A 44,859-nucleotide genomic window follows, 5' to 3' on the forward strand; every position below is an offset into this window, starting at 1 on the left:
CTTCTAAGCCGTGGGTCACAGGTTCGAGTCCTGTCTGGCGTGCATTCCTTCCAACAATATATGCATATCAAGATAGTTATAACCACAAATTAAGATTGCCTCACAATACGGTGATATCGTTGTACATCATTGCCATGTGGAATTAAAAAAATAAATTACATAATTTTTATGGTTGCAAATTATTGTAGTAATATATAAATTACTAAAATTATTTGTTTTATCTTTATGTATAATACAAAATACCTTCTAGGAGGATGTATGAGTAAAAAGATTGCGTATATTGTGACCCATGCGGATGATGACCCGGAAATGGCTTCTATTCCGTTTGTTTTGGCAAATACTGCTCTTGCTATGGATGTAACGCCAGTCATTATATTACAGGGCAAAGCGGTAATGCTTGCCATGAAAGGATTTGCCCAACATATTCATTTTGAAGGGTTTAATCCACTTAATGAAATGATACATACATATATTGAAGCAGGCAATAAGCTTCTTGTATGTACACCCTGTATGAACAAAAGGAAAATCAAAGTGGAGGATTTAATTGAAGGCGCTGAAGCCATAGGCGGCGCAAAAGTGAATGAGATAGTTCTTGAAAGTGATGCGGTGTTAACCTACTAAATTATAGCTTATTTATCTTTTATCAATTGCGGACACCCTTTGATTTTCTTGTCCAGAAATTCAGTAACACTATTAACTATCTCAATGGCTGCTTTCACAACATCAGCGTGAATGTTTTCTACTGTATCATTCATAGTATGATATACGCTGTGTTGCTTTTCAACTTCAGTGGGGAGAGCAATTAATGTTGTTGCCCGTGCACCAGCCTGTGCAAGTGGTGCAGCATCGGTTGCGCCAGTTCCCGGATACATGGCAAATGTGCTGGCAGCGTATCCTTTACTATGAGCTGTTGCCACACACGTCTTTGCAAACTCTTCTGAAAGCGTGACAAATCCATTGACATCGCTGGTCAAAAATTTGATTAGTTCTGGCCTGTACAGACTGTCAATGTTCAGATGATATGTTGGCATACAGCCAATGAGCTTTTTGTATTCATTTGCAAATGCTTTTGATCCTTTGAGGCCACATTCCTCACCATCAAAGCTTGCAAAAATTAAACGGGTGTAATGTGGGCGATAGTTACTGTAAAATTTTGCCAACACTACGGTAATGGCACTTGCTATTAAGTTATCCCCTGCACCTGGCGTTGCACGATTGCTTTTGAAAAAGAGCATCTGCATGTTGAGAATGCCAAGCAGTATAATTACCACCATAAAGATTGCATGCACTGTGTGTAAATTATAACTGTATCTATTTATCACAATTAGCCACGCCAAAATAAGTGATCCTACCATGGAAAGAATAATGGATGCAACGCGTATGCGATACAATCGTGGTGTGGTGCGCATAAACCTGAATTCATACGCACTGTCGTGATGACCACTGATAATGATCTGCTGGCGCACTTCTTTCTTTGGATTAATCATTCCAATGGCATTGTAGCCTGTTTGTGGTGTGTACAAAAAATCAAATGTGGCTTTGTATAGAATGAACTGACGTATTGCAATACTATTGGCAAGTGTGAATATGAATGCGGCTACGATATACAATTTAATGAGTAAAAAAATTACCGCAGCTATGTAGAGCCATGGAACAAGCGTTAAGAATCCTAAAAAAGCGTGTGGATGAGTAATAAAGGATTGTAACTGTACGGAGTGGCAATATGCTTTATACAAATAGAAAAATATTCGTGCTGTAAGATGTGAGTGCTCTGAGCAGGATGGCCTTGGGCCAATATTGTCGATTATAGTTTTTACAATTGTGAAGGCAAAATTGGTGAGGGAGTTAAGTGTTCTTTTTGTCATGGTGTTGTTATGGTAAACTCTATCTTATTTTAGTGAAGCCTTTTAAAAAAGCGATGTAATTATACATTATTGCATTCTTTAAGTGATTGCAAAATAAATGTATCACAATATTTCCAAAAGAACACAGAGTGTAAAATAGTACAAAATTTCTGTAAACAGTCTATTCAAAGCTAAAAGCTAATAGTTAGTAACTATCGCCAGTACTTTAAAAACCCATACAACTACTACGATGTGATATAACCTAATTCAAGAACTTTTTATGCATAAAAAAAGTTTTATTAAAGAATAATTTTTTAGAACCTATTTGGTTATTTGGCTATATTGCCAAATATATAATAGTTTAAAGAACCAAGGGTATTTTATGGAACAATTAGTAAATCAAAAGTATAAAACCCGTGCTGCCATCATGAAAGCGCTAGCACATCCAAGCAGGCTTATGATGATAGAAGAGCTTGAAAAAGGCCCGCGTTGTGTATGCCAGCTGCAGGAGATTGTTGGTGCTGATATGTCAACAATTTCCAAGCATTTAGCGGTACTTAAGAATGCTGGGCTTGTGTATGATGTAAAGCACCGGACAACCGTATACTATCATCTCAAAACACCGTGCGTTCTGGATTTTTTGGGATGTGTGGATAGGGTAATTGAACAAAATGTGGCGCAGCAATTGCAGGTAGCACAGTGTTGTGTAAATACAGTGCGGCAGTAGAAAGGTGTATATGGTTTTTACAAGAACAGTCACAAAAGTGGCAGGTGAGTGTATGTATGCACATATTTAATTATGCATTATAATATTTTGATCCTCTTTCACCATATTGGGTGGTGCTTTTGGCAACGAAAACGCTTTACAATATATTACTAAACGTCTTTTGAAGCTGTAATCGTATTTAACTTATAGAGGAATGTGTATATGGATTGGAAAGCTGAAGTAAAAAAATTATTGTACATCATGGTTATCTTTCTTGCTTTTTATTATTTACCACTTGGGAATCCTCGTTTTAACAATGCAGTTTTTGAAGCATTAGAACTTACCAAATGGTATGCACGAGAACATGTGTTGCTGTGCCTTGTTCCTGCGTTTTTTATTGCAGGAGCTATCGCCGCATTTGTGAGTCATAACAGTGTCATGAAATATTTGGGTCCCACCGCACCAAAGGTACTGGCGTATGGCGTTGCATCGGTATCTGGTACAATACTTGCGGTGTGTTCGTGTACGGTGCTTCCACTTTTTGCAGGTATTTATACAATGGGTGCAGGATTAGGCCCAGCAACTGCGTTCTTGTATTCCGGGCCTGCCATCAATGTGCTGGCAATTATATTGACTGCACGCGTGTTAGGATTAACAATAGGCGTTGCACGGGCTCTAGGTGCAATTTTGTTTAGTGTAATAATTGGCGCAGTGATGCACCTTATCTTCAGGAAAGAAGAAATTCAAAAAGCAAAAGCAATGATGGATATCCCTGAACCTGAAACAAGGCGTCCACTGTGGCAAACAGTTATTTATTTTTCACTGATGGTTGCAATACTGGTGTTTGCCAACTGGGGAAAGCCTGCAACTGCCGAAGGTTTGTGGTATACAATCTTCAGCTACAAATGGGAAATCACTGCTGTTTCTTCAGTTCTTTTTGGACTTACCCTTGGTGCGTGGTTTGGTGTGAAGTGGTGGAAGATAATTGCTTCTTTTGTTGTTGTGGGTGCTGTAGCAGTGATAGGTAGCCCCATGGTATCATTTGCTACTGGTATTGTTGCACTTACATTGATTACTGCAACTGAAAAAGGTGAGATGGTACACTGGCTACAGCAAACGTGGTCATTTACACAGCAAATACTTCCATTGCTACTTGGTGGCGTGCTTGTTGCTGGGTTTTTGCTTGGGCGACCAGGACATGATGGCATTATTCCCTCAGAGTGGATTAGTACTGCTGTTGGGGGTAATTCCCTATTTGCCAATTTCATTTCCTCACTGATGGGTGCATTTATGTACTTTGCTACACTCACCGAAGTTCCAATTCTTCAGGGATTACTTGGTAGTGGAATGGGGTATGGACCAGCACTTGCTTTGCTTTTAGCAGGGCCAGCACTGTCTCTTCCTAGTATGCTGGTAATACGCAGTGTTATTGGTACAAAAAAGACTGTTATCTATGTGTCGCTGGTTGTAATTATGGCAACAATTTCAGGACTTATATTTGGGATGATATATTAGGAGGTTTTTTTATGAAAAGAATTGAAATACTTGGTACAGGGTGCCAGAAATGCACCATGCTGCAAAATCTTGCTGAGCAGGCTGCCAGAGAATTGGGCATTGAATATGAAATCAAAAAAGTCAGCGATATCAAGCAGATTACAAGCTATGGGGTGATGATAACACCAGCACTTGTTGTAGATGGTAAGGTAAAGGTTGCCGGCAAAGTCCCATCGCTTGATGAGATAAAAAAATTAATTCAATAAAAAACAATAGGAGGTGGTAGTATGTCTGAAAGTGTGGCAAAAAAGCTTTCATTTGTAGATCGTTTTTTAACGCTGTGGATATTTATTGCAATAATAATGGGTGTTGTAGTTGGTTATTATCTGCCTGGTATAAAAGATTTCATTAATTCATTACAGGTAGGAACTACCAGTATACCAATAGCTATTGGTCTTATCCTAATGATGTATCCCCCGCTTGCAAAGGTTAAATATGAGGAAATGGGGAAGATATTCCGGAATAAGAAGTTGTTGGGAATATCGCTGCTGGTGAACTGGGTTATTGGCCCTGTTGTCATGTTTGTGCTGGCGGTGCTAATTTTACGATCATACCCTGAATATATGATTGGCGTTATCCTTGTTGGGCTTGCGCGGTGTATTGCAATGGTAATTGTGTGGAATGAACTTGCTGGTGGCGACCGTGAGCTTGCAGTTGGGCTTGTTGCATTCAATGCAGTGTTTCAGGTATTGTTTTATGCGGTGTACATCTATTTATTCATAACGTTAGCGCTCAATTGGCTTGGCCTTACTGAAGGGCTTGATATATCAATTTCGATGAGTGAATCAGCTAAAACAGTGTTTATTTATTTAGGCATACCATTTTTAGGTGGTCTTATCACACGGTTTAGTTTGATAGCGCTTAAAGGCAAGGACTGGTACGAAAACAATTTTATTCCCAAAATAAGCCCCATCACATTAATTGCATTGCTTTTTACTGTTGTTGTAATGTTTTCAATGCAGGGCAGTAAAATAATTGAACGACCACAGGACGTCATTATAGCTGCATTACCTATGCTTATATACTTTGTTGTAATGTGGTTTGCAACATTTTTTGTGGTCAGAAAAATCACAGGTGATTATCCAAAAACAACCGCAGTGGCTTTTACGGCTGCATCCAATGATTTTGAATTAGCCATAGCAGTTGCCATAGCAATTTTTGGCATACATTCAGGACAGGCATTTGCTACTGTCATTGGGCCACTTGTGGAAGTTCCTGTGCTCATTGGACTTGTCAATGTGGCACTGATATTCAAAAAACGATTTTTTTAAAAAATCAAGCATAACAAATTTCCTATGCATTTTGAATGGATGGGCAGGCAGGAGAAGCAGGATGTAGCTACAGCCATACATCAGGTGTACATTGAGCTTTCTACTGCCTGTAATTTATCATGTACCACCTGTGTGCGCAATTCTATACATAATTTTGCGATAGCTCATTTTAAAAAATCCTTGATGAATAAAATAATCCCGCAGTTGCAAAAGCTCTCACTACAGCAAGTAGTGCTCCTGGGATTTGGCGAAGCATTGTGCCATCCTGATATACAGTGGCATCTGCAAAAGCTTGCCACATTGTCGGTGCCAATAGTTCTTGTGACAAATGGAATGCTAATAAATGAATTGTTGGCAGAAATTTTTGTGGCACTTCCGCTTGAAGCTGTGTATATTTCAATTGATGATGCAGCAGGAGTAGATCCACCAAATCGACGTGGTGCTAACGTATCTATTCCTCTTGCAGTTATCAGTTTAATAAATGAAATTAAAAACAAGAAGCAATCACATAAACCGTTGGTAGGTGTTGAAACTGTTGCTACAACGCATAACGTGAAAGCTTTAACCACCATTATCGATGAAGCAAAAAAGTGTGGTGCTCAGCGCTTCATTGTAAGCAATGTATTTCCCTACATAGAAGATATCAGTGATTCAATATTGTATTCAGTAGATGGTAAACACGATGGATTGAAACATATTCGCAAAATATTTTCAAAAGATAATAGTGTTGATATAGCCGGCGGCAATGCATCAGTGCTCAGGAGTTGTCCCTTCATTGAAAAGGGAACAATTTTTATAACAGCAAATGGAGATGTTGTCCCATGCCTTGAGTTGGCATATACGCATACTGCATATTATTTTGGAAATCCAAGAATCCATCAAAAATACTCTTTTGGAAATATTGCAGAAAGAGATATCACACAAATCTGGAACAGCTATGAATTTGTTCGTTTTAGAGAAACATTTAAGTATTTTGAGTTTCCCGATTGCTCTTTATGTGTGGAACCAGATATGTGCTATCACCGAACAGTGGAACACAAGGATTGCTACTGGAATACATCCCCCTGTGGTGAGTGTTTATGGGCTAAAGGGATAGTACTGTGTCCATAAGCTTTAACTTATGCATTGGAAGTTTTGAAAGGCAAACGAAATCTTTCTTTAAATATGATTCGACGTTTACATTATGCGCTTAACATACCTGCGGAAGTGCTAATTAAAGATAGAAAATCTAAACAATCATAACAGTCCAGATTAAAATCATAATCACAACAGAGAAGTATACGTGTTCTTCACTGAAGTGATTATGATAGTGAAAATTTTTATAAGAAGCTTGTGACAGAGAAATTTGCATACCACTTTCTGTCAGGTGTATCGGTGAGGTCATTATCATATTTGGTGTACGCTGGAATTGAAACAGATGCATTAAGTGCAATAACAGAATAAATTCTGAATAAGGCACCTACAATGACATCTGATGTCTTCAATGAATCATTCAATCCAAATGAAAATCCCCAGGAATCCTTGATTGTTGTTTCATTTATATTTATGTAGTTAATTTTTATAAAACCTTTAATAGAATCCAATGTATACTCACAACCTAACAATATACCGTATACATTACCCCTATCAACTTTATTAGAATTTATTTCTGTATTTTCATACACTATACCCAATGCACTTGCATATAAGCGTAATTTCTCAAGTGGTAAATATGAAAATGATTGAGTAATTGAATATGAGCGTGATCCGCTTCCTAGAGGGACTAACATTGCATTATCCGTTTTTTCTGCATCACCTGTAGGGAATGTCACTGCTATAGAAGTTATACTGTCAAATACGTCAGAGAATGAGTGTAAATAAGAAGCACCAGCTTTAATATCGCCTAATCCATCTGCTTTTGATGTGGTGGATGTCCAGCTGTTTTTTATTTCTCTGTATACATACGGTATGCTTAATTCAAATTTAAGCTTTGACCATAGAATATACGATAGTGGAATAGAATAGATTTTAGTATAGTCAGAATAATGGGATGCAATTCCTGCACTGGCTGTTTTGCCAAGTTCCATTAGATCATGTGGCATTAACACAACATCATTAGTAATAATTGAGTCAATAACAACTGTATCAGCTTTATACATGGTAACATCAGTAGCGCCCTCACTATCAGGGGGCACGTAGTATTGAGCTTGAAGGCTTGTTGAAGGAATGAGAAAACAAAAAATAGTAATCGAAAAAAAGACAAGAGAATAAAAAATTTTTTTAAACATAGATGCTATCTCCTTGATTATAGTTATGATAGTAAAATGCAAAAACTTCAGGCTACAAAATTATCTGTCAATAAATAATTTACTCTCATTCTATTTTTATGAGATAATAGTGGCACTTTTTTTGACTTATTATCACATTGCCCACTGTTAGTTACTGGCCAATAGTTAAAATAAATATTAAAATATTCACTATGATCCGGAGGGGGTGATTGTGTTATAGTTAAATTGCATCATCATTGATGGATTTTTGCAATGATTGATATGTACAATGAGATTTTTTTTATTGCCTTTTGTTTATGTATACTGTATGACATTGACCCTACAGTATTGTAAGGTATATATTATGGTATTGTATTGTAAAATATCTTAACAAAAAATTTACATTATATTGCAAATAAGAGCGATATGATAAAAGAAAGCAATTGAAAATTAAGAGGTAATTATGGAAAAAAAGATTTCAATTTTATTCTTGTGTACTGGTAATTCATGCCGCAGTCAAATGGCAGAGGGTTTTGCTAATGCTTTACGTGGTGATGTTATAAATGCATATTCTGCAGGGTTAGAACCAAAAGGTGTGGATCCAAATGCCATTTTAGTAATGAAAGAAGCTGGGGTTGATATATCGCATCATACATCAAAGCATGTGAACGAGTTTAAAAATACACATTTTGATTATGTTATCACTGTATGCGGGCATGCTAATGAAAACTGCCCGCTTTTCCCGGGTAAAACAAAGGTGTTGCATCGTGGATTTGAGGACCCACCACAGCTGGCAAAAGATGCAAAAACAAGGGAAGAAGCATTGCAGCATTATCGCCGTGTACGTGATCAGATTAAAGAGTTTATAATGGAATTGCCTGGTTGGCTTGATAAAGAACAGACTGAATTTATTATTAATTGATAGTTATTATATTTCAATAATAATCACACAAATATCATCGTTGATGTAATCGTTGGTGAAATGGCTATGTACATATTCCTGAATTTTATGAACTAATTCCTGGGCTGAAAGCTTGCTGTTTTGTTTTAGTATGTCAAAGAAAATAGTGCTATCTAAGCACTTTTTTGAGGCAAAATTATACAATTCAATAATTCCATCAGTGTACAGAACTATCTTTGAACCTTTTTTCAGCTTTACCGATGATACTTCAAAATACTTTCCTTTTTTTGCAAGTTCACGCTTTTTAATTATGCCTATGGGAAATGGTTTTCCCGTTTTGGGAAGCTCACGTAGTATGCCATCGTTATGAACGATTACAGGCAAATAATGAGCAGCGCTGGTGTAATATAATTCTTTTTTGCTGAAGTCAACAATACAGTATAGGGCTGTTACAAAGTTTGTTCCTATGTTACCGGTTAAATATTCGTTTAGATAATACAGTAATTTATCGGGTTTTACGTGATATTTTTTCCCAACCACCAGATAATGTTTTAACAAAGCTGTAATGAATGCTGAAGAAATACCATGTCCGGTAACATCGCTTACAAAAATGCCTATGTTGGTTTTGGTTTTATTTAAAGGTATGAAATCATAAAAATCACCACCCAGATTGTAATATGGCCTGTAGTATACTGCAATTTGTTTGGTTGGTGGGTTTGCTGGCATTATGTAACGGTGTAATTGTGATGCAAAATCAAGGTCCTTTTCCATTGTGAATTTATATTTAGTGAGTATTTCTTCATTCATCTCAATCTTATGGTTCAAAATATAGTCATTGAAATTCCTGCGTTCTGTGATGTATGCCAAAAGGCTTAAGAAGAATGCTGTTGTGATGGGATTGGAAAGGCTGGTCCACTCATGTTCGGTGATATGCGTGGTTGCTGTTAAAAGTGCAATAAAGATTAATAAGGGAAGAATAAACAATAATGGTAAGTAGCGAATTGCTCCCGATGATATAAGAAATAACACAATAAAAACAGTTTGAATACCTGCTGCTGTATTTGAAATATATGTTTCAGGATAAATTGGATTTAAAAATATATGATAAGCAATTCCTAAAATCATGAATATACCAGTAGCAAGTGTTACTGTATAGAGCGGGATAACATAGTGAATATAATTTTTTAATAACGTCATAGCAAGTACTAAGTAAAAAACCATAAAGATTACTGGCACTAACCTAAACCATAAGGTAAAATCAAAATGTAAAATATAAATGTCTTGATACAGAAATAATATAATTATTACTGCAGCAATAGGTAAGATGATTTTACTGGTTGCAAGTGTCCTTTTGCATTGGTCAATATAGTATTGTTTTTTTAAATTTTTGTTTTCCATGAGCTATAAACCAGCAGTTGAACGCTGATGTATTTATAATAGAAAAATTGAGCGTTAATGTCAATATAAACATTTCAATTTATATATTTAGTATAATTTATTACAATTACACAAACATTTCTCCTTCATTAAAAGGAATTGTCCCCCTCTACATATAGCTTCTAAAAATTTTGATCAAAAATGTTGGTGCAGCATCATCCTACCCTTTCTTGAGGATGGACTCCGTACACAATCAAAAATGCTTAAAACATGTTGGAATCGATAGTCAGTATTTGAAGGAAAGCGGGCTATTAATATCTTGACAAAATTATGTATGATTGTATTACATAATCTGATGCTATTATCATGAGCTATCGCCACCATTATACAGGAGGTATGTATGTCGCTCAATGAAAAGGTAATTGGTAAACAATACAAATCCGACCCTGTAAAAATATCGCAACATGAAAGCATTTACTATGCCCTAGCATATAACGAAGACAACGATGCCTACTTTGACAACCGAAGGCCAGGTGGAATTATTGCACCACCTATGTATGCGGTATTTTACGGAGCAGGTCCAACCGCACAGATCATCTTTGATGCAGAAATTGGCATGAACATGATGTTTGTTGTGCACTATAGTCAGTACTTTGAGTGGGTCAAACCCGTGAAGCCAAATGACGAGGTTACCTCAGAAGGTACTATTACACATATTACTGTAAAAGAAAAGGGGAGTATTTTAGGCTGGGAGACAGTTACTAAAAATCAGCATGGAGAGGTGGTGGTGAAGGCAAAATGGGAATTCTTTGACAGAAGTGCTGGTTCAGGAAAACCCGATGAAAAGCCAGACACAGAAACCGCTCCATCGCAGTTTGTGTTTGAAGACACAATGAAAGTTAAGAATGGGCAGACGTATATCTATGCTGAACCATCAGGCGATCATAATCCCATTCACATTGATGATGAGTTTGCAAAAAAAGTTGGGCTGCCAGGCATTATATTGCAAGGGCTGTGTACTATGGCGTTTTGTCATAAAATGGCTGTGGACCATCTGACAGGTGATCGTGACCCATTAAAGGTGAAGGAATTATATGTGCGCTTTGCGCGGCCTGTGTTGCCTGGGCAAACACTCACTTTTAAAGGCTATACAATAGAAAAGCTTGCAGAAAAAACAAAATACGGAATAATTGCGTTAAATAACGATGGCAAGGAAGTGCTGCGCAATGCGTGGTGCTCTATTGCCCAATAAAAATACTGTTTAAAGCAGGAGGGTATTATGGCTATACGTTTTGATGGTAAGGTTGCAGTTGTTACCGGTGCTGGTTCCGGATTAGGACGTACCTATGCACTGGAATTTGCCAAACGTGGAGCGATGGTGGTTGTAAATGATTTGGGCAGTTCACGTGATGGCTCAGGTGCCAACAGCAGTGCTGCAGATGCTGTTGTAGAGGAAATCAAAAAGCAAGGAGGTAAGGCTGTTGCTAATTATGATTCAGTTGCCACAGTGCAAGGTGGAGAAAACATCATAAAGACTGCTATGGATGCATTTGGCAGGGTAGACATTGTAGTCAATAATGCAGGAATCTTGCGCGACAAGACTTTTGTGAAGATGACCGAGGATGAGTGGGACATTGTACTGGCAGTTCATCTTCGCGGGGCTTTTTGCGTCACTTCTCCGGCATTTAAAATAATGCGCGAGCAAGGATGGGGCAGGATCATCTTTACAGCATCAGGAGCTGGTTTGTATGGTAACTTTGGGCAGACTAACTATGCTTCAGCAAAGATGGCATTGGTTGGTCTTATGAATGCGCTCAAATTAGAAGGGGCAAAATACAATATTTTGGTTAATACGATAGCTCCGGTAGCAGCTTCCCGAATGACAGAAGATGTATTGCCAAAAGAAATCTTTGAAAAACTTAAACCAGAGTATGTTACACCGCTGGTAATGTATTTATGTTCAGATGAATGCAAGGATACAGGAATGATATTTAACTGCGGTGGTGGATGGTACAGCCGAACAGCTATTATGTGTGCAAGCGGCACTATAATTCAGGGAAAAGAAGTCACTGCAGAAGATATCATGGCACAGTGGAGCAAAATTACCGACTTAAGTGATGCGAAGGCATTGAACAATATTGGCGATACATTTGCGTACATGGCACCATTGTTAAAATAGCAGCATATTATAACATGCCATAAGGATATAGTGGGATGCGTTTTGTAGAAACACAGAGTAATGGTGTGTAGTACGTTGTTACTGTTATTTAAAGTGTAAGATATGAAAATGTCATTCCCAACCTGATTTGGAATTTTTATATGTTATGCAGTGCGTGAAACGGAATTGTACGGTGAATCTGATCCTAAAGTCCTGGTTTGGAATGGCGGAGTGAGTATTAAATGCTGAATCGATCCTTAAAATAAATTTAGGACATGGTTCAGCATGACTCATAGAATTGCAAAAGGAGGTTCGTCAATGATTGGAATAGTATCGTATGGGGGTTATATTCCGCTGAGGCGATTGTCCCGCATGCAGGTAGTACAGCAGATGGCATGGTATAATCCACTGCTGTATATGCTAATGTCGGGCGAGCGTTCAGTAGCTAACTGGGATGAAGATGCCATAACAATGGCTGTAGCTGCTTCATTTGATGCATTGGATTATGGGGATGCAAAAAACATAGATGCGGTATACGCTGCATCAACATCATTTCCTTTTGATGACAGGCAGAATGCAGCAATAATAGCCCAGGCTTTGAGTATGCATGATGGTGCGCGCACTGTAGATGTTACGGGTTCACTTAAGGCTGGTGTATCTGCAATTGTTGCAGGTCTTGATGCAATTGAATCTGATTCGGCGCGCAAGGTACTAGTAACTGCAAGTGACAGGCGCTATACAAGGGCTGCTTCTACGTTAGAGCTTTTGTATGGTGATGGAGCAGCAGCACTGGTACTTGGCAGAGAAAACATTATTGCTGAATACCTTGGATCATGTTCATATCATGAGGATTTTGTTGACCATTATCGTGGCTCTGAAAAGCGTTTTGATTATCCATGGGAAGAACGGTTTATTCGTGATGAAGGCTTTGGTAGGATTATACCAAAAGCAATAAAAGCATATTGTGAAAAATATCACACAGATATAGCAGAGTTTGCTACTGTTATTTATCCATGTCCGTTTTCTCGTGAACATTCAGGAATTGCAAAAAAAATCAAAGCCTCTTTAGCACTTCCAAATCTTCATGACAGCGTGGGCGATACCGGAGCAGCGCATCCGCTGGTAATGCTGGCATATGCGTTGGATACTGCCAAAGCTGGTGATAAAATTCTTGTGGTTGGATTTGGACAGGGGTGCGAAGTTATTGCGTTTAAGGTAACTGAAGCAATTGAGAATGTAAAGCGCCCCAAAGGCATCACAAAGAGTATTGCACGTAAAAAAGATATTCCTTATCCAAAATATTTAAAATTCAGGGATTTAATTGACGCTGATATAAGTATACGAGCCGAAGCAATGCCCAATACGTCGCTTACTGCACTGTGGCGGCACCGTAAAATGGTACATGGATTCACTGGATACAGATGTAAAGCGTGTGGCACACCGCAATTTCCACCATATCCAGTGTGTGTCAACCCTTCCTGCAATACATCTGGAGCAATGGAAGATTACAGCTTTGCTTGCAAACCGGGAACAGTACTCATGTATACTGGTGACATGTTAGCTGCATCTGTTGACCCGCCTGCAATTTATGGCCTTGTTGAATTTGATGGAGGTGGAAGGACGCTGCTTGATTTTACTGATTGTGAACTAGAAAATCTTAAAGTGGGTACACGGGTTGCCATGTCATTTAGAATCAGGCGGCAAGATGATATGCGTGGCTTTACAGGATATTTCTGGAAAGCCGTACCACTAATGGAGTAAGGAGGAATGTTATGGCTACTGGAATTAAAGATAAAGTTGCAATTATAGGAATGGGATGCACAAAATTTGGTGAGCGGTGGGATGCAGATGCAAATGCACTTATGGTAGAGGCTTTTAATGAGGCGATAGCTGATGCAGGTATTGACCCCAAAGAGATTCAGGCAGCATGGCTTGCTACCTGTTTTGATGAGGTCAACGTGGGTAAAAGTGCTCTGTCAGCATCAATAGCATTACGGCTACCAAATATCGCAGTAACCCGTGTTGAGAATTTCTGCGCAAGTGGCACCGAGGCATTCAGGGCAGCAGTGTATGCGGTTGCATCCGGTGCGTATGATATTGTGCTTGCAATTGGTTGTGAAAAGCTCAAGGATATTGGGTATGGAGGGTTACCCGAATTCAGCCAGGCTATTGGTATTTTAAACAGCCTTTGGTTTCCTAATATAACCGCCCCGGGCTGCTTTGCCATGCTTGCAGGAGGATACTGCGCAAAGTATGGCTTAAAGATGGAAGATGTAAAGCGAGCCATGGCACATATATCAGTCAAAAGCCACGCAAACGGTGCACTCAATCCCAAAGCGCACTTGCAGCGCCCAGTTACAGAAGAGCAGGTATTACAATCACCCATGATTGCGTATCCGCTTGGCCTTTTTGACTGCTGTGGTGTGAGCGATGGTGCTGCGTGTGCCATCGTGTGCAGCATTGATGTGGCTAAAGGATTGAAGAAAAAAAATTTTGTAACAGTGAAGGCGCTCCAGATTTCTGTTTCAAATGGTGAGGAAATGGCATTCTCCAACTGGGATGGCGCACATGTAGTAAATACTGAAAAAGCTGCTGTGCGTGCCTATCAAGAAGCAGGTATAAAAAACCCACGTGAAGAGTTGAGCCTTTTAGAAGTACATGACTGTTTCTCAATAACCGAGCTTGTGACAATGGAAGACCTTCACATCTCTGAACGTGGTAAAGCTGTGAACGATGTCCTGGATGGCTTCTTTGACAGTACAGGTAAAATTCCCTGTCAGATTGATGGTGGACTTAAATGTTTTGGACATCCAATTGGCGCATCAGGGCTTAGGATGGTGTATGAAGTCTATCTCCAATTGCATGGAAGGGCTGATAAACGCCAATTGAAGGATCCAAGGTTAGGGCTTACGCATAACCTTGGCGGCTTTCCCATGTTGAATGTAGTGAGTGTTGCGATAGTGGGCCGATACAACAATTAAAGTTGCTGTGTAAAAATATTCAGGCTTGACAAAATATTCTTGCTTTTGATGTATATATATAGTATAGGCGATAGTAACTATCGCCTAAATTTTTTATAAAACCTGAAAGTGAGGATTGCATGTTTGAAGGTGTTTTCACAGCCCTTGTTACTCCGTTTAAAAATGGCAAAATTGACTATAATTCACTTGAGAAAATTATTGAGCATCAGATTGCAGGTGGGGTTGATGGAGTTGTTCCCATGGGGACAACTGGTGAGTCGCCCACAGTAAGTTATGAGGAACATGAAGAGTTCATTGTGCGCGTTGTAAAAATGGTAAATAAGCGAGTAAAAATTATCGCTGGTACTGGTTCCAACTCAACTGATGAAGCCATTTATCTTTCAAAAGCAGCGCAGGATGCGGGTGTGGATGCTGTGCTTTTGGTTAACCCATATTATAACAGGCCCCCACAGCGTGGACTTATTGCTCATTTTGAACAAATTGCAACAGCAATATCTATTCCGGTGGTATTGTACAATATTCCAGGAAGAACAGGCATAAATTTTTTACCTGAAAGTGTTGCAGAACTTGTAAAGCGTGTTCCCAATATTGTAGCCATGAAGGAAGCTAGTGGTGATATTGCTCAAATGATGAACCTGATTGAACTATGTGGCGACAGAATCACCCTACTTTCTGGTGATGATAATTTGTTGTTGCCTGTGCTGGGTATTGGTGGAAAAGGGATTATATCAGTGCTATCAAATTTATTGCCTGCAGATGTAAAAGCAGTAGTTACGTTATTTCAATCTGGTAATTATGAAGAAGCTAGGAAGAAATTCTACAAATTGTTACCTTTATGTCGTGCGATGTTCTATGAAACAAATCCTATTCCCATAAAGGCAGCTATGGAAATGGCAGGATTCTGCTCATCTGAGGTGCGTTTGCCACTTGTTCCACTGTCAGAAGATAATCGCAAAAAACTAAAGGAAGCATTAATTGCCTATGGAGTAAAACTATGAAGATAGGAATTTGCGGAATAGCTGGTAGAATGGGCAGGGCAATACTTGCCGCATCTTTAGAAAAAGGGCATACTATTTCACAAGGCTTGGATGCACCGCAATGCCCGATGTTGGGACAGGATGTGGGAAGTGCAATTGGTAAAAAGTTAAATGTTGCTATTGAGTCATTACCAGATACAGCACTTAATGCTGATGCTATTATTGATTTTTCTGCACCCGCTGCTACCGAAGTGCTATTACATAAAGCAGTACAGCAAAAAATACCGTTAGTAATAGGAACAACCGGATTTTCTGATGCACAAAAAGAACGTATACAGAAAGCATCCGATTCTATTCCTATTGTATTTTCACCAAATATGTCGGTTGGGGTTAATCTTTTATTCAAGCTCACACAGCTGGCTGCATCAGTTTTAAAGCAAGGATATGATGTTGAGATATTTGAAGCACATCACCGGTTGAAGAAAGATTCACCATCAGGTACTGCAAAAAAGCTGATTGATATTGTGATGGAAACCCGAAAAGATTTACACAACGCAAAGCTAATGCACGGGCGTGAAGGTATAGTAGGGGAGCGAACAGATAATGAGATTGGCGTTATGGTAATGCGCGGTGGTGATATTGTGGGTGAGCATACCGTATATTTTATTGCCAGTGGCGAACGTATTGAATTAACTCACAGGGCAACCAGCCGTGATAATTTTGCACGAGGTGCAGTTATGGCTGCCGAATTTATAGTAAATAAAAAGCCCGGACTTTATACTATGTTCGATGTGCTGGGATTGTAATAACAATGGCCGATAATGATGTAAAAAATAGTGAAATTGTTTCATTTGAAGAAAATCCTTATTCGCCTGAAATAAAAAAGCCTGAGGATATAGTCAGGCTTTTTTATATACATAATGTCCCAATTTTACCAGTGATATCTAAACGCGGCATCTTATTGGGGATTTTAAAGAAAGAAGATGTAATAGCTGAGCTCAGTGATATTGCTCGCAGTGCAGTGAAGATTGATGAATTTGTACAGAAATTAGCTAAAAAAATGACCATGGATGAGCTGTTACCCCAGGTAGCAAATGTTAAAGAGCTCATTACAATTGACCTTTTTGGAGAAGTGCAGGGGCGCATGTCGCGCCTGGATTTGTTTATGGCAGCCGAAGGGCACTACGAAAAAAGAGATAATGAAAAAGCAAAAGTAAAAGAAGAAAAAGAAAGTCAAACAAAAGATGCCGTTATTGAGTGGCTCATCTATTTGGTTTTGGAACATATTCCACGGGCATTGTATGCTGTAAACAGTAATGGGAAAACAATATTTTTTAACGGACATTTTGAAGATGTATATGTAAAAGCTTTTCCTGAATCTAGTGATGTGGACGTAGCATTAACTGAAAAAATATTAATGGATACATCAAAAAACGATGTATACACATCGTATGTATATAAACGACAGTTTTTTTATAATAGGGAACTGAAGGTATATTATGAACGAGTTCCTCTCAAGAGTGACAATAAAACAGTGGGATATCTTTTCATGTTTGAAAGAGATATTACAAAGCAGGATTTGCTTGTGCCTGATATTATATCCCCTTCGGATGGGATTGATGAATTGCTTTCACGCGCTGAGCGTTCTATCCTAGTGCAAGCATTAACCCAATCAGATTTTGATGTGTCACAAACAGCAAAGATGCTTAATATAACTGTTGCTGATTTAAAAAAAAGAATTAAACATTATGACATAACTTTCACAAAAAAAGATGGTTAAATCTTTTGATGACTGAGCTAGCACAAAAAAAAATCAATGTATTGCTCGTTGAGGATCTCACCTATGATGCGCAACTTGAAAAAACAATTTTAGAGAAATCAAATCTGCGTTGTGACATAGTGTGGGTTTCAAATAAAGATGAGTTTTATACCGCATGCAAGGAATTTGTGCCTGATGTTGTTGTGAGTGATTATCACCTGCCTGATATAACTGCAGAAGAAATTGTGGAGTATATCAACACAAATTGTAAATATGTACCTGTGATAATTATTAGTGGTGCTATCGGCGAAGAAACAACAGTAGAAATAATAAAAAACGGCGCTGTGGATGTGTTGTTAAAGCAGCATCTATTTAAATTACCACAGGTAATAGAAAGAGCTATTGCAGAAACTCAGAAAAAAAAGGATCTGGATGAAGCTTTAGAGAAATTAACAAAAACCAAAGAGTTGCAAGAATTAATTTTACAGAATGTTCCAGTAGGGATAATTGTTGTAAAAAAAGATGGGGAGATAGTTGAGATAAATAACCATGCGCTTATGCTTTTGGGTTACAATCAGGATACAAGGCCTCAGCATTTTTCTGCAAAAAGCTTCTTTGTTGAAGCTTCGCAGTGTACACACTTTTTTAAAGTGCTTAATGCAAAAAAAATAATTCAAAATTATGAGGCAAAAGTTTGCCGCAAAGATGGAGCTATACGGATTTTTTCTTTTTGTGCTGTTATGCATACTATTGACCAAAAGCAGTATATTTTCACAGCTATAATTGATGTTACTGAACAGAGAGTGCTTGAAGATAGAGTTTTGTTTTTATCATTTTTTGACCCTCTTACACAATTGCCTAACAGAGCTTTATTGAAAGACCGGATTGATCTGGCGCTAATGCGCGCACGACATAACAAACGATACGTTGCTGTTATCACACTTGATGTTGACCGCTTCAAGTATGTGAATGATTCGTTAGGCCATAAGATTGGAGATGATATACTTTTGGAAATATCTCAAAAATTGTCAAAAACATTACGTGATGGTGATGTCGTTGCACGTATAGGAAATGATGAGTTTGGAATAATGCTTATTGATATTGCCCGTAATGAAGACATTATTTCGGTAATTAACAAAATACGGAACATCTTTACACAACCATTTCATGTAGGCACAAATGAGCTTTTGATTACTGCAAGTATGGGAGTTGCACTATTTCCAAATGATGGGGGCAGCGCTGAAGAATTGCTTCAGAATGCAGATATAGCACTTGCAAAAGCTCGTGAGCAGGGACGTTTTACATGCCAATTTTATACAAAGGATTTAAACAGGAAAGTTTCTGATTATATAAGCTTGGAAGCTAAGTTAAAAAGAGCTATCGCACAAAATGAGTTTGAGCTATATTACCAGCCTTACTTCAATATCAGAACCAAAAAAATAGCGGGAATGGAAGCTTTGCTGAGATGGAATAGTGATGGAAAAGTTATATCACCTGCAACATTTATTCCTGTCCTAGAAGATAGCGGACTTATCATTGACGCAGGCAGGTGGATTATAGAAGATGTATGCAGGCAATTATTACAATGGAAAAAGACGGGATTGCAGGTTAAACCGGTTTCGCTCAATGTATCACCAATTCAGTTCCAAAAACCCGATTTTAAAGATATGGTTATAGATACTATTCCCTCGTTTTCTATGGATACTGGATACATTGTGCTGGAAATTACTGAAAGCACCTATATGCGAAATATTGAGTATACCAAACACGTTATGCAAGTATTAAAAGATAGAGGATTGCATTTTGCAATAGATGATTTTGGGACTGGATATTCCTCACTGAGTTCTCTTCTGGCGCTATCATTTGATTATTTAAAGATAGATAGATCCTTTATTGTAAATGTCGATAATGACCCGAATTCATCAATTTTAATACGGGCAATAAATACCATGGCACATACAATAGGTATACGGACTATTGCTGAAGGTGTGGAAACTGAATCACAATTACAGTTATTAGCAGATTTGCGTTGTGATTTTGCCCAGGGATTTTATTTCAGTAAGCCATTGAAGGTTGATAAACTAATTGAGTTATTAAAGTAATATAATCAGAGGGCCCTAGTTTAAGCATAGAGGCCATCTTTGACATATTATTTAACATTAAAAAATTGTCTTGACGGGCCTTATTCCCAACCCTATAATGAGATGCATAATTTTTAAGAAAATGTTTTGAAGGTTTTGGCGATAGCTGCAGCCAACATGCAATTTATAGTTAAGAATGTGAATGAAAATATTTAACACCTGGTTGCAGGTGATGATGAAGAATAATCAAATAGGGGGAGGTTTATGAGAAAAATATTTATTATATCATTGGCACTATATATTAGCATGATTTCCTGTGCAACCAAAAAAGGTATTGTAGCACGCAAGAGTACTGTTACTCCCGGATCGAGGATTGTTGTTATTGCAAATCATCCCAATAATATTAAAAATGTTATTATTGCCAGGTTTATGAACAAAAACTATTCAGTTAAAGCATTTAACGCTTCTGATTTATATACTATTGAAGATGTCTATGACATAAAAGATTTTAAAAAAGTTGCCTACATGCAACCTTTAAAAAATGACAATATGGTGTCATTTGAAAAAGCAGTTGAGAATATCTATAAACTGCATATTTATAATTACGAATTGAGTAAGGCTGAAGCCCTCAGCGATTTGCGTACTAAGTATGGCACTCAATATCTTATTTTAATGGAACTAAAGGATTGGCAGAAAGTATCCTGGGCACGTGCCATTGATCTAACCAATATGGAAGTGATCTGGGTTGAAAATTATCCTGCACAGTATAAGGATACACTAGAGACAGTTGTTGACCACTTTATTTCAAGTATGAGCGGGCAGTAATTGTTAGGACTATGAAAAAAATTGGCCTTTTAATATGTGTGTGCATACTGATGTTTTCAGGTACACTATATGCTAGACCCACTGTTGCTTTTGGATATTTAACAAACAAAAGCGGCAATCCAAATTTCAATTATATGGAGATTATATTTCCAAATTCTTTTGCATCTTCTATTGAAGCAGTGTATGATTGTACCGTAATAAAGCCCCTTAAGTTAAATGAACTTCTTGAAAAAAAACAATTAAAATTAGAAAAGCATTATGAAAACCATGAATTGCCACAAATTGCAAAAACTATAGACTGCGACCTCTTTATCTTTGGTTATTTTCTTCCATTGGCTGATAATACCATTAAGATTGTATTAACATTATATGAAAGTGGCTCAAATCAGATTTTTACATTTACAAATATTGGCCGTATGGAGACAGAAATTTTTAAAATTATAGATAGAATCACGCTGGTAGTGTTTGATTTCTTTGGTAAGGATGGCTTTTTTATGTCAAAGCCAATTGTGCGTGGCAGTTCAGTGGGGCTGATTACCAATCTTAATCCGGAAGAACTCAATGTTGTATATGCTGAATTCTTCAATGCAGGATATTCAGTGAGTGCTATACAGGGCAATGAAATCGATAGCTATTATGCACATGAAAGTGAAATTATGAATTATTTTCAATATATTAGTACAGATGCAAACTCATACGATATCATAACTGACTGGAGTAAATTTAAAATGACTTTGGGCACTTGGGAAAGCAAAAAAAAGAAAGAATGGCAGGAGGATTTGAAAAAAATATATGAAATGTATGATCTCAATTATAAAGTTTTAAAAAATACAGTACTGGAAAAATATAAAAATATATATCCAGCATGTGATTATCTAATTATTGCGGTTTTTGACTCCTCTCGTTCCAGCTGCTGGGTACGGGCTATTGATATAAAAACAAAGCAATTGATATTTATGCATTCAAATGTGGCAGCAACAGGTATTAACCGCGATTTGCAGAAGACAACTCATCAGCTTATTACTATTATGCAAACACCAACTGCTTTGCCACAGAAAACCAAGAAAAAATAAAAATGTAATTATTCGTAATCTTCGGTTAAGGATTTATTCTTACCCCATAAGGTAAAACGAACACCAACTAAAAACTGCAATCCGCCAATACTTGCATTTTTAAAATCGGTAGTATACAGTGACTTAGAATAGCCAAATTCAATAAATGGAGCTACCCATTGTGTGAGTAACCATTGGCTTCCTACCCAAAATCCATATCCTATGCCTGTTTCACCTAAATCTTCAATGCCTACCCAATCATTTTTTGGCTTAACCTCTGTTCGTGATACTCCCGCTGCGGCGCTGAGACTAACTGCAACAGGAAATTGTTTAATAAAATAGAGATATTCACCACCTACCAATCCCTGTATCTGCATATATTCAGTTTCATAGATTGTATCGGGATCTTCGGTTGTTGTGGTGAATGTTTGCCTGTAAAAAATATTTATATCATCACGTATGCTTGCAGCTATCTTCAGCCCAAAGCCATTTTGAAGTTTAGCATCTCCGGCATCATTGAGCATAAATATACCATCAACATAAATATTTGCCATTGCAAACGAAGTGCTTGCAAGTATAATGACTGTTATTGTTATTATCCGCTTCACGGTAACCTCCATGAATATATTTGGCCAAATATAAGGGATTGTTTGGCCCATGAACTATCGCCTCACTTTCCCTATGTTAGAGTATAGGGTATTAATTATATTTATGTCAATATAAAAAATGATTTTTAAAACTTCTTTTATACTTTATATGATTTTTAAAATAGTAGAAAAAATATTTTTGCAAAACATCATAAAAAAGACTTGCAGTAACAAAATATACGGGAATCAATTTAATAAAATACCTTTTTTATTCGACATTATAAATATAGTTAACATAGGATTACACGTGTAATGAAAAATGTAGTGATAGCACTATTGCTTTTACCTGTATTTGTGTTATTGAGCTCTGCTGTCTATGCTGAGCATCCCGACATTATTGCTACTATTATAAATGAGGAACAAAATAAAGATCATTCAGATGAATTGCAACAGATGTTGCATTTTATTGATGATTTATATAATAATCTTAGTACCCGTGTAAAAAATGGTGAAAAAATAGTTATATTTTTTGATCCGGCTCATGGAATTGATGATGATGGTAAGTGGGAAGGTGAAAAAACAGGCAGGTTGAGTTGTACTGGTTTACCCGAAGAATATTATTCACTGGCGATTTCGCGTAAACTCTATCAACTATTGAAAAAGAATCCATATATTGACGTTGTAAGTACTCAGGATTATATAGATGCTTTAGAAGGCAAGACTGATAATTATTACAATATAACCTTCAGAGAAACAGTAGAACTGGCAAAAAATGCAAAGGCAGTTCTGGTAATTTCAGAACACTTTAACAACACTGCTGCAATATTCAAGGCGTATGGGCTTGCAAATGTTAAGGGTATACATATAACCTATAGTAATGGGAACGCATACCTTACACATATTAGGGAAGAGCATAAAGGATTTTTGACATTGTACAATAAATTTGATGCCAGTGGTTTTTCATATACAGTGGCTAGTAAAGTTAAAGACAAACTGTTAACAAATGGCTTGAAGGTAAATAGCTGGAATTATGGTACTGTAGCAGATGATCGGTTTAGTTACTTTGTTAATTATCCCATCTCGGTAATATTTGAATCAGGTTTTATATCCAATCCCGATGATGAAGCAATAGTAAACAATCCTGAATCCCAAAAGCTTATTGCACAGTCACACTATGAAGCTATTCTGGAAACTATAGCACTTACTTTTGGTATAGATATTTCAGGCTTCTGGGGGCCGCGTATAGTTGATGATGTTAATCCGTCAAGAAATTTAATGTTACTCAAATTATCACGAATTGCCTGTTACTATATTTCAAAAAGTGATACTGAAAAAGGATTGCAGGTGCTGTCGCAATTGCTAAAAGTTTGTGATCCAGTTAAAGATGCTGCAATTATAGAAAACATTCATGACATGAAATACCGTGTAGAGCGATCAAGGGAGTTATATGCTAAAGCTATCGCCCTGAAAAGAAAGGGAAAAATCAAAAGTGCTCGCTATACAATGCGAAAGGCAATAGGACTTGTCAGCAGGTCGCCGGTCTTTTATGAATTGCGTAAAACATATCGCAGTGAATACAGGGATCTTAAAGAAGTAGAACAGCAGCAATCTATTGCACCAAAATACCCCATTCCTGATAAGGCGGTTAATACAATGGCTTCGTCCATTATCAAACCGGTATTAGTGGTACTTGAAAAAGATATGACTCCACAAGAAGCCATTTTCAATGCACTACGGTGTGATGAGACAACATTGAAAAAGATAGCCGGGCAGTTTGTTCAGGCAAAAGTAAAGGTTGGTAAAAAAAGATTTGAAAAACCAACAGGAGAAGGTATATACATAGTACAGCTTTCACCAAAAGGGAATATCAGGAGTGTAAAGCGTGTTGCAATTGTAAAACTTGATCCCTTTAAGTATCAAAATCAGTTGTATTTAAAGAATTCGTATTGTGTGCCAAAAGAAAAAAATAAATCATTATAACGTTGGCAACTGGTATGGCAAGCCGTACCATTTCTTTGGCGATTATCTTTACCATAAGTTTGGCGCAAAAATTCTTAAGCTTTCAATTAACGCTAATCTTGGTTGCCCCAACAGAGATGGTACAATAGACACTGGTGGCTGCATATTTTGTTCTTTAGGCTCAGCATCACCTACTGCTGAAAAGGCCATGTCGATTCACCAACAGATGCAAGCGGCAGTTAGTGGGTTTAATCGTGGTATGTATACGCCGCACTACATTGCATATTTTCAAGCATTTACCAACACCTATGCTTCGGTGGATATTTTGAAAAAGCTTTACGATAGTGCATTAGAATTTAATAATGTAGTGGGCCTTATGATAGGTACTCGCCCTGATTGCGTGCCTGATGATGTGCTTGATTTAATAGCCAGTTATAAAAAGAGCAATTTTGAGTTGTGGCTTGAGATTGGTATGCAGAGCATGCATGAGAAAAGCTTGAGCCTCCTCAATAGAGGCCATACACATTCCCAGACAATTGATGCAATCATGAGAGCTTCAAAGCGCGGCATTCCGGTATGTGTCCATGTTATTCTTGGGATACCATCTGAAAGCTGGGATGACATGATGGCTACTGCAAATGAAATCAGTAAACTTCCTATCAGTGGTGTTAAAATTCACCATCTGCATGTTATTAAAGGCACTCCACTTGAAATGATGTATAATAGTGGTGCGGTGAACTTATTGTCGTTTAAGCAATATGTATCGTATGTATGTGACTTTATTGAGCGCCTGAGGGGCGATATTATTATTCATCGGCTGCTAGGTGATCAGCCCAAAGATATGTTAGTAGCTCCTGCTTGGGGCTTGCATAAGGGGACGGTATTAAAAGCCATAGAGGATGAATTGCTGCGTCGGGGTACTTATCAGGGATTTTTGTGCGATAGTTACTGATAATTTTATGGTTGCGCTTATATATAATCGTATTATATTACTCAATTTAACATCCTGAATCCCGATTTGCATCGGGACAGGCATGATTTAGTAATTTGTCACATTGAACTCGTTTTAGGATCTCAATGAAAAATAGATTCAGGGGTAGGTCCGGAATGACATTGATAAAAGCCTATTTGTTTTATAGAAAGGGAGAGACATCATGAATCTGCGTCCTGATACCTATGCACGTTCAACACTTGAACGCTATACCGGTTCATCAATTGATGATTTTGGTTCATATATCATTTTGTGCAATTTCCAGCGGTATGTGGATGATTTTGCTTCAATGACAGGTGCAAAGGTGCATGCTGGCTACTGGAGTTGTGCACATAGCCATGAACGCAACATATCAATAATAAATTTTGGTGTTGGTTCTCCTTCAGCGGGCATTGTTGTACATTGCTTATCATATCTTGATAGAATTCAGGCAGTGCTCATGTTGGGCATGTGTGGTGGAATTGATGACAATCTTCAAGTTGGTGATTTTTTAATACCAACTGCAAGCGTACGGGATGAGGGAACCAGCATCCATTATATACCAAAAGATGTCCCAGCCCAGCCAAGTTTTTGGATTAACCGAATTTGTGAAAAGGTAATCACAAAGGAAACCGGGCAGGCTCCAAAAACTGGAATAATGCTTACAACGGATTATCGTATGTGGGAATTTGATAATGAATTTATTGATTATATCCTTAAACACAGAATACTGGCAATAGATATGGAGATAGCCACATTATTTGCTGTTGCGTATGCAATGAATGTCCCTATTGGTGCAATTATGCTTATTTCAGATTTACCATTGAAAAAAGGTGGTATAAAAAGCAAGGAAAGCGCAAGCCTTGTGTTCAATGCTTTTACACAAAAACATCTTCAACTTGGTATCAAGGTGATAGAGAATATACAGCAAAAAAGCGGCGAAGGACTTACTAGATTGCGAAGTGAATGGTAGAATAAATTTTTCTTGCTATTTTCCCATCCATAATGTATGAATTTAACTATGAAGGCAAGAGGTAATGTAATCTTCATTATAATTATAATTCTTATTGCAAGTTGTGCATCACAAAGAATACAGACGACTACATCCCCCGAAGATGCTGCAGTAGTGTTGGCAGCTCAGATAAAACCTGTATTACAGAAATTGTCTGAAATAAAATCAATCAATGTTGCAATTGTTCCCTTCAGTGGTCCTAAAGGGATACCAACTAATTTTGGAAAAAAAATGGCTGCTTTACTACAAAAAAATCTTTTGTCTGATAAATGGATGATCATTGAACGGGAACAGTTAGAGAAAATTATGATTGAACATAAATTGGTGATTGCAGGATTAGCTTCTGAGAAAGAATATGTAAAGGCCAGTACAATAGCAGGTGCTGATTTTGTTATTATGGGGAATACCTTTTATGGAAAAAAAGCTTTTATAAACGTTAAAGTAATAAATGTATCATCTTTGGCTGTAGAAGGTGTAGCACAGGTATACATAGCATTTCAAGAATGATGTAAATAATGTATTTTTTTATAACTAAAGAGAAAAGGGGGATATCAAAATGCCAGCAATGAAGGTTACGGCACAGGGCAAACCATTAACGTTAGAAGGTCATATGCCAGAGGTAGGCGATAAAGCGCTTGATTTTACAGTTCTTGATGTAAATTTTACAGCTGTTTCACTTTTAGATTTTAAAGATAAAATTGTTATTATCAGTGCTGTCCCTTCGTTAGATACTTCGGTATGTCAGCTTCAGACAACTAGATTCAATCAGGAAGCTTCTGTGCTGGATGCAGTGGTTTTGACAATAAGTATGGATTTGCCATTTGCTCAAAAGCGCTTCTGTGATTCATTCAATGTGAAAAATATAAAAACGTTATCTGATTTTAAGGATAAAAGTTTTAGTTTAAGTTATGGTGTTTACATAAGAGAATTGGGATTAATAGCACGCTCTGTATGGATCATTGATAAAGCTGGCACAATCTCTTACAGGCAAATTGTACCAGATATTACTCGCGAGCCGGATTATGATGATGTGATAAAAGCAGCTAAAGCAATTGGAGCATAGTATTTAAAAAAAAGGTTCCTTGACGGAACCCTTTCATATTACAGCTATGGAAGCAAAGTCATTATGAATTTTGCATTACGCTGGATCAATTCACTATCAATGTAATCATTGTGATATTTCATCTCAACGTACATTTGTGTTTGATTGCAATAGTATGGGCTTGCTGTATGGCCGCTGATACCTGTAGGAATTACAGTGAGTGATTCATTGAGATTATGCATGGGGTATATATGCCGCTGTGAAGCGCCGTCGGTTATTACAAATGGATTAGTAAGCTTATACGAATAGGGGCATACAGTATGGAAGCTGCCACCAACAGGGTATGGTCCTCTATTATATCTAAACATCCAGTCTAAAATCTTAACCTCTCCCAAAGGGTGTTTTAAAACCAATTTATGAGCGCTTCCCCATTTCCATTTTACAGGATTGTTGCCAAAGTCATTCTTACAAGATAATACTGCATCTTTCAGTGATCTGGCAACTATATCATTGAAAGATTCTTTAGGTGTTGTTGTTACATCATCGCACCAGATTGAACCATTGTTTATCCGTATGGTATCGATGAAAAGATTTACAAGAACTCTTTCCTTCATGAGTTCCTGGTAGAGTTCATCTCCCAATTCATCATGGAAGATATTGTATGCAAGCTTAATGTAAAATGTATCAAACAGTGTAGCAGCGATGCTATCAACACTGTAGCTGCAATCCCACTCTTTTATAATGGTGTAAATATTTTTCAGCTGGTCCATTAAGGAGCTATCGCCCTCAATAATTTGTAAGAGTAATGGCTTCCACGTTTTTGCTAATTCACTAACCTGATCAGTTTGGATTGTTTTAAAGTCATTAACTGATAATTTTTCTTTTTGTGTTAGAAGTGTGACTATACGGTTATACCGCCATGGCATTTCAAACCAATAGCTGATGTAGAAGGGATATTTTTCCATAACAGTTTTATTGTTGGCTGAGGCAACAAAGCCCTGTGAAGGATTAAACACATGAGGCTGTCTTTCAAATGGAACAATTCCTTTCCAATCATATTCGCTAGTCCAACCTGGATTTATCATCATAGGATTGCCTTTACGGATAGGGATGCCCGCTGCACAGTATAATCCTATATTGCCGTTAACATCTGCATACACAATATTTTGACTTACCGAGCGAAAATGACTTATAGCATTTGTAAAATCTTTCCAGTTTTTTGCACGGTTCAGCATGTACACTGTTAACAGTTCATTGCTTGGTTCATTGCCCATCCATCGCATTGAAATTACGTCATTCATTTTCTTAAAATCAGTAATCACTGGTCCGCGGTGAGTGAAAAGAATTTCTTTTGTTACAGATTGGCCCCCCTTTATTTTTATTTCTTCCTTAACTACAGTAAAGTTTTTCCATGTGCCATTAAACTGGTACTGCAGTTTATTAGCAGGATTCACTTTTTCCAGGTAGAAATCCATATCATCAACCATTACATTAGTCATACCCCAGGCAATATGCTCATTGTGCCCGCATACTATACTTGGCTCTCCGGGGATTGCAACCCCGGTAACATTGAGTTTGCCATCAACTACCTGATGCATCTGATACCATATTCCGGGTATGAAAAGCCCAAGGTGCATGTCATTTGCAAGTATTGGTTTTCCGGTTACACTTTTTTTACCAGAAACAGCCCAGTTATTGCTGGCAAAAAATATTCCAGCACCAATGTCTATAAGCTTTTGTGTTGCACCAAGAATTGTGTCCGAAAGCTCTGGTAAATCCTCTTGCCGTACATATTGTTGATAGATGACATCAGTAATATATTTAACATCTGGTGTTAACGCTTTTGCATGAACCTGGTCAACTTTTTTCCATATCTTGTACAGAATGGTTTCGGTAGTCCATGGCATAGTAAGGTCCCACGCCATATAGCCAATTAAGTTGACTGAATCTTCCACCTTCCAGTTTTCTGGTTTATATCCCAGGATTCTAAATTCAAGTGGTAGATTTTCGTTGTAATGAAATATATACTGATTCACACCGTCAGCAAATGCCTGCAAATGAGCAATCACGTTTGGGTCGGTATGCGCTATTACATATTTTGATTTCTTTGTTATTTGTAATGCACGCATGAGCACGTCGGTTTCAAGCATGCTATCACCAAAAATTTCGGACAGCCTTCCAGTGGTAACACGGCGAAGCAAATCCATTTGCCACATTCTATCTTGAGCCATTATAAATCCCGTAGCAAGATAAAGGTCTTTTTCATTCTTTGCATAGATATGGGGTATGCCATACTCATCGCGGTAGACCTTAACAGGTTGCAACAATCCCTTAAGCTGCAACTGCCCTGAATATTGTGGCAATCCTGATTTTGCCAAGTTTGTAATATATAGAACTAGTGCCAGGCATAGGGCAATTATCAAAATAATTAAGCCAATAATTATTTTCTTTCCCCTATTCATGGTAAAACCTCCCTATTGTCTTTTTGTTATTATATAACAAATGATTGAAAAAAGTAAAGAAATTATTTTAAAAAGTAGCAATAAAGAATTTAATTATAGTAAAATTTTTGATTGACGTACCGTTTTTGTAAATATACTTCTTTTAAAATATATACATACAACTTACTTTGGGAGGATGAGAAATGCAATTTGAAACTACAACATGCATAACACAGGAACATCGTGAACTTTTGGAGTATTATGCTGATATGTGTGGCCTATCAATGAGTGATATAATAACATCACTTATACACTATGCTGCGTTATGCGAAAAAAGAATTCCAAAAACTTTTAGAAACATACAGTATAGAAAAAGGGATAAGAAGAAATGGGGAAGAATTCATCTGTATATTAGATATAACGAATATGAATTTTTACTGGATATGAAGAAAATGTGGAAGATGAGTGTTGCATTGTTGATTGAGTATTGCATTGAAAATGTGTTAGAAGAATTTATAAAAGTACTGTTGCAAGAAGACGATACATATAGTTATCGGTTTACAAATTACACATTTAAGTTTACAAAGGTTCATGGATTTCATAGTTATCAAATAATATGGGGATTACCACCAGAAAAAATGCCACAAACATAAAAAAACCCCCCAATTAAATTGAACCAACAAAAAAATATAATGTAAACATGTCAACCATTGAATTGTTGGAGATTATGTCCATGCGCAATGACCAAAAAAGCTAGTGCAAAAAATATATTTAAGCGTAAAATATTCATTTGTAACTATCACTTCTGCTATATAATGATGTTACAGTAGTGTAATCTAAAGTCTTGTGCAATCACAGCCTTATCTCTTTTTGGGTTGATTTGGTGCTGGATATATGATTTATTGTATAGCTATTGAATGACTATACATCTAAACCAATTGCTTCAACAGTTTGTGTGTGTGGAGGAAGGTAGTATGCACAATATTGATTCTTATTATACTCAACCAAACATCAGATTGCCGGCTATAAATCAGTTGGGGATTGTGGTACAGGATATAACTCAGGCAGTAAAAAATTACACTAATATACTTGGAATTGGTCCCTGGTTTAGATCAAAGACTGTGAGTCACCAGGCTATCTTCAGGGGCAAACCGATAACTATTGATGTGGATATTGTCCTTGCGTTTCATAAGGGTATTGAAGTTGAGCTCATACAATTGAAAGGCGGTGATGAATGCATATATTCACAACTTATAGCACAATCCGGTGATGGTATTCACCATGTTGGATCGCTGGTGCTATCGTACAATCAGGGGATGAAGCGTGTTAAAGATGCTGGCATTGAAGTGATTCAGTCAGGAGTCATCATCACACAAGGGGGTGCAGTGACACGCTATGCATATCTTGATACGGTAAAGCAGTGTGGCATCATTACCGAGCTTATTGAAACACGATTGTATGGATTACCAGTTCCACAAAATAAATTTTTTATGGAAATAGGCTGTTGTACTGGTGATGTGGAAAAAGTACAGTAAATGCTTGGCGATAGCTCCTGCTACTGGCTCCCTGTTATGTATAACACTGCAAGTGCAAGTAACTCTCTCATTGCTTTGGTGGAATTAGCTAAATTAGAGAACGTTGGCAAAAAGCTATAATAGCTGTACCGCATGTCCAATTTGGAATCGCAGATAACAGGAGTAATATGAAGATTAGTGTTGCTGAAATAAATATATGCTCTGGGCAAGTGATATGCAGAGGTAACCAATGCAACATGGGTGAAATTTTTTCTATTACAGATTTGTGCTACATAGTGTGCATTATCAAAAGTATCACGGCTTTTGCTTTCAATAATAATGTCCTTTTGCGGTACTTGCAGATGGCGCAACACTGAATACATTGTATAGCTTTCCTGTATATTGAAATCAGCCGAACCTCCTGAAAGTATCACAGGTTTATTTATTAATGTATAAAGAAAATATCCGGCAAGCAGTCTATTTGCAGAATCTTCTGTAAAATTGCCATTTTCATACACACCACCCCCCAAAATTACAATGGCATCTATTTCTTTACTGTATACATTTTGATTGTTATTCCCATTTGAGTTTTTTATATTTGCAATATGAAGTAAGGGAGTTATCGCTTTTGCTTTATTTTCCAATGGTAAAAAAATAAAATCTTTTACAGGCTCAATTGAAAGGGCGTACAACATAAGAGCGCATATTAAAGAAAGTATTGTTACAGCTTTCCTTTTTGCACACACACCAATGATAGCAAAGATAATAATTACTATCCCTGGTGGCAATACAGCACTGGTTATAAGTTTTTTAATGAAAAACATGGGCATCACCTTACATTCGTGCTATTCTCACCATGTATAAAAAGCTACGGGGTGTTTATCCTTAAACTAAAACTTGAACATCAACAAATAATTTCAACAGTAACTATCGCTTACAATAAAACAATACTGATGTAGACCTGCATACTGTAAAGCAATAAATTTAACATGCATGTAACATTTATATTTACTTTTCAATTGAATATGATAGTATACGCGCTATCTATGGTAATTACCATTAAATACTGAAAAGAGGGAACTATGTGTGGCATAGTAGGTATCATAAACACTGATCGTACCAAAATTGACGGAAGCTATATTCGCGAGGCAATCCGTATCCAAAATGAGCGAGGGAACGGCCTTGGAGGTGGTTTTGCAGCATATGGCATTTATCCTGAACATAAAGATAATTATGCAGTTCATATTATGTATCAGGCAGGCCGGCACAGTGATGTTATTAAAAAAATTGAAAATTTTCTGGAACAAAAAACCAAGGTTCATCATTCTGAAGAAATCCCTGTGTATCCAACAAGCGTGATTCCATCAGGACCATACTTTAAACGCTACTTTGTTAATCCCTTAAAAGAACAAATACCCGTTGGTAAAAATGAAGATGATGCTATGGTTGATATTGTGATGGCAATTAACAAAATGGGAGATGCGTATGTCATTTCTTCAGGTAAAGATATGGGGGTATTTAAGGGAGTAGGATTCCCTGAAGACATTGCTGATTTTTTCCGCATACAGGATTACAAAGGCTACATGTGGATTGCTCATAACCGTTTTCCCACCAACACTCCTGGATGGTGGGGTGGTGCCCATCCGTTTACAATACTTGATAAAGCTGTAGTCCATAATGGTGAGATAACAAGTTATGGCACCAATAAACGGTGGCTTGAGATGTTTGGTTACTTCTGCATGCTTCAGACTGATACTGAGGTTATAAGCTACATCTTTGACAAGCTTACCCGCAAAGATGGCTTGAGTGTTGAGGATGCCTGCTTTGTGATGGCACCTGCATTATGGGAAGACATAGAATATGAAAAGTCACATAAAAAAATGCTTCTGCGCCAGATGTATGGTCAGGCTATTGTTAATGGTCCGTTTGGAATAGTACTCACACATTCAGGTGGGGCGATAGTTCTTAATGATAGGAACAAACTTAGGCCAGTAGTTTGTGCGCGTGTTGGCTCAACCTACTACGCATCATCAGAAGAATGCAGTATACGATTACTATCTCCAAAAGTTGATGAGCTTTGGTCGCCAAAAGGTGGTGAGGCTGTTATTATAAATTTAGCTAAGGAGGAGGCGGCATAATGGCTTCAATGAAGAATAACTGGAAAACCATACCTCCTTTTCACCCTGAGATTGATTATTCACGGTGTGATTATAGAAACGGTTGTACCCTGTGTGCACATGAGTGCTCATGGGGCGAGATTGCTTTAAAACCAGAAAAACTGGATAATGGAACTATAGTGTATAAGCCAGTGGCAAATCTTACGTCGTGTGGTTCATGCCAGCGCTGTGTGAAGATGTGCCCGTATAATGCAATTCATATTGTTCAAAGTCCCATGTATACAAGCCATGGTTACTGGACGCCCGAGTATGTGGGCAATATCTGGAAGCAGGCGTCATCTGAAGGCGGAGTGCTTCTGGTGGGCAATGGTGCAACGGGGCCCCAGCGGCGTTATTTTGACCACCTGATGTTTGATGCATGCCAGGTTACAAACCCATCGATTGACCCGTTGCGCGAACCAATGGAAATTCGTACGTATTTGGGCCGCCGTCCTGCAAAATGGGGTGAAGACACATATCCGCTTCTAAAGTTAGAAGTTCCTATTATGTTTGGTGCTATGAGCTTTGGAGCATTAAACCTTAGAGTACATGAGGCCGAAGCAAAAGCAACTAAGGAAATTGGGACATACTGGAACACTGGTGAAGGTGGATTCCACAAGTCACTGCGTGAAAAATATGGTGCCAACACAATTGTTCAGGTGGCATCGGGACGTTTTGGTGTAAGTGAAGATTATTTAAAGTCTGCAGCTGCAGTGGAAATAAAGATAGGCCAGGGTGCCAAGCCAGGCATTGGCGGTCATCTTCCTGGTGAAAAGGTTTCAAAACCAATATCAGAAACACGAATGATCCCGGAAGGGAGTGATGCATTGTCACCAGCACCGCATCATGATATTTACTCAATAGAAGACTTACGGCAGCTTATTTATGCAATCAAGGAAGCAACTGAGTATAAGGTCTGTTAGCGTTAAAATTGCTGCAGTACACAATGTTGCAGCAATTGCTAGCGGCATTGCACGAGCGGGTGCAGATATTATTGCCATTGACGGTTTTAGGGGTGGTACCGGTGCTACACCTCTGCAGATACGACAGAATACCGGCATTCCTATTGAGCTTGCCATAGCTGCTGCTGACGAACGTCTGCGGCAAGAGGGTATACGTAACCAGGTGAGCCTGGTAGCAAGCGGTGGCATTCAGTGTTCTTCGGATGTTTTAAAGGCAATATGTTTGGGTGCTGATGCAGTGTATGTTGCAACTCCAGTACTTATTGCATTGGGCTGTGGTATGTGCCAGCGGTGTTTTACCGGCAAATGTGCGTATGGCATAACAACAAATAAGCCCGGGCTTGCAGAACGCATTGATGTTGATGAAGCAGCGTGGGCATTGAAGAATCTACTTCATGCATGGGCCGAAGAAATTGAAGAGCTGATGGGGTCAATGGGTATTAATGCAATTGAAGCTATGCGTGGCAACAGAGACAGGCTGCGTGGTGTTGGCCTTAATGAAGAAGAACTCAGAATATTAGGCGTCAAACATGCTGGTGCATAAAGGAGGATTGGGAAATGGTGTTGACTTCAACTTTGAATGCCAAAGGCATTTATTATAAAATGTTAAATCGTCAAATACGGGAGATTATCGCAAAGGGCGAATCTTCTATAACGCTTGAGAATGTGTTAGGCCAACGATATATTGGTGGAGGGCTTAACAACACTGTCACTATAACAATTAATGGTACACCAGGGCAGGACCTTGGTGCATTTATGAATGGACCTGTAATAATTGTCCATGGCAATGCCCAGGATGGCATTGGCAATACCATGAATAGTGGTACTATCATTGTGCACGGAAAAGCAGGTGAGATCCCCGGGCATTCAATGCGGGGTGGACAAATTTTAATTCGCGATGATGTTGAGTACCGTGCAGGTATACACATGAAAGAATATGGCCAACAGATTCCTCTACTTGTTATTGGTGGTACTGCAAAAGATTATTGTGGTGAATACATGGCTGGTGGGCGCGTTGTGGTGTTGAACCGTTTTGATAAAAAAGAACCAGTTGGAAATGATATTGGAACGGGTATCCATGGTGGTGCTATTTATATCAGGGGAAATGTTGATTCGCGTCGTTTGGGTGTGGGCGCAATTATGGCACAAATGGACAATGAAGATATTGAGTTTTTGCAGAAGGTGCTTAATACATTCAAATCAGCGTTTCCTTATGTTGAGCTATCGCATATAAACTTACACGACTTTGTAAAGATTACTAAAAAAGGGCACAGGCCCTTTGCTAGCCTGTATGCTCCCGCGATGAATATCAAATCAAAAAAACCAATACATCTTAACCTTACACCGCCATGCACCTATGCATGTCCAAGTGGCATTCCAACCCCTATTTTTATCAATCTTATCAAGGACGGAAAGATTAAGGAAGCACAAATGCTTATGGATGAATACACCCCATTTAGGATGTCGGTGTGTGGTACAGTGTGCCCTGCGCCTTGTATGGATGCATGCAGCCGCAATATGATTGATGGGCCAATGAATATTCCCTACTTAGCGCGCGAGTACTATCCTGATTTTAATCCTTTGGTATATGGAAAGCCAAAGGATAAAAGAATAGCAATTATAGGTGCAGGCCCAGCCGGGTTGTCAGCTGCATGGCAACTAGCACGAAGAGGGTATAAAGTAACGGTATTTGAAAAAACTGCTGATATTGGTGGTAAAGTGCGCATGGCAATTCCTAAAGACAGGCTGCCTGATGAAGTGTTAAGCAAAGATTTACAAAGGATTAAAAGTTTACCTATTGAGTTTAAAGTTTCTACTCCTGTTGATAAAAAGCTTTTTGCAAAAATTTATAATGACTTTGATGTTGTGCTTGTTGCTACTGGCGCGTATGTTTCGCGGATGCTTCAGGTTAAGGGTGGGGAGCGCATTGTGTCAGGCCTTGAGTTTTTAATTGGCATAAACGATGGCAATCCAATGGACCTTAGCGATAAAGATGTTGTTATCATTGGTGCAGGCAATGTTGGCATGGATATTGCATGTGAATCATGGCGTCATGGTGCAAAAAGTGTTACAGCGGTTGATATTCAAAAGCCGCTTGCTTTTGGAAAAGAAAAAGAAATGGCTGAAAGGCTTGGCACAAAAATTTTGTGGCCACGTACTGTTGATCATATTGATGAGTCGCATATCCATTTTACTAATGGAGAGTCCATCAAAGCTGATGTAGTATTTATAAGCATTGGCGAAAGGCCGGATCTTTCATTTTTAGGTGATACGGTGTTGTTAAATGAGCGGGGGGCGATAGTAACCGGTGATAAATCCTTCAAAACTTCAGACCCAAAAGTGTTTGCCTGTGGGGATATTGTGAAAACAGGACTTATCACTGATGCAATTGGAATGGGCAGAATTGCTGCAATGGAGATACATGCAATGCTTGCAGACGAGGATTTTATCTATCCTGAAAAGACTCTGGTACCAAGACGAAGGATTAATATTGCATATTTTGGTGGTGAAACACGTGAAGTTGACAGATGTATAAGTTGTGGCACATGTATTTTCTGTGATAAATGTGTGGAGGCATGTCCCCAGGGAGCAATCACTCGCAATGGAGAAATTTTTACAATTGATCCTGAATTGTGTACAGCATGTTATACCTGTGTCAATGTGTGCCCACGTGGTGCGTTGCAACCGGGTGATTTTGACGAGGTAGTGCAGGACGTTCTTTTCAAGAAGTGATAATGAAAAAATATTTCTTGATAATTTTTCAATTTTACTAATTATTACAAACATGTTAAATATCTTATAATTGGATATTAGCTGCTAATAACTCAATTGACTTTTGTGTACTTAAAAGTTCAATGAACCATCATCATAACAAAGGTTTTAAAATTAAAAGCGAGGTTTATGTATGAAGCGTTTTATTAAAAATATTGCATCTGAGCGTGATTATGTGGTAACTCGGGAAAAGGAGATGCCTGTATCCCAGTATTATGGTGAGGATACATTTAATTTTAAAGTAATGCGCCAGAAATTACCTGCCAATGTATGTAAAAAACTAATACGAATCATTAAGGATGGCGAAAAGTTAGATCCTGAAATTGCAGAAACCGTTGCACATGCAATGAAGGAATGGGCAATAGAAAAGGGTGCCACACATTTCTGCCACTGGTTCCAGCCAATGACTGGTGCCACTGCTGAAAAGCATGATTCATTCATTGAGTTTACAGAATATGGCGAAGTAATAGAGCGTTTTAGCGCAGAAACTCTGGTAAAAGGTGAGCCAGATGCATCAAGTTTCCCTAGCGGTGGACTGCGTTCAACTTTTGAGGCACGAGGCTACACTGCATGGGATCCTTCAAGTCCTGCATTCATCCTTAGAAGTGGAATAGGTGCAACACTGTGTATCCCGTCTGTTTTCCTTTCATATACTGGTGAAGCGCTGGATAAAAAGACACCACTTTTGAGATCCATTCAAGCAATCAATAAGAGTGCTTTGAGGGTAATGCGTCTTTTAGGTAATGATAAAGCAACAAGAGTAATATCAACAGTGGGTCCTGAACAGGAATATTTTCTTATTGATATGGATTACTACTACAAGCGCCCGGATTTGGTGCTGACAGGAAGGTCTCTTTTGGGAGCTGCACCCACCAAAGGACAACAGTTGGAAGATCATTATTTTGGTAGTATAAAAGAACGGATTTTGTCCTACATGCACGATGTTGAAGAGGAGCTTTATAAATTGGGCATTCCAGCAAAAACACGGCACAATGAAGTTGCACCAAGCCAGTATGAGATAGCTCCAATATTTGAAGAAGCAAACATTGCGGTTGACCATAACCATTTAGTGATGGAAACGCTCAAACGTGTTGCACAGAAACACCGTCTGGCTGCGCTTCTTCACGAGAAGCCATTTGCAGGCATTAATGGTTCGGGAAAGCACTGTAACTGGTCATTGTCGGATAATTTAGGCAATAACCTTCTTAATCCAGGGCATTCGCCACAGGATAATATACAGTTTTTAGTCTTTTTAACTGCAACCATTAGAGCTGTGTACTATCATGCTGATTTATTGCGAGCATCGGTTGCATCCAGTGGCAATGACCACAGGTTAGGTGCAAATGAAGCCCCACCAGCAATTATCTCAGTATTTTTGGGCGAACAGCTTACTAAAATACTCAATGATATTGAACAGGGAGTCATAAGCAAGGCAACTAATAAAGCTATTATTGATTTAGGTCTTTCCACTTTGCCAGTACTCAGCAAAGATAATACCGACCGCAACCGTACGTCACCATTTGCATTTACTGGTAACAAATTTGAGTTTAGAGCGGTGGGCTCTTCACAATCTATTGCATTTCCTGTTACAATTCTTAATACCATTGTTTCTGAAAGCCTTGATATTATCGCTGATAAGATTGAAACAAAAAGTGGTGATGTGCGCCAGGCAGCAATTGATGTCATTCGTGATGAAATAAAGAAGATAAAACCCATACTATTTATGGGCGACAATTACTCAAAGGAATGGGAAGAAGAAGCAGCACGAAGAGGTCTGCCCAATAAAAAAGTAACCGTGGAGTCATTGCCGGATTTAGTTACAGAGAAAGCTATTAAGCTTTTTGAAAAGTATGGTGTGCTTTCGCCGGTAGAATTGGAAGCACGGTATACAATACGATTAGAGCGTTACATAAAAGAAATGGATATTGAAGCAAAGACTATGCTTGATATGGTGCAAACCAAAATACTGCCGGCAACCCTGCGGTATCAAAATTCTATTGCTTCATCATGCTTAAGAGTAGTTGATTTATTAGGTGAAAATGCACCAATAGATGCACAGAAAAAACTATGCACTACAATTACATCACTCAATAATGATATAATAAAAGAAGCAGATACCCTTGAAGAATTAATTGCCAAAGCAAGTAATATTCATGATGAGCTTGAAAAAGCAAAATTTTATGCCTATACCATAAAAGATCAGATGAATACACTGCGTGCCAAAGCAGATAAGCTGGAAACCCACACAAGCGACAACTTGTGGCCATTCCCACGCTTCTGGGAGATGCTGTTTATATCGTAATGAATTTAAAAAAGGGGCGTATTGCCATACGCCCCTACATTGTATTAATACATCACATATTTTTTATTTTTTCTGTCTATAAGCTGTACATATTTATATCTGTCGCCCGAAAGGGCATGCTCAAGCAGGCGGTATCCTTCATTGTGGCACCTGTCACATGCGCCTAGCGGAATTTCAATACCTAAACATAATGGATTGACAGTTGATGTTGTTTCAATTTTAAGCACACCACGGCATTCTTCACATACCATAATGGATTCTAACTGCATCTCACGGATGTTATCGGTGTCATAATATATTTCTTTTTTTCGCACATCATAATTGCCCGGCATTAGTTTAAAAGAGGGTTTTTTGCATTCCTCATATCGTTTTAAAACTTGGTCGCACAGTCGTTTGATATATTTTGTTATCTCTTTATCCTGAGCTAAGTCTTTCTGCGAATAATCCGGTTCACGCACATACGAATAATCAAGGCCTGCCATGGCAAGTGTTATGCCCAGATTGACATATGGCAGCGCCCCTTGAATTGAGTAACCACCTTCAAGCACAGCAATATCAGCATTAAGCATTTCAGTAAGCCTGGCATAACCTTGGGCCGAAAAATTCATATTGGTAATAGGGTCTGAATAGTGATTATCCTGCCCTGCAGAATTGACAACCAGATCAGGTTTGAAATCCTTCAGAATAGGAAGCACCACTCGCTCCATTGCCATCAGAAATCCTTCATCAGAAGTATTTGGAGGCAATGGTATATTAATAGTGGTGCCAAGTGCATTAGGCCCACCAAGTTCATGAATAGCGCCGGTACCGGGATATAATGTGCGTCCGTCTTGGTGCATTGAAATATACAGCACATCCTTATCATGCCAGTAGATATCTTGGGTTCCGTCACCATGATGGCAATCAGTGTCTACAATAGCTATCTTTTTTACAGGATAATGTTCACGTATATATTCTACCATAATGGCTTCAATATTTATATTACAGAAACCTCGTGCACCATGAACAACCTTCATAGCATGATGACCAGGAGGACGAACCAGCGCAAATGATTTATTAACTGTTTTTTCAAGTACTAATGTTGCAGCTTTTATTGTGCCACCTGCTGATATCAAATGTGATTCGGTAGTTACTTTTGAAACATCAGGGAAGCAAAAATGTGTTCGCATAATATCATCATGTGAGGCTATATCAGGCTTATACTGATAAATACCAGGAATGTCAAATATGCCTTCTTCATTAAATTGGTCTAATGTATACAGTAGTCGTTCTTCCCGCTCGGGGTGCAAGGGGTGAATTGCCCAGTCAAACGCAGGGAAAAACACAACACCCAGTGTAGACTTTGCTTTCATATTTTCAGTATGTCCTTGCATTGATGTAAAATTCCCGGTTTTACCTGGCAGTGAACACGGATATTTTTTCCTATAGTTTCAAATCCTTCCACCATGTTGAATGAGTAGACCTGTAAAATTTCAATTTCACGCTCTTTTTCATCAACACCAATTGATTCCAGATATTGCATCATGTAGTTAGTTGCATCCTCAATAGCGTTGTCAACATCGTAGTGCTGTGGTATGCGGATGTTGACATTAAGGTTTGGTACAAGGAGGCGACAGCGCTGTGTATCAGCAAAAAGTTCAATATCAACGGTAGTGCGCGCAACTGCTGCACCAATTGCATTGGCAACTTCGCAGAACTGTGGCACTTTAACATTCCATCCAAACCGCTGTGCAATAAGATTAGCTAGCGGCTTTGCCGGGCCACCAATAAGATAGATAGTTTTTGGCTTCAGCACCTTTCCCTTAAGGAATTCGTGGATTGTATATACAGGTCGCGAATTAACCTCATCTATCATAGCTCTGACTTCGTTATGAATGATATCAAGAGCATAGGTAATTGCCTGGTTTGCTATTGTGTGTGCAGGTATTCCAGATGATTTTTCTAATGCAAGTATTCCTGCTTCAGAACGTGCAGTATCCTTGAAATGTATTGTGCCAATTACATTGAGCGCATCAATGATTGTTGGGTTTTGACCACCTTCGGCCATTGACATACCTAATCGCTGTGGGCCGGCAGTAACAGTTGTGCCATCCACCTTTATTGCAGAATCTCCACCAATGCCAATTGATTTTGTTTTAAGCGACCGCACCAACGTGTTATGACTGTTAAGCTTTATGCCATCCTTTTCAATTAAAGGCGCACCATCAGCAAACAGGGCAATATCACAGGAGGTGCCACCGATATCAAGCATAACAGCGTCTTCAGTAATATTACATAGCGCCATGGTGCCAATTACGCTTGCAGCAGGTCCGGATAAAATTGATTCAACAGGCACGTTGCGTGATACATGCAGCGGGATAGTCCCCCCATCAGCTTTGAGTATATTAACCGGAGCTATCACCCCAAACCCTTTAAGGCTTTCTTCTATAGCGTAAGAAAATTTATTGTAAAGGCGCCACACCGCTGCGTTGTAGTATGCCGTTGCAATACGCCGTGGGAAGTTAAGATTGCCTGATAAGGTGTGCCCAACACTGATAAAGTCAGCTTCTGCAAGTTTTTGCTGAATATACTGTTCGTGGATTGGGTTTCGGGTTGAAAATTTTGAAACAACTGCAAATACTTTTATGCCTTTTTTACGACATTTTTTTATGGCTTTATCTATTTGATTCAGGTTAAGCAGTGAAATTTCAGTACCACGGTGGTCAATCTGGCCGTCAATGCAGAAGTAGTGGTTGCCAATTTCATAATGTTTGGGATTAATGCCAGGTCCTGCAGAAACAAAAATCCCCACCTCTTCACACTTATTTTCGATGATTGCATTTGTAGTAAGTGTTGTACTTAAGTTTACACGTTTAATATGAGATGGTTCAACACCGCTAAGAACCCTGGTAAATGCCTCATTAATGCATTCTAACAGGTTATGATGTGTGGTAACAACTTTAGTATGAGCTACAACACCAGAATGGTCTATTATTACAGCATCTGTATGTGTGCCTCCAACATCAAGTCCCAAGTACATACTAATCACCAGCTTCCTGATGCTCCACCACCGCCAAAACTGCCACCGCCGCCGCTAAACCCTCCACCTGATGAAAAACTCCCACCGGAAGAAAATCCACCACTATAAAATCCACCGCCTCCGTGTGGCATGGATGCAATGATGATACCAGCTAAAAATCCTACAACAGCTAAAATAATAAGCGCTGGCAGACCAAACCCAAAGAATGCTCCAATTATGGGAAGCACCACAGCGCCAAGTACTCCGCTGGTAATGCGTCCCAGAGCACTTATAAACATCATAACTATAAAGGCAATCCAGATAAAAGTGGCATAATCAGGAGCAGCTTTTTTAGGTTTCAAGCTGTTTGCATCAAATTTACCTTTTACAATGTCAATGATTGCGTCAACGGCTTTTGCAATGCCGGCATCGTAATCGCCATTTTTAAATTCAGGGATAATAATATAATCAATGATTCTGCCTGCAAGAAGGTCGGTTAAGGTTTCTTCTAGTCCTTTGCCAACCTCAATGCGCACCTTGCGATTATCGCGCGCAACTAATATAATAACGCCATTGTCCAGCCCCTTTTGCCCAATCTTCCATTTTTCCGCAAGTCGTATGGAGTAGCTTTCGATATCTTCACCACCAATTGATGGTACTGTTACCACCACTACCTGTGTTGAATCTTCTTTTTCCAGCTGCGCGAGTTTAGATTCCATTTCAGCTTCAACATTATCTGAGAGTATGTCTGCATAATCATTGACGTGTGCGCGCAGTGGAGGAATCTCGACAAGTTCCTGGGCAACAGCACCTGTAGCTATCGCACATGCTATACACACTGTAGCAAGCCACTTCATTGATTGTCACCAATTATTATGTTTTTAAGCTCATCCACATCGTCTGCCCTGTATGGGTATTCTTTGGAAAGCCGTGCTGTAATTGTTTCAATTGCTGTGCATAAAGCAGGCACAAACTGCTTTTGCTTAATGCCGTCAATAATTATCTTTACACAGTTGTCCCAAAATTGGGGCTCAATTTTTTTATGTGCATCCTCATCGGCAAGTATCCACACTTTTTTTTCAAGAAGCGTAATATAAATAAGCACGCCGTTTTTATCAGCGGTTTTGTACAGGCCATTTTTGTAAAATGCAGTGATGGCAGCTTCACGCACTTCAGCTTCTACCTCGCGCGGATTTAAAAAAAGGCGCGTTAAAAAAATGCTTTTAGCGATAGTTACTTTAAATACAAGAAACAGCAGTGAAAAAAACGCAATGAAAATCCACAGGTTGTCTTTGTGAAAGTAAAAAAGCGGAGCAATGTAGTAGGTAAGTGCAATTGCGATCGGAAGCGATAAGGCTGCAGATGCATAAACACTTGCAAGCGGGTAATGATAGCTTGCATTGACTATCATTGGAACAATCTCTGCGCTTGTCTGTTTCTCGGCTTTTTTCACAGCATCAATGATGCACTGTGCATCCGACTGCGACAATATTTTTGCAACAAGGTCTTTCATCAGTAACTATCGCCTACTCAAATGAAACTTTAGGGGCTTGTTTTGCACCCTCTTCAGCTTTAAAGTACTCTTTGCGCTCTAAGTGAAGCAAGAGGCTGTTGGTTATGTTGTAAGGAAAGATTCGTATTGATGAATTGAATTCCTTGACTGCTTCATTGTAGCGCTGGCGTGCCACGTTAATGCGATTTTCAGTGCCTTCAAGCTGGTGCATGAGATCGGTGAAATGCGCGTCAGCTTTTAAATTTGGATAACGCTCAATAACCACCATAAGGCGTGCCAGTGCACTAGAAAGCTCTCCCTGTGCAGCCTGGAATTGGGCTATCTTTTCAGGGTTGCTTAAGTCTTTTGGCGATAGTTGAATGGAAGTGGCCTTTGCCCGCGCTTCAATGACAGCCTGCAGTGTCTGCTTTTCGTGCGCGGCATAACCTTTAACAGTAGCTACCAGGTTTGGAATAAGGTCAGCTCTTCGCTGCAGCGCCGATTCTAAGTCACCGTATGCTTTGAACACTTCTTCTTCAAGCATCTGAAGTTTGTTGTATCCGCATCCGGTAAAAGAATAAAGTGAAAGTGCAATAATAACCGGTAATACGTAGGAAAATTTTTTCATTATTGTTCCTCCAAAAAAGGATTTCATTAGCTTTTATCGTTATGGATCCTGTATTGTGTTCAGGATAACTCCTGGTCATTCCAGGCTTATCCTGAATCTTTCACCACGCATCGTCATTCCGGACTCGATCCGGAATCTCTCGTTACACACTGTCATTCCGGGCTTGACCCGGAATCTTTCATCACACATTGTCATTCCGGACTTGATCCGGAATCTACACTCACCATCAAGATCCTGAGTCAAGCTCAGGATGACGCTTGTGATAAGATCCTGAACCAAGTTCAGGATGACG

General features: G+C 38.6%; 39 protein-coding genes and 2 pseudogenes. 29 read left to right on the forward strand and 12 right to left on the reverse strand.

The window, feature by feature from the left end; translation table 11 throughout:
• Positions 1 to 258: 258 nt before the first annotated feature.
• Entirely contained in the window at positions 259 to 621 is a 363-nt protein-coding gene (locus tag N3F66_05995; protein MCX8123700.1) for a DsrE family protein, read from the forward strand.
• 8 nt (positions 622 to 629) lie between these two features.
• Here N3F66_05995 and N3F66_06000 read toward each other — a convergent pair whose 3' ends face one another.
• Complete coding sequence (locus N3F66_06000; protein MCX8123701.1) at positions 630 to 1,865, reverse strand: M28 family peptidase; 1,236 nt, start codon at positions 1,863 to 1,865, stop codon at positions 630 to 632.
• Positions 1,866 to 2,226: 361 nt separating this feature from the next.
• On the opposite strand from N3F66_06000, the gene N3F66_06005 reads away from it, so the two are divergent.
• The 6 genes and pseudogenes from N3F66_06005 (at position 2,227) to N3F66_06030 (ending at position 6,617) form a co-directional block, all read left to right on the forward strand.
• Positions 2,227 to 2,571 (forward strand): metalloregulator ArsR/SmtB family transcription factor, encoded by a 345-nt coding sequence (locus N3F66_06005; GenBank protein MCX8123702.1) that lies wholly within the window; start codon positions 2,227 to 2,229, stop codon positions 2,569 to 2,571.
• 201 nt (positions 2,572 to 2,772) lie between these two features.
• Entirely contained in the window at positions 2,773 to 4,065 is a 1,293-nt protein-coding gene (locus N3F66_06010; protein ID MCX8123703.1) for a permease, read from the forward strand.
• An 11-nt stretch (positions 4,066 to 4,076) separates the two neighbouring features.
• Positions 4,077 to 4,310, forward strand: a complete 234-nt coding sequence (locus N3F66_06015; GenBank protein ID MCX8123704.1) for a thioredoxin family protein — start codon at positions 4,077 to 4,079, stop codon at positions 4,308 to 4,310.
• A 21-nt stretch (positions 4,311 to 4,331) separates the two neighbouring features.
• A complete protein-coding gene (arsB, locus tag N3F66_06020) occupies positions 4,332 to 5,375 on the forward strand; it encodes an ACR3 family arsenite efflux transporter (protein MCX8123705.1) in 1,044 nt (347 codons plus the stop codon).
• A 24-nt stretch (positions 5,376 to 5,399) separates the two neighbouring features.
• Positions 5,400 to 6,485, forward strand: a complete 1,086-nt coding sequence (locus N3F66_06025; protein MCX8123706.1) for an SPASM domain-containing protein — start codon at positions 5,400 to 5,402, stop codon at positions 6,483 to 6,485.
• 18 nt (positions 6,486 to 6,503) lie between these two features.
• A pseudogene (locus N3F66_06030) lies at positions 6,504 to 6,617 on the forward strand (transcriptional regulator).
• A 77-nt stretch (positions 6,618 to 6,694) separates the two neighbouring features.
• Here N3F66_06030 and N3F66_06035 read toward each other — a convergent pair.
• Positions 6,695 to 7,642: a hypothetical protein gene (locus N3F66_06035; GenBank protein ID MCX8123707.1), complete on the reverse strand. Its 948-nt coding sequence runs from the start codon at positions 7,640 to 7,642 to the stop codon at positions 6,695 to 6,697.
• A 442-nt stretch (positions 7,643 to 8,084) separates the two neighbouring features.
• Here N3F66_06035 and N3F66_06040 point away from each other — a divergent pair, with 442 nt between their 5' ends.
• Complete coding sequence (locus N3F66_06040) at positions 8,085 to 8,543, forward strand: arsenate reductase ArsC (protein MCX8123708.1); 459 nt, start codon at positions 8,085 to 8,087, stop codon at positions 8,541 to 8,543.
• Positions 8,544 to 8,549: 6 nt separating this feature from the next.
• Here the strand turns inward: N3F66_06040 and N3F66_06045 are convergent, their stop codons facing one another.
• The gene (locus N3F66_06045; GenBank protein ID MCX8123709.1) at positions 8,550 to 9,920 is read right to left on the reverse strand and encodes a serine/threonine-protein phosphatase; all 1,371 of its coding nucleotides are present in this window, start codon (positions 9,918 to 9,920) and stop codon (positions 8,550 to 8,552) included.
• A gap of 379 nt (positions 9,921 to 10,299) precedes the next feature.
• On the opposite strand from N3F66_06045, the gene N3F66_06050 reads away from it, so the two are divergent.
• The 10 genes from N3F66_06050 to N3F66_06095 all read left to right on the forward strand — a co-directional run bounded on the left by N3F66_06050 (position 10,300) and on the right by N3F66_06095 (position 21,753).
• Complete coding sequence (locus tag N3F66_06050) at positions 10,300 to 11,151, forward strand: MaoC/PaaZ C-terminal domain-containing protein (protein ID MCX8123710.1); 852 nt, start codon at positions 10,300 to 10,302, stop codon at positions 11,149 to 11,151.
• Positions 11,152 to 11,178: 27 nt separating this feature from the next.
• Positions 11,179 to 12,078: an SDR family oxidoreductase gene (locus N3F66_06055; protein MCX8123711.1), complete on the forward strand. Its 900-nt coding sequence runs from the start codon at positions 11,179 to 11,181 to the stop codon at positions 12,076 to 12,078.
• Between the two features lie 297 nt (positions 12,079 to 12,375).
• Positions 12,376 to 13,818 (forward strand): OB-fold domain-containing protein, encoded by a 1,443-nt coding sequence (locus N3F66_06060; GenBank protein MCX8123712.1) that lies wholly within the window; start codon positions 12,376 to 12,378, stop codon positions 13,816 to 13,818.
• Positions 13,819 to 13,829: 11 nt separating this feature from the next.
• The gene (locus N3F66_06065; GenBank protein ID MCX8123713.1) at positions 13,830 to 15,038 is read left to right on the forward strand and encodes an acetyl-CoA acetyltransferase; all 1,209 of its coding nucleotides are present in this window, start codon (positions 13,830 to 13,832) and stop codon (positions 15,036 to 15,038) included.
• Between the two features lie 119 nt (positions 15,039 to 15,157).
• Positions 15,158 to 16,036: a 4-hydroxy-tetrahydrodipicolinate synthase gene (gene dapA, locus N3F66_06070; GenBank protein ID MCX8123714.1), complete on the forward strand. Its 879-nt coding sequence runs from the start codon at positions 15,158 to 15,160 to the stop codon at positions 16,034 to 16,036.
• Entirely contained in the window at positions 16,033 to 16,821 is a 789-nt protein-coding gene (gene dapB / locus N3F66_06075) for a 4-hydroxy-tetrahydrodipicolinate reductase (GenBank protein MCX8123715.1), read from the forward strand. Before dapA ends, dapB begins: the two co-directional genes overlap by 4 nt.
• A 5-nt stretch (positions 16,822 to 16,826) precedes the next feature.
• Positions 16,827 to 17,795 (forward strand): hypothetical protein, encoded by a 969-nt coding sequence (locus tag N3F66_06080; GenBank protein MCX8123716.1) that lies wholly within the window; start codon positions 16,827 to 16,829, stop codon positions 17,793 to 17,795.
• Positions 17,796 to 17,803: 8 nt separating this feature from the next.
• Entirely contained in the window at positions 17,804 to 19,876 is a 2,073-nt protein-coding gene (locus N3F66_06085; protein ID MCX8123717.1) for an EAL domain-containing protein, read from the forward strand.
• A 243-nt stretch (positions 19,877 to 20,119) separates the two neighbouring features.
• Positions 20,120 to 20,680 (forward strand): hypothetical protein, encoded by a 561-nt coding sequence (locus N3F66_06090; GenBank protein MCX8123718.1) that lies wholly within the window; start codon positions 20,120 to 20,122, stop codon positions 20,678 to 20,680.
• Positions 20,681 to 20,691: 11 nt separating this feature from the next.
• Positions 20,692 to 21,753 (forward strand): hypothetical protein, encoded by a 1,062-nt coding sequence (locus tag N3F66_06095; GenBank protein MCX8123719.1) that lies wholly within the window; start codon positions 20,692 to 20,694, stop codon positions 21,751 to 21,753.
• Between the two features lie 8 nt (positions 21,754 to 21,761).
• Here N3F66_06095 and N3F66_06100 read toward each other — a convergent pair whose 3' ends face one another.
• Positions 21,762 to 22,340, reverse strand: coding sequence for a hypothetical protein (locus N3F66_06100; GenBank protein ID MCX8123720.1), 579 nt, complete (start codon positions 22,338 to 22,340; stop codon positions 21,762 to 21,764).
• A gap of 291 nt (positions 22,341 to 22,631) precedes the next feature.
• Between N3F66_06100 and N3F66_06105 the strand changes: the two genes are divergently transcribed.
• The 5 genes from N3F66_06105 (at position 22,632) to tpx (ending at position 27,323) form a co-directional block, all read left to right on the forward strand.
• Complete coding sequence (locus N3F66_06105) at positions 22,632 to 24,299, forward strand: N-acetylmuramoyl-L-alanine amidase (GenBank protein ID MCX8123721.1); 1,668 nt, start codon at positions 22,632 to 22,634, stop codon at positions 24,297 to 24,299.
• Complete coding sequence (locus tag N3F66_06110) at positions 24,268 to 25,230, forward strand: TIGR01212 family radical SAM protein (GenBank protein ID MCX8123722.1); 963 nt, start codon at positions 24,268 to 24,270, stop codon at positions 25,228 to 25,230. Before N3F66_06105 ends, N3F66_06110 begins: the two co-directional genes overlap by 32 nt.
• A gap of 202 nt (positions 25,231 to 25,432) precedes the next feature.
• Positions 25,433 to 26,221 carry an AMP nucleosidase gene (locus tag N3F66_06115; protein MCX8123723.1) on the forward strand — a complete coding sequence of 263 codons (789 nt, stop codon included), beginning with the start codon at positions 25,433 to 25,435 and terminating at the stop codon, positions 26,219 to 26,221.
• A 48-nt stretch (positions 26,222 to 26,269) separates the two neighbouring features.
• Positions 26,270 to 26,767 carry a CsgG/HfaB family protein gene (locus N3F66_06120; GenBank protein MCX8123724.1) on the forward strand — a complete coding sequence of 166 codons (498 nt, stop codon included), beginning with the start codon at positions 26,270 to 26,272 and terminating at the stop codon, positions 26,765 to 26,767.
• 49 nt (positions 26,768 to 26,816) lie between these two features.
• Positions 26,817 to 27,323 (forward strand): thiol peroxidase, encoded by a 507-nt coding sequence (gene tpx / locus N3F66_06125; GenBank protein MCX8123725.1) that lies wholly within the window; start codon positions 26,817 to 26,819, stop codon positions 27,321 to 27,323.
• 44 nt (positions 27,324 to 27,367) lie between these two features.
• Here the strand turns inward: tpx and N3F66_06130 are convergent, their stop codons facing one another.
• On the reverse strand, positions 27,368 to 29,764 hold the full coding sequence (locus N3F66_06130; GenBank protein ID MCX8123726.1) for a penicillin acylase family protein: 2,397 nt from the start codon (positions 29,762 to 29,764) through the stop codon (positions 27,368 to 27,370).
• A 182-nt stretch (positions 29,765 to 29,946) separates the two neighbouring features.
• Between N3F66_06130 and N3F66_06135 the strand changes: the two genes are divergently transcribed.
• Both N3F66_06135 and N3F66_06140 read left to right on the forward strand, forming a co-directional pair.
• Entirely contained in the window at positions 29,947 to 30,396 is a 450-nt protein-coding gene (locus tag N3F66_06135) for a hypothetical protein (GenBank protein MCX8123727.1), read from the forward strand.
• Between the two features lie 321 nt (positions 30,397 to 30,717).
• Entirely contained in the window at positions 30,718 to 31,278 is a 561-nt protein-coding gene (locus tag N3F66_06140) for a VOC family protein (GenBank protein MCX8123728.1), read from the forward strand.
• A 20-nt stretch (positions 31,279 to 31,298) separates the two neighbouring features.
• Here the strand turns inward: N3F66_06140 and N3F66_06145 are convergent, their stop codons facing one another.
• Positions 31,299 to 32,081 carry a YdcF family protein gene (locus N3F66_06145; protein ID MCX8123729.1) on the reverse strand — a complete coding sequence of 261 codons (783 nt, stop codon included), beginning with the start codon at positions 32,079 to 32,081 and terminating at the stop codon, positions 31,299 to 31,301.
• 258 nt (positions 32,082 to 32,339) lie between these two features.
• Here N3F66_06145 and N3F66_06150 point away from each other — a divergent pair, with 258 nt between their 5' ends.
• The 4 genes and pseudogenes from N3F66_06150 to N3F66_06165 all read left to right on the forward strand — a co-directional run bounded on the left by N3F66_06150 (position 32,340) and on the right by N3F66_06165 (position 39,449).
• The gene (locus N3F66_06150) at positions 32,340 to 33,395 is read left to right on the forward strand and encodes a glutamine amidotransferase family protein (GenBank protein ID MCX8123730.1); all 1,056 of its coding nucleotides are present in this window, start codon (positions 32,340 to 32,342) and stop codon (positions 33,393 to 33,395) included.
• Positions 33,396 to 33,403: 8 nt separating this feature from the next.
• Positions 33,404 to 34,919 (forward strand): annotated as a pseudogene (locus N3F66_06155) (glutamate synthase-related protein).
• Positions 34,920 to 34,933: 14 nt separating this feature from the next.
• Positions 34,934 to 37,108 (forward strand): FAD-dependent oxidoreductase, encoded by a 2,175-nt coding sequence (locus tag N3F66_06160; GenBank protein MCX8123731.1) that lies wholly within the window; start codon positions 34,934 to 34,936, stop codon positions 37,106 to 37,108.
• A 235-nt stretch (positions 37,109 to 37,343) separates the two neighbouring features.
• Positions 37,344 to 39,449: a glutamine synthetase III gene (locus N3F66_06165; protein ID MCX8123732.1), complete on the forward strand. Its 2,106-nt coding sequence runs from the start codon at positions 37,344 to 37,346 to the stop codon at positions 39,447 to 39,449.
• Positions 39,450 to 39,493: 44 nt separating this feature from the next.
• Here N3F66_06165 and N3F66_06170 read toward each other — a convergent pair whose 3' ends face one another.
• The 6 genes from N3F66_06170 to N3F66_06195 form a co-directional block, all read right to left on the reverse strand.
• Positions 39,494 to 40,801, reverse strand: a complete 1,308-nt coding sequence (locus N3F66_06170) for a histone deacetylase (GenBank protein MCX8123733.1) — start codon at positions 40,799 to 40,801, stop codon at positions 39,494 to 39,496.
• Positions 40,798 to 42,468 carry a hydantoinase/oxoprolinase family protein gene (locus tag N3F66_06175; protein MCX8123734.1) on the reverse strand — a complete coding sequence of 557 codons (1,671 nt, stop codon included), beginning with the start codon at positions 42,466 to 42,468 and terminating at the stop codon, positions 40,798 to 40,800. The genes N3F66_06170 and N3F66_06175 overlap by 4 nt, the downstream gene beginning before the upstream one ends.
• A 5-nt stretch (positions 42,469 to 42,473) precedes the next feature.
• Positions 42,474 to 43,304, reverse strand: a complete 831-nt coding sequence (locus N3F66_06180) for a YgcG family protein (protein MCX8123735.1) — start codon at positions 43,302 to 43,304, stop codon at positions 42,474 to 42,476.
• Complete coding sequence (locus N3F66_06185) at positions 43,301 to 43,960, reverse strand: TPM domain-containing protein (GenBank protein ID MCX8123736.1); 660 nt, start codon at positions 43,958 to 43,960, stop codon at positions 43,301 to 43,303. The genes N3F66_06180 and N3F66_06185 overlap by 4 nt, the downstream gene beginning before the upstream one ends.
• 13 nt (positions 43,961 to 43,973) lie before the next feature.
• A complete protein-coding gene (locus tag N3F66_06190) occupies positions 43,974 to 44,567 on the reverse strand; it encodes a LemA family protein (GenBank protein ID MCX8123737.1) in 594 nt (197 codons plus the stop codon).
• Positions 44,568 to 44,642: 75 nt separating this feature from the next.
• Positions 44,643 to 44,859 (reverse strand): hypothetical protein (locus N3F66_06195; GenBank protein ID MCX8123738.1); only part of this gene is annotated, 217 nt, incomplete at its 5' end.

Source organism: Spirochaetota bacterium, assembly GCA_026414805.1.
In the GTDB taxonomy this organism is placed as follows: domain Bacteria; phylum Spirochaetota; class UBA4802; order UBA4802; family UB4802; genus UBA4802.

Coding starts and splice junctions, on each gene's coding strand:
- N3F66_06115 (MCX8123723.1), top strand. CDS start 25,433: ATGAATCTGCGTCCTGATACCTATGCACGTTCAACACTTGAACGCTAT.
- N3F66_06035 (MCX8123707.1), bottom strand. CDS start 7,642: ATGTTTAAAAAAATTTTTTATTCTCTTGTCTTTTTTTCGATTACTATT.
- N3F66_05995 (MCX8123700.1), top strand. CDS start 259: ATGAGTAAAAAGATTGCGTATATTGTGACCCATGCGGATGATGACCCG.
- N3F66_06105 (MCX8123721.1), top strand. CDS start 22,632: ATGAAAAATGTAGTGATAGCACTATTGCTTTTACCTGTATTTGTGTTA.
- N3F66_06090 (MCX8123718.1), top strand. CDS start 20,120: ATGAGAAAAATATTTATTATATCATTGGCACTATATATTAGCATGATT.
- N3F66_06185 (MCX8123736.1), bottom strand. CDS start 43,960: ATGAAAGACCTTGTTGCAAAAATATTGTCGCAGTCGGATGCACAGTGC.
- N3F66_06180 (MCX8123735.1), bottom strand. CDS start 43,304: ATGAAGTGGCTTGCTACAGTGTGTATAGCATGTGCGATAGCTACAGGT.
- N3F66_06050 (MCX8123710.1), top strand. CDS start 10,300: ATGTCGCTCAATGAAAAGGTAATTGGTAAACAATACAAATCCGACCCT.
- N3F66_06170 (MCX8123733.1), bottom strand. CDS start 40,801: ATGAAAGCAAAGTCTACACTGGGTGTTGTGTTTTTCCCTGCGTTTGAC.
- N3F66_06060 (MCX8123712.1), top strand. CDS start 12,376: ATGATTGGAATAGTATCGTATGGGGGTTATATTCCGCTGAGGCGATTG.
- N3F66_06120 (MCX8123724.1), top strand. CDS start 26,270: ATGAAGGCAAGAGGTAATGTAATCTTCATTATAATTATAATTCTTATT.
- N3F66_06000 (MCX8123701.1), bottom strand. CDS start 1,865: ATGACAAAAAGAACACTTAACTCCCTCACCAATTTTGCCTTCACAATT.
- N3F66_06190 (MCX8123737.1), bottom strand. CDS start 44,567: ATGAAAAAATTTTCCTACGTATTACCGGTTATTATTGCACTTTCACTT.
- N3F66_06085 (MCX8123717.1), top strand. CDS start 17,804: ATGACTGAGCTAGCACAAAAAAAAATCAATGTATTGCTCGTTGAGGAT.
- dapB (MCX8123715.1), top strand. CDS start 16,033: ATGAAGATAGGAATTTGCGGAATAGCTGGTAGAATGGGCAGGGCAATA.
- N3F66_06175 (MCX8123734.1), bottom strand. CDS start 42,468: ATGTACTTGGGACTTGATGTTGGAGGCACACATACAGATGCTGTAATA.
- N3F66_06080 (MCX8123716.1), top strand. CDS start 16,827: ATGGCCGATAATGATGTAAAAAATAGTGAAATTGTTTCATTTGAAGAA.
- N3F66_06025 (MCX8123706.1), top strand. CDS start 5,400: ATGCATTTTGAATGGATGGGCAGGCAGGAGAAGCAGGATGTAGCTACA.
- N3F66_06095 (MCX8123719.1), top strand. CDS start 20,692: ATGAAAAAAATTGGCCTTTTAATATGTGTGTGCATACTGATGTTTTCA.
- N3F66_06055 (MCX8123711.1), top strand. CDS start 11,179: ATGGCTATACGTTTTGATGGTAAGGTTGCAGTTGTTACCGGTGCTGGT.
- arsB (MCX8123705.1), top strand. CDS start 4,332: ATGTCTGAAAGTGTGGCAAAAAAGCTTTCATTTGTAGATCGTTTTTTA.
- tpx (MCX8123725.1), top strand. CDS start 26,817: ATGCCAGCAATGAAGGTTACGGCACAGGGCAAACCATTAACGTTAGAA.
- N3F66_06065 (MCX8123713.1), top strand. CDS start 13,830: ATGGCTACTGGAATTAAAGATAAAGTTGCAATTATAGGAATGGGATGC.
- N3F66_06160 (MCX8123731.1), top strand. CDS start 34,934: ATGGTGTTGACTTCAACTTTGAATGCCAAAGGCATTTATTATAAAATG.
- N3F66_06045 (MCX8123709.1), bottom strand. CDS start 9,920: ATGGAAAACAAAAATTTAAAAAAACAATACTATATTGACCAATGCAAA.
- N3F66_06040 (MCX8123708.1), top strand. CDS start 8,085: ATGGAAAAAAAGATTTCAATTTTATTCTTGTGTACTGGTAATTCATGC.
- N3F66_06135 (MCX8123727.1), top strand. CDS start 29,947: ATGCAATTTGAAACTACAACATGCATAACACAGGAACATCGTGAACTT.
- N3F66_06005 (MCX8123702.1), top strand. CDS start 2,227: ATGGAACAATTAGTAAATCAAAAGTATAAAACCCGTGCTGCCATCATG.
- N3F66_06165 (MCX8123732.1), top strand. CDS start 37,344: ATGCCTGTATCCCAGTATTATGGTGAGGATACATTTAATTTTAAAGTA.
- N3F66_06140 (MCX8123728.1), top strand. CDS start 30,718: ATGCACAATATTGATTCTTATTATACTCAACCAAACATCAGATTGCCG.
- dapA (MCX8123714.1), top strand. CDS start 15,158: ATGTTTGAAGGTGTTTTCACAGCCCTTGTTACTCCGTTTAAAAATGGC.
- N3F66_06145 (MCX8123729.1), bottom strand. CDS start 32,081: ATGTTTTTCATTAAAAAACTTATAACCAGTGCTGTATTGCCACCAGGG.
- N3F66_06015 (MCX8123704.1), top strand. CDS start 4,077: ATGAAAAGAATTGAAATACTTGGTACAGGGTGCCAGAAATGCACCATG.
- N3F66_06010 (MCX8123703.1), top strand. CDS start 2,773: ATGGATTGGAAAGCTGAAGTAAAAAAATTATTGTACATCATGGTTATC.
- N3F66_06150 (MCX8123730.1), top strand. CDS start 32,340: ATGTGTGGCATAGTAGGTATCATAAACACTGATCGTACCAAAATTGAC.
- N3F66_06130 (MCX8123726.1), bottom strand. CDS start 29,764: ATGAATAGGGGAAAGAAAATAATTATTGGCTTAATTATTTTGATAATT.